This window comes from Flavobacterium swingsii, assembly GCF_900111965.1.
Taxonomy (GTDB): Bacteria; Bacteroidota; Bacteroidia; order Flavobacteriales; family Flavobacteriaceae; genus Flavobacterium; species Flavobacterium swingsii.
Genome location: NZ_FOJT01000003.1, coordinates 1 through 57,671 on the forward strand (window position 1 = coordinate 1; position 57,671 = coordinate 57,671).

Consider the following 57,671-nt stretch of genomic DNA (forward strand, 5'->3'; position numbering starts at 1 on the left):
TTTTCTGTTCCACCATTATATGTTGTAAAATCACCTCCTACCATTATTTTCCCATCGGGTTGTACCGCAATAGAATTAACCGAGTTATTAAACCCAGTTCCAGTGATAAAAGAAGTGTCTTTAGTTCCATCAGCATTTAAACGAATTATTCGATTTTCAGTAGCTTGGTTATAAGAAGTATAAATACCTCCCATTAGTATTTTTCCATCAAGTTGTACCACGATTGCATTAACCGAGTTATTAAATCCCGGTAAAGAACCAAAAGTTTGAGCGATATCAGCAGCGTTTTGTGCGTTTCCAAATATAGAAAGCAATATAAGAAATAAAAACAATGTTTTTTTCATAATGAATTTAAGGGATCAATTAATCGTCAAATATAAGTAAATTCTTAAAACACATGCTTTTGAAAATATCAATAATCATAATTTAAATAAAGTCGTTGAGGTTGACGAAGCCAGAAAATGAATTCAGTTGACGATGATATTATAAAATTTATCTGTTTTACTGCTTAAAAGCAGACATTTTAACCCAAAATTTTCTAGGAGATTTTGGGTTTTTTGTTTTTTATAAAAAGAGCAGAATACATTTTTAGTAGAAATTCTTTCCAAATACTGAAAATCAATCGTTTAATTTGTTAATTCTCTTTTAATTATTTAAAACCAACACAATTTACTCTTTAATTTAATATAAATCAGATATAATATCTTTTTATACAACTTAAACAATACAAAATATCTTTATTTGTATATATTTGCAAAAAAATTACAAATGTTTACTATTCAGGTTGCTACGAAACATCACTATGATTGGGCTGCAAAAATTTGCGAAGAAATGGAATCCTCGGCTAAAATTAGAGGAACTGGAATTGCAAAACGGTCGCCCGATTATATCAAGCAAAAGATGGAGGAAGGAAAAGCGATTATTGCTTTAACCGAAGACCATCAATGGGCTGGGTTTTGTTATATAGAAACATGGCAAAACGAGGAATATGTGGCCAATTCAGGTTTAATTGTGGATCCTAAATTTCGTAAAGACGGATTGGCTAAAATGATAAAAGCTAAAATTTTTGAATTGTCAAGAACAAAATATCCGAATTCTAAAATTTTTGGACTTACAACGGGTTTGGCGGTGATGAAAATCAACTCTGAATTAGGATATACTCCAGTTACTTATTCCGAATTAACAAACGATGAACAATTTTGGAATGGTTGTAAAAGCTGTGTTAATTATGAAATATTGACAAGTAAAGATTTTAAAAACTGTCTTTGTACAGCCATGTTATATGTATTTAATAATAAAGAAAAAGAAGATGCAAAAAGAGAAGATAGTATTAGCGTTTAGTGGCGGTTTGGACACGACTTATTGTGCCGTGTTTTTGAGCAAAATTAAGAATTACGAAGTACACGCCGTAACCATAAATACAGGAGCGTTTTCAGAAAATGAAATCCTAGAATTAGAACAAAAAGCCATACAATTAGGGGTAGCATCTTATGTGTGTGTGGATGTTAGAGAAGAATATTATAACGAATGTATCAAATACCTAATATTTGGTAATGTTCTAAAAAACGGAACTTATCCTTTATCTGTGAGTGCAGAAAGAGTAATTCAAGCGCAAAGTGTGGCGAAACATGCTCAATTTTTAAGAATAAAAACGCTGGCTCACGGAAGTACTGGAGCAGGAAATGATCAGGTAAGATTTGACATGATTTTCAACCATCTTATTCCAGATGTTACCATAATTACACCAATTCGAGATAATAAATTAAGCAGAGAAACTGAAATAGAATTTTTAAAATCTCACGGAGTGGAATTCAACTTTGTTAAAGCGAAGTACAGCATCAACAAAGGGATTTGGGGAACTTCTGTGGGAGGAAAAGAGACATTAAATTCTTTTGAAAACTTACCAGAAGAAGCTTGGCCAACTCAAGTCACTGAAAAAGAATCTAAAGAAGTTTCACTTGGTTTTAAAAACGGAGAATTGATTTCTGTGAATGATAAAACATTTGTGCATCCTGTTCAAGCGATTGAACATTTACAAGAAGTAGCGCAACCTTATGGCATTGGAAGACATATTCATGTGGGCGATACGATTATTGGAATTAAAGGAAGAGTAGGTTTTGAAGCCGCAGCGCCAGAATTGATAATCAAAGCGCACCATTTATTAGAGAAACACACCTTAACAAAATGGCAATTATTTTGGAAAGAACAATTGTCGAGTTGGTACGGAAACTGGCTTCATGAAGGACAAATGCTCGATCCAACCATGCGTGATATCGAGGCTTTTTTAAACAACACACAGAAAACCGTAACAGGAGAAGTTTATATCACTTTGTTGCCTTACAGATATGTTTTGAACGGCATAAAAAGCAACCACGATTTAATGTCGGATGCTTTCGGTTCTTACGGTGAAATGAATAATTCTTGGTCGGGTGAAGATGTGAAAGGGTTTACTAAAATTTTTGGCAATCAAACTTCTATCTACCATCAGGTAAATCAAACAGGACAACATGAACAAAATTAAAATAGGAATTATAGGCGGAGCAGGTTATACTGCTGGTGAATTATTGAGAATTTTAATTCATCATCCGTTGGCGGAAATTGTTTTTGTACACAGCAAGAGTAATTCTGGCAAAATGATTTATGACGTTCACGACGATTTATTTGGCGATACGAATTTGATGTTCAGTGATAATTTTCACAACGAAGTAGATGTAATTTTTTTATGTGTAGGACATGGTGAATCAAAAGAGCTGGTAAAACAATTTGATACTTCCATTAAAATTATTGATTTGAGTCAAGATTTCAGATTGATTTCAGAAGGAAATTCCTTTGTTTATGGTTTACCAGAATTAAATAGAGAAGTGATAAAAATAGCTCAACATGTTGCAAATCCAGGATGTTTCGCAACCGCAATTCAATTGGCATTATTGCCTTTAGCTGAAAAAAACCTGTTGCAAAGTGATGTTCATATTACGTGCACCACGGGTTCAACTGGTGCCGGACAATCGTTAAGTGAAACGTCACATTTCAGTTGGAGACAAAATAATTTATCGGTGTATAAAGCTTTCACGCATCAGCATTTAGCTGAAATCGGACAAAGTATTGTGTATGCCCAACCCGATTTTCAGCAAAGTATTAACATGATTCCACAACGTGGTGCTTTCACCAGAGGAATTATGGCGAGTATGTATTTGACTTGTGAAAAGTCGTTAGAAGAAATCGTAAATATTTTTGAAACGAAGTACGAAAATCATCCTTTCGTATTTGTTTCTAAAAAGAATATTCATTTGAAACAGGTAGTAAACACGAACAAATGTTTGTTGTATTTAGAAAAACAAGATGATAAATTATTAATAGTAAGTATCATCGATAATTTGCTAAAAGGAGCATCCGGACAAGCGGTACAAAACATGAATTTGCTTTTTGGTTTAGAAGAAACCATGGGCTTAAAATTAAAACCAAGCGCATTTTAAAATGGAAAATATAGTAGAAGAAAAAACGAATCTTTTTGATGTATATTCAATTTTTCCGATTGAGATTCAAAAAGCATTAGGTTCTAAATTATGGGATAATAAAGGGATTGAATACCTAGATTTATATGGTGGTCATGCGGTAATTTCTATCGGACATAGTCATCCAGAATATGTTTCAGCGATTACCAAACAGTTGAAAAATATTGGTTTTTATTCAAATTCAATACAAATCAAATTGCAAAACCAACTCGCCCAAAAACTAGGAGAACTTTCAGGATATACAGATTACAATTTATTTTTATGTAATTCTGGAGCTGAAGCGAATGAAAACGCTTTCAAATTAGCTTCGTTTTATAATGGAAGAAAGAAAATAATCGCTTTTAAACAAGGTTTTCACGGAAGAACTTCTTTGGCAGTTGCCGCAACAGACAATCCAAAAATTGTCGCACCAATTAATGAAAATGAGAACATTATTTTTCTGTCATTGAATGATGTGGACGCTTTTGAAAAAGTGTTTGATGAAGAAATATGTTGTGTTATTATTGAAGGTATTCAAGGTGTTGGAGGTATAAATATTCCTAATCCTGAGTTTTTACAACATTTAGAAAAAAGATGTAATGAAAACAATAGCATTTTAATTTTGGATGAGGTGCAATCTGGTTATGGTAGAACAGGGAAATTCTTCGCACATCAGCATGCCAATATCAAACCTCACATTATTACCATCGCCAAAGGAATGGGAAATGGTTTTCCGGTAGCTGGTTTGTTGATAAACCCAGAAATTGAAGCTAAAAAAGAAATGTTAGGCACCACTTTCGGAGGAAATTATTTGGCCTGCGCTGCGGCTATTTCGGTACTTGATGTGATAGAAAAAGAGCATTTAATTGAAAACGCTTTAGTCTTAGGTGATTATCTGAAAGATGCATTGGAAGATATTCCACAAATTAAAGAAGTTAGAGGATTAGGATTAATGATTGGAATTGAGTTGCGTCAACCGTGTGCGGAAATTCGAAATAGATTATTGTTTAAAAACAGCATATTTACGGGAGCATCGAGTAACAAAAACACGTTGCGTATTTTGCCTTCTTTAGCTGTTTCCATTGACGAAATCGACCAATTTATCCATGCATTAAAAGACAATTTAAAATGAAACAATTTATTTCCGTAGAAGACATCGAAAACCCCAAACAACTGTTAGAAGATGTTATAAGTTTAAAAAAAAATGAAAAATTTTCCACGATTGGAAATAATAAAACAATTGGTTTAATTTTTTTCAACTCCAGTTTACGTACGCGTATGAGCACGCAAAAAGCCGCTCAGAATTTAGGCATGCAAGTGATGATGATTAATGTGAGTAGCGACAGTTGGGCGTTAGAATTTCAAGATGGTTCTGTAATGAATGGCGGAACGGTAGAACACATTAAAGAAGCAGCTGCCGTTATGGGTTTGTATTGCGATATTTTGGCGATTCGTAGTTTTCCATCGTTAGTAAACAAAGAAGAAGATTATTCGGAAGAAATTCTAAATAAGTTCATCAAATATTGCAAAGTTCCAGTGGTGAGTTTGGAGTCGGCGACGTTACATCCGTTGCAAAGTTTAGCAGATATGGTTACGATTAAAGAACATCAAAAACAAAATAAGCCTAAAATTGTTTTGACTTGGGCGCCGCATATTAAACCGATTCCTCAAGTTGTAGCCAATTCGTTTGCACAATGGGCATTGGCATGCGAACACGATTTAACAATTACACATCCTGTTGGTTATGAATTGTGTGAAGAATTTACCAAAGGTGCGAAAATAGAATACGACCAACAAAAAGCGCTTGCAGAAGCTGATTTTGTGTATGTGAAAAATTGGTCATCATTTACAGATTATGGAAAAGTTTTAGACGTAAAAGAAGATTGGATGCTCAACCAAGAAAAAATGAAAGTAACCAATCATGCAAAAATTATGCATTGCTTGCCAGTGAGAAGAAATTTGGAATTATCCGATGAATTAATTGATGGAGATGATTCATTGATTTTGGCTCAAGCCGAAAACAGAGTCTATGCCACTCAAACCATATTAAAGAAAATAATTGAAAATATAACCTAATCATGAAAAGCTTACAAATCATAAAAATCGGAGGAAATGTTGTAGATGATGCTGTTTTATTAGACCAGTTTTTATATGATTTTGTACAAATAAAAACGCCTAAAATTTTAATTCACGGTGGGGGAAAAATTGCTACAGAATTAGCTCAAAAACTAAATGTTGTGCAAACAATGATTGAAGGAAGAAGAGTTACAGATTCCGAAACGTTAAAGATTGCAACCATGGTGTATGCTGGTTTGGTAAATAAAAATATTGTAGCCAAACTGCAATCGAATCAATGCAATGCTATTGGTTTGAGCGGCGCTGATGCGAATGTTATTTCTGGAAAAAAGAGAAATCATCCAACGATAGATTTTGGATTTGTAGGCGATATTGTTTCGATTAATATCAATCAAATTATCAGTTTCATCAATCAAGGATTAACACCTGTTTTTTGTCCGATTATACACGATTCGGAAGGAACTTTATTGAACACAAATGCGGATACAATTGCGACACAAATCGCAATTGAATTAGCTAAAACGTATCAAGTAAATCTTAGTTTTTGCTTTGAGAAAAAAGGCGTGTTGCGCAATCCAAATGATGACGAATCGTATATTCCAGTGATTAACCGACCCGAATATGAACGATTAAAAGCGAGCAAAATTATTTCAAACGGAATGATTCCAAAACTCGATAACGCTTTTGATGCAATTAACAACGGAGTACACAAAGTGTTACTTTATCACGCGAATCAAGTAGCAACATTGGAAACGAATTTGATAGGAACGCAATTACAAAATTAAACAAATGGAACAGCTTAAAAACGAAGTTATAAATTTATTACAACAGTTAATTACGATTGAATCTTTCAGTAAAGAAGAAGATAAAACAGCGGAATTAATCGAACAATTTTTCACACAAAAAGGAATTAAAACCAACAGATTGTTAAATAATGTTTGGGTTAAAAATAAATTTTTTAATGAAAGTAAACCAACAATTTTACTGAATTCGCATCACGATACGGTTAAACCAAACAAACAATATACTCGAAATCCATTTAGTCCAGATATTGAAGATGGAATTTTATACGGTTTGGGAAGTAATGATGCTGGCGGACCACTGATTTCTTTAGCGGCTTGTTTTTTGCATTTTTATGACAACCCGAATTTGAAGTTTAATTTAATTTATGCAGCTACAGCCGAAGAAGAAATTTCAGGGAACAATGGAGTCGAAATTCTCTTGCCAGAATTGGGTGAAATTTATTTTGGAATTGTGGGTGAGCCAACAAAAATGGATATAGCTATAGCTGAAAAAGGCTTGTTTGTTATTGATTGCATCGCACATGGAAAATCAGGTCATGCGGCTAGAGAAGAAGGTGAAAACGCCATTTATAAAGCATTGAAAGATATTGAATGGTTTAAAAATTACGAGTTTCCGAATGAATCTGAAATGTTCGGAAAAGTAAAAATGACGGTGAGTATTATTAACGCTGGAAGTCAACATAACGTGGTTCCAGGAAAGTGCGAATTTACCGTTGATATTCGAACAACAGACAAATACAACAATCTGGAAGTATTGGAAATTATCAAGCAAAATGTGTCGAGTGAAGTCATTCCGCGTTCCACTAGATTGAATCCTTCATTTGTGTCTAAAGACCATCCGTTAGTTCAAGCCGGAATCGAAATTGGAAGAGCAACTTATGCTTCACCAACCACTTCTGATCAAGCTTTGATGCCTTTTAAAACATTCAAAATGGGACCAGGAGATTCTGCTCGTTCACATACTGCTGATGAATTTATTCACATCAATGAAATAAAAGAAGGAATCGATTTATACATACAATTATTACAAACATTTAATCAACATTTCGATGAAACTTTGGCAAAATAACACAGAAAAAACAAACGAAACCATTCAAAAAATGGTGGAAGATTTTACCATTGGTGAAGATAAAATTTGGGATTTATACTTGGCAGAATCAGATGTTATCGGTTCGATGTCTCACACAACAATGCTGAAAGAAATCGGACTGATTAGCGAAAACGAATTAAAAGCGATTAAAGAAAATTTAAACGAAATTTTAGATTTGATTCAAAAAGGAGAATTTAAAATAGACGAAGGTGTGGAAGATGTACATTCTCAAATTGAAATCATGCTGACCGAAAAAATCGGAGACATCGGTAAAAAAATTCATTCTGGACGTTCACGTAATGATCAATCTTTGTTGGATATTAAGTTGTTCATCAAAAAGGAAATTAAAAGTATTGTTGAAAAAACAACACCCGTTTTCAAGGAATTATTAAAGCTTAGTGAGAAACATAAAACCGATTTATTACCAGGATATACGCATTTTCAATTAGCAATGCCTTCTTCTTTTGGACTTTGGTTTGGCGCTTACGCGGAAAGTTTAAGTGACGATTTAGAACTGTTACTTGCAGCGTATAATGTGGCGGATAAAAACCCATTAGGTTCAGGAGCAGGTTATGGTTCTTCGTTTCCTTTAGATAGAGAAAAAACAACAAACTTGCTCGATTTTCAAACCCTAAATTACAATGTGGTTTATGCACAAATGACCAGAGGAAAAACCGAGAAAATTACAGCAATGGCCTTGGCGGGAATGGCGAGTACGTTAACCAAATTGGCTACGGATGTGTGTTTATATATGAATCAAAATTTCGGATTTATTAGTTTTCCTGACGAATTAACAACGGGTAGTAGCATCATGCCACATAAAAAAAACCCAGATATTTTCGAGTTAATCAGAGCCAAATGTAACAGAATTCAAGCGCTTCCGAACGAACTGACAATTCTAACCAATAACTTACCTTCAGGTTATCACAGAGACATGCAATTAACAAAGGAATGTTTGTTTCCTGCGATAATTAGTCTAAAAAATTGTTTGGATATTTTATTGGTAATGCTTGATAATATTGTCGTAAAAAAGGATATTTTAAAAGATGAGAAATACCTTAACTTGTTTACTGTGGAAGAAGTCAATAAATTGGTTTTGGCTGGAATGCCTTTTAGAGATGCCTATATGGAAATTTCAAAAAGAGTGAAAAACAATACTTTTGAATCAAATGTTTTAGAAGTAAATCACACTCACGAAGGAAGTATCGGAAATTTATGCAACGATAAAATATTGGAATTATTTACTGATAAAATAAAACGTTTTAAATAACAATTTTACTCTTCAGACAAAGGATAAATTGTTTCGTTTTTGATCATGCTCATCACAATATTACTGTGGTATTGCCCAATATTAGGAATGTTTGCCAGTTTATTAATGATAAAGTCATTGTAAGATTCAATGTCTCTAGTTGCGATTTTCAACATATAATCGTAAACACCAGATAAACTGGTAATTTCCATAATTTCAGGAATGTCAATTATTATATTTTCAAACGCTAATAAATGCTCCTTAGACTGCATTTTTAGGGTAATATTACAATAAGCAAATAGTTTGATACCTACTTTGTATGGATCTAAAATAACCGCTCTTTTTTTAATGACACCTGATTCTTCAAGATGTTTTATCCTTTCATAGGTTGGAGAATAGGAAAGTCCAACTAATGCCGCAACATCTTTTACAGAAATAGTACAATCTTTTTGTAAAACATTAAGTATTCTTGCGTCAATTTTATCCATACATGTGCTGTTAAATAGAAAAAAGAGTAATAAAATTACTCTTTAGTTTCTTCTTTTTTAGAATCTGCAGGTTCGTCACCTTTTGCAGCATTTTTGAATTCTTTGATTCCGCTACCAAGACCTTTCATCAATTCTGGAATTTTTTTACCTCCAAAAAGTAATAAAACAACTGCCAATATCATTAATATCTCTGTAACTCCAAATTTTCCCATGATAGATAAAATTATGCTTTCGCAATTTAAAAATAAAACATCAAGCAAAGATATTAAAGAATTTAATAAACCTTTATTTTTTTAACGATTTATTATTACTAATAAACTAACTACGCGTTCTAATTATTATATTTGTTGTAATTATTGTAATTTATGTCAGAAAAAAGATTAAAAAGGAAAGCATTTTTCGATAAAATAAAAACAAAACGAAGATTGATTATTTTGAACGAAGAAACTTTTGAAGAAAAATTTTCTTTCAAACTCAATATTATTAACGTCTTTATTGTGGCTACTCTTGGGGCTATATTTCTTATTTCGATAACAAGTTATATCATAGCATTTACACCACTTCGCGAATATATTCCAGGATATGCTTCGACACAACTAAAAAAAGATGCACTAAATTTAGGGCTCAAATCGGACTCTTTAGAATTTGCTTTAAAGAAAAATGACGCCTACATACAATCTGTTAAAAAAGTGTTAACAGGCGATTTAGAATATGCCAAAGTCAATAAAGATTCAATCATGGCATCAGAATATGTAGACCCTTCCGAATATAATTTTGAAGCCTCGCCAGAAGAACTCGAACTCAGAAAAAAAGTCGAAGCAGAATCTAAAAAAGTTAAAAAATAAGAGCCTAAAGCCTTTTACAAATGTCAACAAAATCCTTTTTAGCCAAACAATTTGCAAAAAAAATTCATAAAAAAACCCTGAAATGGGTTCAAAATCCTATTGAAACCCAGCAAAAAGTTTTTCAAGATTTAATTCATCAAGCAAATAATACAAAGTTTGGAAAAGATCATAATTTCAGTAAAATTAAAACTTTTGAAGATTTTGTAAAACAAGTTCCTATAAGAGATTACGAAGAATTAAAGCCCTATGTTGACAAGGTTGTAAATGGAGAAAAAGACATTCTTTGGAAAGGAAAACCACTATATTTTGCTAAAACATCAGGAACAACTTCAGGCGCAAAATACATTCCACTTACAAAAGAATCGATGCCTTTTCATATCGAAGCAGCAAGAAATGCCATTTTAAGTTATATTCACGAAACAGGAAAATCAGATTTTGTAAACGGGAAAATGATTTTCTTGCAAGGAAGCCCAATTCTTGAAGAAAAAAACGGAATCAAATTAGGAAGATTATCAGGAATCGTAGCGCATTTTGTCCCAAAATATTTGCAAAAAAACCGAATGCCATCTTGGGAAACTAATTGTATTGATGATTGGGAAACCAAAGTAAATGCTGTTGTAGAAGAAACTTTTAATGAAAACATGACGGTCATTTCTGGAATTCCGTCGTGGGTGCAAATGTATTTCGAGAAACTGCATCAAAAAGCCGGAAAACCAGTAGGAGAATTGTTTAAAAACTTCAATTTATTCATTTACGGCGGCGTAAATTATGAACCTTACCGAGCCAAATTCGAAAATCTTATTGGACGAAAAGTAGATTCAATTGAGCTTTTTCCTGCTTCCGAAGGATTTTTTGCTTATCAAGATTCTCAGAAAGAAAAAGGAATGCTTCTTTTATTAAATTCAGGAATTTTTTATGAGTTTGTAAAATCTGATGAATTTTTTACCGAAAACCCCAAACGACTTACCATTGGCGAAGTCGAATTGGGCGTAAATTATGTTTTAATCATTTCTACCAACGCAGGACTTTGGGCTTATAATATTGGCGACACAGTTCAGTTTACGTCTTTAAAACCTTATCGCGTAATAGTTTCTGGGCGTATCAAACATTATATTTCGGCTTTTGGCGAACACGTAATCGGAAAAGAAGTAGAAAGCGCCATGCAAGAAGCCATGCAAAATACAGCGGTTAGTGTAAACGAATTTACGGTGGCGCCACAAATTTCTCCAGCAACTGGATTACCTTACCATGAATGGTTTATCGAGTTTGAAAATGAGCCAGAAAACATCGAAAATTTTGCTTTGCAGGTAGATGATGCGATGAGAAAGCAAAATACTTATTACGATGATTTAATCGTTGGTCATGTGTTACGAACACTTGTAATTACTAAGGTTAATAAAAATGGATTTCAGGATTATATGAAATCTATCGGGAAATTGGGCGGACAAAATAAAATCCCAAGATTGTCTAATGATAGAAACATTGCCCAAAAATTAGAAAAGGAAATAAATGATACAAAATAGATTTTTAATTTGCTTATTTTTAGTAAGTTTTTCGATTACCGCTCAAATAAAAGGAGTTGTAAAAGACAGTATTTCAGGAAAACCAATTCCGTATGTAAGTGTTTGGATTCAAAACGAAAATATTGGCACAACTACCGAAGAAAATGGAGAATTTATAATCAATTTGATGGAGAAAAACAAAAACTTAATATTTTCTGCATTGGGTTTTGAAAAGAAAATTATTAAAGCTTCAAAAGCCATTTTGGTGAACCTAAAACCAATAGCTTATCAATTAGATGAGGTTGTAATTTCCGAAGAAAAATTAGAAACAAAAGTAGTAGAAATAGGTAAAACAGACAATCAAATTTATCAATCGTTTGATAACGGACCAAGAGTTGACACAAAATATTTTCCCTATCGCGCAACTTACAAAAAAACAAAATTTATAAAGAAAGTCACTATTGAAACTGACAGTAGAATAGAAAACGCTACAATTAAAATCCATTTTTATAGCGTCGATGCAAATGGTTTTCCTGGCGAAGAATTGCTAGACAAAGACTTTATTGTTTCGATAAAAAAAGGAACAAAAAAGAATTTTTTCGACGTAACAAAATTTAACCTAACAATGCCTAAAAAAGGACTTTTTGTTGGATTTGAAAAATTAATTATAGAAAAAAACAAACTAGAAAAAACTATTACCGATTCGCAAACAAATAAAACTGAAATACAAAAAAAATACTTTCCTCTTGTGATGTATAATTTTGTAGAAAGAGACTTTTTATATACTTTCTCAGGCGGAAAATGGAACAGACAAACCAAGCATAATGACATCGATTCGTCAGACAAAATTATGATGTACGAACCAGCAATAAACCTAATTCTTACCAACTAAATATAAAAATCGTATCTTTGTCGGTTATAAAATTAAAATTTAATGAAGGAAATTAAAAACATTTCGCGCTCACGAGCGCAAGAATCGTCGGCAGCTATCGAACGATTGTACATTACAATGCGTCATTTATTCAACAGAGGTTTCTACAAACCAATGGGAATTTCTGGAGAAACTTTAAGAGAAGCATTACTGGCATTAAGACCCGAAATATATGGGACTATTGCCGAAGAAAAAGTAGAACTAAACGGGTTACTATACGTTATAGAGCGTCTTCCAGTAGGAATTGAAGAATGTCGTTACATCAATTTAACATCGGACGAAGGTTATTCTAACTCACACTTTCAAGCCATTGTTCCGCCAAAACGTAGAAGAAATTGCTACCGAATTGATGACGAACAAATGAATGTAGAAATCACACGTGGTCGTTCAGATATTTATGATATTCTGACGCATTTAACGTTTATATTCATCGAATCTCACAAAATTAAAGATAGAGTTCTTATTGATGAAGACGGACGAGTATCTCGCGATTGGGAAAAACTAGAACAAGCCGCGCTACAAAACAAAAAACTAACATTAATAGAAAGAGAAAAAGCTATTTCTCACGCAGCCAATATTTTAGGAAGAACATTTGCCGAGGTAAAAGATATTTACGAAAGTTTTGGAAACACTGCAGCGCCAGATCGTTTCTTACATATTATTTATTGGTTAGGGAAAATCGCTATCGAAGAAGTGGTTGATAATAACAAAAGAACCATCACTTTTAGCCCAATTTTAAGAGAAAGATTAGGACACCACATTCACGGAGAAATTTGGGCAAATGATATTAAAGAAGTTTTGCAAAAAAACAATTTATTATCTAGACCAATCCACGTAATTAGTGCCAATATGCACAGTGTGATGAACTCTATTTTTGCAACTCACGTGCTTAAAACAAAATTTAAAGACAAATCAGATTTCGATATTTACGAAGAATTAAGCAAGTCTGGGGCCAATGATGTTCGTGATAAAGTAGAAGAATTTGCGATAAAACACGGTATGATTTCTTTGCCAGACACATCGGGAACCAATATTGATGTTCAAATCTTTGATACTGCTAAAATCGATTGGACAAAATCGGCTTTCGCCAAAGCAAAAATCGGCGAAGTTTCGCCAGTTTTAATTGTTATGGATTATGCTTTCGGAGAACAAGCTTTTGAAACTATCGATGAGTTATTGAAACCTTACAAAGTAGGAAAAGAGAAAACGTTCCTAAATGTAGAATCGGTTTCTATCATGGGAAAAGCAGGTATTCTAGAAGGCGGAAAAGGAGATATTATGATTCCTAATGCGCATATAAACGAAGGAACAGCCGATAATTACCCGTTTCACAACGAATTAACTGCACAAATGTTTGAAGGAAATGACATTCCAGTTTTTGCAGGACCAATGATTACAGTTTTGGGAACATCTTTACAAAACAGAGATTTATTAAAGTTTTTCCACGAATCTACTTGGGAAGCCATCGGACTAGAAATGGAAGGATCTTATTACCAAAAAGCAATTCAAAGTGCATCAAAAATTAGAAAAAGTATCAACGAAAATGTAAAAGTTCGTTACGCTTATTACGCTTCAGATAATCCTCTAGAAACAGGAAGTACGCTAGCTTCAGGTGGTTTAGGAACAACAGGTGTAAAACCAACGTACTTGATTACCATTAAGATATTAGAACAAATTTTTAACGTAAATAAATTATAATGAATTTTATTGCAACTAATTTAACAGGTTGTTTTGTGCTTGAACCGAAGATTTTTCATGATGACCGAGGTTATTTTATGGAAAGTTTTAATGAAAAAACTTTCGAAAAAGGAATTGGACAAAAAGTTCATTTCATACAGGACAATCAGTCGTATTCGTCAAAAGGAGTTTTGCGTGGTTTGCATTATCAAACAGGCGAACATGCTCAGGCAAAATTAGTGCGAGTATTGCAAGGCGAAGTGTTGGATATTGCTGTCGATATTCGTCCAGAATCGCCAACTTACGGACAGTCATTTTCTATATTATTAAGTGCCGAAAATCAGAAACAATTGTTTATTCCGAGAGGATTTGCACACGGTTTTTTGGTAACTAGCGAAACGGCAACTTTCTTTTATAAATGCGATAATTTTTACAACAAAGAAAGCGAAGGCGGAATAATTTATAATGATTCAGCTTTAAAAATAGATTGGAATTTTCCTGAAAATGAATTGATTATTTCCGAAAAAGATGCGATTTTGCCAACACTAGAAAACGCCAAAAAAGTATGGTAATTTTAGTTACAGGAGCATCGGGACAATTAGGTCAATCGATTCAGTTTATTGCTTCAAATTATGCTGATTGCGAATTTATTTTTGCTTCATCACAAGATTTAGACATTACAAATCAAGACCGAGTAAACAATTTTTTTGATACCAATAAAATCAATTTTTGTATAAATGCTGCAGCCTACACAGCTGTTGATAAGGCCGAATCTGAAACAGAAAAAGCAGAAGCTATTAATGTTGTTGGGCCAAAAAATTTAGCGATTGCTTGCAAAAAAAACAATGCAAAACTAATACACATTTCGACCGATTTTGTTTTTGATGGCGCATCAAACAAACCTTATTCAGAAACTGACGAAACAAATCCGTTAAACATTTATGGTAAAACAAAACTAGACGGAGAGCAAGCGGTCAGAGATAATATTGATGAATATTTTATCATTAGAACTTCTTGGGTTTATTCTCAATTTGGTAATAATTTTATGAAAACCATGTTGCGATTAGCATCAGAAAGAGATAGTTTGAGCATTGTTTCAGACCAAATCGGTTCGCCAACAAATGCGGTCGATTTAGCTAAAGCGATTATGCAAATAGTTTCTCACACTGAGCGTAGTCGAAGTGCCAACACCCAATACGGAATTTACAATTTTAGTAATGAAGGCATAGCAAGTTGGTATGATTTTGCTGTAGAAATTTTTAAAATAAATAATGTTGTTATCGATGTAAATCCAATTCCAACCGAAGCATTCCCTACACCAGCAAAAAGACCAAAATACAGTCTTTTAGACAAATCGAAAATAAAAAACACTTTCGGAATCGAAATAAAAACTTGGCAAGAATCGCTATTGCAAACGCTATAAAAAAATGAAAAGAATACTAATAACAGGAGCGGCAGGGTTTTTAGGTTCGCATTTGTGTGATCGATTTATCAAAGAAGGTTATCATGTTATCGGAATGGATAATCTGATTACGGGTGATCTAAAAAACATCGAACATTTATTCAAATTAGAGCATTTTGAGTTTTATCATCACGATATTTCAAAATTCGTGCATGTTGCAGGCGATTTAGATTATATTCTGCATTTTGCATCGCCAGCAAGCCCAATAGATTATTTAAAGATTCCCATTCAAACCCTAAAAGTAGGTTCGTTAGGAACACATAATTTACTTGGATTGGCAAGAGTAAAAGGCGCAAGAATCTTAATAGCTTCTACATCGGAAGTTTACGGAGATCCATTGGTTCACCCACAAACCGAAGAATATTTTGGTAATGTAAACACAATAGGACCAAGAGGAGTTTATGATGAAGCCAAACGTTTTCAGGAATCAATCACAATGGCTTACCACCGTTTTCACGGATTAGAAACTAGAATTGTGCGTATTTTCAATACCTATGGCCCAAGAATGCGACTCAATGATGGTCGTGTTATTCCGGCATTTATTGGTCAAGCATTGCGTGGTGAAGATCTGACTATTTTTGGAAATGGTTTGCAAACCCGTTCTTTTTGTTATGTAGATGATCAAGTAGAAGGAATTTTTAGATTGTTACATTCAGATTATGTTTATCCAGTAAATATTGGAAATCCGGACGAAATAACTATTAAAGATTTTGCCGAAGAAATTATAAAGCTCACAGGAACAAATCAGAAAATTGTGTATCACGATTTACCAGAAAATGATCCGTTGCAAAGACAACCTGATACAACAAAAGCCAAAGAATTATTAGGTTGGGAAGCTAAGGTTTCTCGTTCTGAAGGAATGAAAATTACTTACGAATATTTTAAATCATTACCGCAAGAAGAATTATTAAAAGAAGAACATAAAGATTTTTCAGGTTATATCCGTTAATTAAAAAATGACAAAAGGTAGGTATTCGAAATATATACGCCCAATAAGCATCATAATAGACTGTGTTTTGCTTGTTGTTTTAGCCAATTTTTTCTTGAAGAAATTTGCTATACAATTGCCGTATTTTATGATTTACCAACTGGTTTCTTGGTGCGTTCTGGCGTATTTCACAAAGTTTTACGAAGTATATCGCTTTACAAAACCTGTAGAAATCATGGGAATGTTATTTAAGCAATTGTTTTTGTTTTCATTATTTGTCATCACTTTTTTTTCTATTACAAGAGAAATAATTTTTAGTTTCCGACTCTTGTTATATTTCATCGGACTGTCATTTATTTGTATCACAATTTTCAAAGGATTATTATTTTATTATCTAAAAAAATACCGAATTGTTCTTGGCGGAAATTATCGAAACGTAATCATTGTAGGTTATACAGATAGCTCGAAAAACTTGCAGCAATTATTTCAAAATCGACCAGATTATGGTTATCGTTTTAAAGGCTTTTTTTCTGATAAAATAAGCAATGAGAACACAAGAGGAAATGTTTCAAACATTCAAGACTTTGTTTTAGATAACAAGATAGATGATATTTATTGCGCTTTAGAAGAACTCTCGAGCGACCAACTAAAAGAACTAGTAGAATTTGCCGATTATTACAAGAAAACCATCAAATTTATACCAGAATCGAACGAGATTTATGCAAAAAACCTAAAAATAGATTATTACGAATTTTTCCCCATATTATCACTTAAACGAACACCGCTAAACGAGCCATTACTCAAGTTTATAAAGCGATTATTCGATATTTCATTTTCATTATTTATTATTATTTTTCTACTTTCTTGGCTTATTCCTATTATTGCAATTTTGATAAAATTAGAATCAAAAGGACCAGTATTTTTCAAGCAAGGAAGACCAGGTTTAGATGAGAAAGAGTTTTTTTGTTACAAATTTCGTTCGATGGAAATAAACGACAAAACAGAAGAATCGGTAATAAAAAATGACCCACGAATTACTAAAATTGGTGCTCTTTTAAGAAGAACGAGTTTCGACGAAATGCCACAGTTTTTTAATGTATTTCTTGGCGATATGTCTATCGTTGGGCCAAGACCACACTTATGGTCACACAACAACGAATACCAAACTAAAATCAGAAAATACAATTTAAGATTACACATAAAACCAGGAATTACAGGACTTGCGCAAGTAAAAGGGTTTAGAGGAGAAATAGAAACCGATGACGAAATGGTAAACAGAATAAAATATGATTTGTTTTATATTGAAAATTGGTCATTATTATTAGATGTAAAAATTATTGTGCTAACAGTAATTAATGTTTTTAAAGGACAAGAAAAAGCCTATTAAAAAATATTTTTTTCAATTAAATAATTCATTTGATTATCTAAATTAAATGTAGATTTTGTCTCTTCAAATATTCTTTTTTTCATCAAATCTAATTCTGATTTACTAATCATTGAAATCGATTTCAGTTTTTCATTCAAATCGTTATAATCTTCAACAGAAGCAACCCAACCCAACTTATTTTCTTCAACAATAATTTCGCCTTCGCCACCACCAAAATAAAGAATAGGAAACCCGAGTGAACCATATTCGAATATTTTTGACGGAACCGAACCATAAATTCTAACTTTTAACGGGACAATGGCAATGTCAAACGATTTTAGTTTTTCATGTAAATCATTACGTTCCATCATACCATGAAAGAAGATGTTTTTCCCTTTTTCAGATGAAATTAAAGCTTCTATTTGATTTTTTTCGGCACCATCGCCAAAGATGTGTAACTCAATATTTAATCCGTTCAAATCAATTTTTTCACACAACTCTAAAACACCTTGTGCAATACCTAAAAGCCCAGCGTAGAAAATTTTTATGGGTTGATTTTCTTCTGTAATTAAATCTAATTTTTCAACTTTATGATCTGGAAAATTGCGATACAAATGACATTTTTTATCAGGAAATAACGAATTTACATGTGTGATAATTTCATTAGATTGTCCTAAAATTAAAGTTGCTTTTTTATAAATAAAACGTTCTAAAAACAACGAAAATTTATGCGAAAAAGAATCTTTTTTTAAAGCATTTAATTCAATTGCAGCTAGTGGCCAAAGATCTGAAATATTGAGAATTATCTTTTTGTTTTTTAGCGAAAGCACTAAAACAGAAATAAAAGAAAGTAATAATGGAGGCGATTGAACGACTACTTTTTCAGGTGTTTTTTTTATCAATAAATAAAAAAACAAACTCAAAGAAAAGGATAAAACGGAAATGAGTCTAACCAATAAATTTTTACTCACACTTGGATAAATCCAAAGTCGTTTTACCGTAATATTATCACGATTTTCCGTAACCGAAAACTTGCCTTTATACTCAGGAAACAATTCTCCTTTTGGATAATTTCCTAAAGGACAAACTACCAAAACTTTATAATTATTTTGATGTAATTTTAAAGCTAACTGTTCAATTCTATTGGCAGCAGCGCCTTTTTCTGGCGGATAATAATTAGATATAATTAATATTTCTTCCATTATTTTTTCAAAAGAATATCAATAATTCGTTCCGATGCTTTTCCGTCCCAAAGTTCAGGAATCCCCTTTTTAGGCAAACCATTCTGTAAAAACTTTGTAAATTCTAAAGTTAAATTCTCAATAGAAGTTCCCACCAGATTATTCGTTCCAATTTCTATAGTTTCAGGTCTTTCAGTTGTGGTTCGCATCGTAAAACACGGAATTCCTAAAACGGTCGTTTCTTCGGAAATCCCACCAGAATCGGTAATTACGGCAAAACTATTTTTTATGAGATACATAAAATTCAAATAACCTTGTGGTTCTACAAATAAGATGTTTTTCAAATTTAAATTAGTTTCACCTAAAATCGCTTTCGTTCTTGGATGAATTGGAAAAATTATTTTCTTGTCACCAACCATTTCATCAATTCCCTCAAGTAAATTGATTAATGATTTTTCTTCATCTACATTCGATGGTCTATGTAAAGTTAAAATGATATAATTTCCAGTTTCTAAACCAAATTCTTTCCAAAAATTCGGTGCAAAAATCCTATCTAAATTCTGATATAAAGTGTCAATCATCACGTTTCCAACAAAGTGAATATTGGATGATTCTATCCCATTTTTCAATAAATTATCCGAAGCTGAGGTCGAAGTGGTAAAAAAATAATCGGTAATACTATCGGTAACAATTCTATTTATTTCTTCGGGCATAGTCATATCTCCAGAACGAATTCCGGCTTCAACATGCGCCACTTTTACGTTCATTTTTTTAGCCACAATTGCACAAGCCATAGTCGAATTTACGTCGCCAACTACCAAAACCAAATCACATGGATTTTGAAGTAATTCTTTTTCAAAAGCAATCATAATTGCGCCAGTTTGTTCGGCTTGTGAACCACTTTTTACTTCCAGATTAGCATTTGGATGCGGAATATTTAACTCTTCAAAAAAAGTATCGCTCAGATTTTTATCATAATGCTGACCAGTGTGTACCAATCTAAACGAAATGGTCTCTCCATCTGATTGCTTTTTGTTTATCGCTTTAATAATGGGTGCGATTTTAATAAAATTTGGTCTTGCGCCTGCTATTATGGTTATTTTCATGTTCTATTTTTTGTAACCAATTTTTGTTCTTGGTTTAGCATTTTCTTTTTTATCTGTCAATTCGTCCAAATAACTAAAAACCAATTCAATATTCTTGTCGTGATTTTCTAATTTCTTCTGAATTTGCAGAATATCTATTTTTAAATCGGTGGTATCTAAAAGCATTTGACGCACTTTTGAGAATATCCTCATAATTTGAATATTAGTTTGAATAGCTTTATCACTATTCAAAACACTTGACAACATTAGAACGCCGTGTTCGGTAAAAACGGAAGGTAATTTTCTAGTTCCACCCCAACTTGATGTCACAAATTGTGATTTCAAGTTGTCAAACTCTAATTGAGATAATTCAAACATAAAATCTTCGGGAAATCGAGAAATATTTCTTTTTACGGCTTGTTTTAAAACTCTAGTTTCTATACCATAAAGTAATGCCAAATCTCTATCCAGCATTACCTTTTGATTTCTAATAAAGTAAATTTTATTAGCAATAGTTTCCTCTGAAATAATTAAATTTTGGCTCATATATTTATTTTATTAATGAAACAAACTGCTTCAATTTTCCGCTTTTACTTCGCTCTAATTTATCTTTTCGAATAAATGTAAAACTTAAATTATTTTCTAAATAAGTAGTTATGGCTTTTTCAATATTCAGAATTTGACTTTCAGTTAATTCTTTTTCGCTTACATATTCTACTTCAAAAGTATCGATTTTGGTTTGTTTTATCACAAATTCTTTTACATTTCCGTCGTCTTCAATAATGCTTTTGGTTACGTAGTAAAACGTTAATCCAGGTGATTTTTTTCCGCTTGGAAGAATGGCAACATCATTAGTTCTGCCAATTAATTTCTTTAGAATTGGTTTTTTGAATGTGCTTTTTTCGTCTAAAATTCCAATATCTCCAATATCATATCTAATAAATGGGTGTGCTTTGTTGTATAACGATGTAATCACAATTCGGCCTTCTTTCCCGTTGAGTAAAATGTTATTTTCGTCGTCTAAAATCTCTATAAATAATGTTTCCGAATTTACTTGCCATTTATCATTTGGATTTTGAAAAGCAATTAAATCCAGTTCGGAAGCCCCGTATTCATTGATAATTGGAACGCCAAATTGTTTTTCCATTAAAATTTTATCTTCGTCAAATAACATTTCTGAAGTGACAACACAACATTTTAAACTAGGACAAACCGATGTTAAAACAATGTTTTTTTTCTGAAGAAATTTAGCAAATAAAACTATGGAAGAAGTATAACCGTTGATGTAATCGAATTTTTTATTTTGAAATTTTAACAATACTTTTTCAAGAACTGAATCTGACAAATCGAAAATCGAAAATCGATAACTTTTCTTTAAAAAATCCTTCAACCGTTCTTTTTTATTTCCAATAAAATCTAACGGAATTCCATAAAAACGTGCTTGTAGCGACGAATTAAAATCGATTCCGAACCAACCAAATCGGTTGATGATATTTGCCCAAGTTAACGCATGACAAAACTTATCTTTCGCAAAAATAAAAGGATCACCACTGGAACCGGAAGTTTTATTTACATAAACATTCTTAATCGTAAATCCTTCCGAAAGTCTTTCTGATAAAGGTTTCTGAAAATCTTTTTTGGTCATTATTGGAAGTTCAGCCCAATTTTGAAAAGATATTTTCCCAACAAACTCTTGATAAGATTTGTTGTTTTTTAAATGATAATCAACAATTTCTTTTCTTTTTTGAATGGTAAAATTTTCATATTCAACATCAGAAACTGCTTGAATTTTTTCAAATTCAGCAACAGCTTTCTTTATTGGAAAACCATTTATTTTGAGCGATAAATTGAAAAGGTTGAACACAAGAAAAGCTATTTTGTTCAAAAATACTAAAATCTAAAACTTTTCCATCAATTAGCTTTAAATTCTTTTTAAAACAAGCTATTTTTGCACCACAACACTCGAGGCGTAGCCGAACTGTATGGAGCGCAGCGAAATAAAACAACACACACAATGACAATTTTATTACTTGGTTCTGGCGGACGCGAACACGCATTAGCTTGGAAAATGTTACAATCTGATAAATGTTCTAAACTATTTGTGGCACCAGGAAACGCCGGAACAGCTCAAATAGCAACGAATGTAAACTTAAATATTTTAGATTTTGAAGCTATAAAAGCTTTTGTCGTTCAAGAAAAAGTTTCGATGGTTGTTGTTGGTCCAGAAGACCCTTTGGTTCTTGGGATTTATGATTTTTTTAAAAATGATTCAATTTTAAAAGACATTCCAGTTATTGGTCCATCAAAAAAAGGAGCGCAATTAGAAGGAAGTAAAGAATTTGCTAAAGAATTTTTAGTAAAACACAATATTCCAACTGCAGCTTATGATAGTTTTACGGCAGAAACAGTCGAGAAAGGTTGCCAATTCCTTGAAACGTTACAACCGCCATATGTTTTAAAAGCAGATGGTTTGGCAGCTGGAAAAGGAGTTTTAATCATTCATGATTTGGCAGAAGCCAAAGAAGAATTGCGAAACATGTTGGTTCACGCCAAGTTTGGAAACGCAAGCGCTAAAGTGGTTATCGAAGAATTCCTTGACGGAATTGAATTGAGTTGTTTTGTATTAACTGATGGAAAAAATTATAAAATATTGCCAACAGCCAAAGATTATAAACGCATTGGCGAAGGCGATACAGGTTTAAATACAGGTGGAATGGGAGCCGTTTCTCCAGTTCCGTTTGCAGATGCTATTTTATTAGAAAAAATAGAAACTCGAATTGTAAAACCTACAATTGCTGGTTTACAAAAAGATGAAATAGAATATAAAGGATTTGTTTTCATAGGATTAATAAACGTAAAAGGCGAACCAATTGTTATTGAATATAACGTAAGAATGGGCGATCCAGAAACGGAAGTGGTTATTCCGAGATTGAAATCGGATTTAGTAGAACTTTTTGAAGCTGTTGGAAACGGAAAATTAGACGAAGTTTCACTAGAAATAGATTCTAGAAGCGCGACAACAATTATGGTTGTTTCTGGTGGATATCCTGAAGATTACGAAAAAGGGAAAGTCATTTCTGGATTAGAAAACATAGAAGACTCTATTGTTTTTCATGCAGGAACAAAGACCGAAAATGGACAAGTGGTGAGTAACGGTGGAAGAGTTTTGGCGGTGACTTCGTTTGGAAATGATTTTCAAGAAGCCATAAAAAAATCTTATCAAAACATAGACAAGCTAGATTTTGATAAGATGTATTTTAGAAAAGATATTGGTTTCGACTTACTTTAAGAAAGAGTGAGCCGTAGTATCTTGGTTTTCTTCGTTATTGTCTTTGTGAGCTTGTAGTTGTTTTGTCCAATACCATGTGTAATAACAACAAATAATTATAAATGCCCACGAAATAAGATTAGCCAACCACCAGTTACTAAGTTCTAATGAACGTAAAACTTCGTGTAATCCTAAAATTATATTATCAAATAACCATTGTATTCCTTCAAAAAATGATTTCATCTTTTTTATGTATTATATTTACAATCACAAAAGTATAAAATTTACTCATGATAACAAGCGTTTTTAGTAAATCTCGACCAATAAATTATATTTTAATAACCACTTTGTTGGTTTTATGTTTTTTATTGTTTCAATTTCAATCTAATTTCAACACCATTTCAACTTTAGAAATAGGAAAAAAAGTAGTTTTGTTATTGCTATTGATAGGTTCTTTATACATAACAAATTTTATCACAAAAAAGAACGGATTGAGCAAAGACAATAGTTACACGTTTTTTTTGTTTTTTGTTTTTCTGATTTTGTTTCCCAAAACATTATCTAATGGAGCAATAATTATCTCAAATTTATTTATTTTATTGGCCTTGCGAAGACTCATATCGATGCAATCGCTAATCACACCAAAAGAAAAAATATTTGATGCTTCTTTTTGGATTTTTACTGCCAGTTTGTTTAATTTTTGGTGTATTTTATTTATACTATTGGTTTTTCTGTCTATTATTTTTCACGTTTCTAGAGATTACAGAAACTGGACCATTCCGTTTATTGCATTTTTTACAGTTTTAGTAATTTCGGTTTTAGGCGCTTTAATTTACAATCCAAATCTTATTCAAAATTATATATCACAAATAGTAATAGATTTTGATTTGAAATACATAGAAACAATTTTTCAGAATATTGCTTTATTTATATATGTCACAACGGCTTTGGTCGCTTTTGTAAGTATGATTTTTATATTGCGAAATAAATTATCTAACCTGCAAGCGTCGTATCGAAAAATGATTTTTGCGTTTATTATTGGATTGGTAGTTTTCTTTATTTCACCCAATAAAGACAATAGTTTTCTTATTTATACTTTTGTGCCAGTGTCTATTATGCTAACAAACTATTTAGAAACAATAAATAAATATTGGATAAAAGAAACTATTTTAGGGATAATTCTAACAGCTAGTGTTCTAACTTTTGTGCTTCAGTTGTTATAGTTTATCACCATAAGCCAAGTCGCCAGCATCTCCAAGACCAGGAATAATATAATTTTTTTCATTCAGCTTTTCGTCTAATGCAGCAACCCAAAGATGACAGTTTTCGGGAAGATTTTCTTCAAGAAATTTAATTCCTTCTGGAGCAGCAATGACTACAGCAATATGAATTTCTTTTGGTTTTTGTTCTAAATGAAGTTTATTTAGTACAGCAACTAACGATTGACCAGTGGCTAACATCGGATCTATTAATATTAAATTTTTCCCTCCAAAAGATGGTGCAGCTTGGTATTCGACAAGAATCTCGAAAGCATCATCGTTGTTATAATGATGACGATAAGCCGATACAAATCCGTTTTCAGCACTATCAAAAAAGTTCATAAAACCAGTGTGAAGAGCCAATCCAGCTCGCAAAATAGAACACAAAACCACATTGTCAGCGATAGTAGTGGTTTTTTTTATTCCGAGTGGTGTTTGAACCTCAATGTCTTTATAAGATAAAGTTTTACTTAACTCATAAGCCATTATTTCGCCAATACGTTCTATATTTTTACGAAAACGCATGCTATCTTTTTGGATGTTTACATCACGAATTTGTGCTAAAAAATGATTAAGAATACTGTTTTCTTCTGAGATATAATGAATGTGCATTGTGTGAAAATTAACTGTTAATTTGGTTTGATAAAGGTATAAAAAGTATATTTGTATTCAATAAATTAATAAAAATTATGTTTTCACAATTTGCCTTCCCAATTTTTGAACAAAGCATCAATGATTATCACAAATTTGATGATGTAAATCAGCCAATCGAAAATCCTTATCCAAAGGAAAAAATAGAACATTTATTGTATGCTAAAAATTGGGTAGATACTGTTCAGTGGCATTATGAAGATATTATTCGTGATCCGAATATCGATCCAGTTGAAGCTTTGATTCTTAAAAGAAAAATCGATGCTTCTAACCAAGTTCGTACCGATATGGTCGAATATATAGACAGTTATTTTCTTCAAAAATATGCTTCGGTAAATGTAAAACCAGCAGCAAAAATCAATTCTGAAAGTCCAGCTTGGGCATTTGACAGGTTGTCTATTCTGGCACTTAAAATTTACCATATGAACGAAGAAGCAACTCGCGAAGAAGCTTCGGCAGATCATAGAGCAAAATGCCAAGAAAAGTTGAATGTTTTGTTAGAACAAAAGAAAGATTTAACCACCGCAATAGATGATTTATTAACAGATATTGAAGCTGGAGATAAATACATGAAAGTGTACAAACAAATGAAAATGTACAACGATGACGAGCTAAATCCTGTTTTATATCAGAATAAAAAATAAACCACATTTTGTCATTTCGACGAAGGAGAAATCTCATTTTTTTGTCAAAAAAAATTAAACATATTTTAGTAATTCGGCTTTCGGCAATGGGCGATGCTGCTATGACAGTTCCTGTTCTAAGAGCCTTTGTTTTGCAACATCCAGAAGTAAAAATCACGGTAGTTTCTCGACCTTTTTTCAAACCTTTTTTTGACACAATTCCTAACGTAAATTTTTTTGGTATTGATGTAAATAATCGTCATAAAGGATTTTTAGGACTCGTAAAATTGTTTTTAGATTTAAAAAAACTAAATATTGATGCTGTTGCCGATTTGCATAATGTTTTAAGATCTAAAATAGTTAGAACCTTTTTTGCATTAATAGGAAAAAAAGTAGCCGCTTCAAACAAAGGAAGAGCTGATAAAAAAGCTTTAACAAGAGCTGAAAATAAAATTTTTAAACCACTAAAAACAATGTTCAGTGTGCATTGTGATACGTTTATAAAATTAGGTTTTGATATCGATTTAAGCAATCCAACTTTTCCAAACAAATCCATTCTATCTCAAAAAACAACTTCAATTGTTGGAAATAAAAACGAAAAATGGATAGGAATTGCACCTTTTGCACAATATGAAAGCAAGGTTTATCCTTTAGATTTGATTCAGGAAACCATAAACGATTTGTCTAAAAATAATGATTATAAAATCTTACTTTTTGGCGGTGGCAAAAAAGAAATTGAAGTTTTAGATTTACTTTCAAAAGACAACAAAAATGTAATAAATATTGCAGGAAAAATAACTTTCCAGGAAGAATTAGATTTAATATCGAATCTCGACATCATGCTTTCTATGGATTCTGGAAACGCACATATTGCTGCAATGTTGGGTATAAAAGTAATTACACTTTGGGGAGCAACACATCCTTTTGCCGGTTTTTCACCATTTAATCAGCCGTTAGAAAGCGCATTGGTATCTGATAGAGAAAAATATCCGTTATTACCTACATCAGTTTATGGGAACAAAAAAGTCGCAGATTATGAAGATGCGATGCGAACTATTTTGCCAGAAACGATTGTAAATAAAATAGAAAAGGAGCTTAATTAAGCTCCTTTTCTATTTTATTAGTTAAATTATCTTCCGATATACATTACGTTAATTTCAGAATAATTACCTAAAGCTGTGCTATTCCCGATTACGTGCGGATTAGCTTCGGTAAGGTTATCATCAGCAACTCCCCAATATGATGCATTCAAATTACAAGTTTGTCCAGCGGTTAAACTTACGGTTATATTTATATTTGTTTCATTAAAAAGTTCTAAATAATCGACAGATGTGTCACTATTGTAAAAACTAGTAGAGTGTGTATATTTTCTATAATCGGTTCCGTTTACAGTGAGTTTAAAATTGCCTTCTACAAACCCCATTTTTCCAGAATTTACATCTACGGTTCCAGCACCAAGATAACCTGTAAAAATAATCGAATATTTTCCTGTGTAAGGCGCAACAAATGATTTCGCATTCAACCCAGGAACATTTGTATAAGTCGAAGCACTTGTAGCTATTGTTAAATTTGCATTTTGTGCAAATTTTGCATCAAAATAACGGTGCACTTGCGAAACCCAATTTGTGCCATCCCAAAAATTAATACCAGGAATTACACCATAAGTTCCTGCCGTAGTATTTGTATTGAAAACCATAGTTCCTATTTCTGCCACGGAGTTTGTAAGATAAGCTCCTGTTGCTGGATTCTTAACTGGTGCTGCTACATTTGTAGCGGTTAGCGCTACACGAGGTATAAGTAATCCGTAATTATTTGCGCCTGCTGCTACATCGAGAGCGGCATTTGGAGTTGTGGTTCCAACACCAACTTGCGCATTTAAAATAGTTGTTAAAAATAAAAAGAAAATACAGGTAAATTTCGTTTTTTGTTTAAAAATTAAAAGAGACATAGTAGTAGTTTAGGTTTAGTTTGTTTTTTATTGAAAAATCGACAAAAATACAATCATTTTTAACCTATTATGCTAAAAATCAATAAACTCGATAAAAACACAAAATTTACCGATAAAAGGATAATTTTCATTAAAAAAGGAGCTTAATTAAGCTCCTTTTTTTTAACAACAGTTATATTATAATTAGTTAAACATCATCATAATCTACAAAAATCTCACTCGATGTTGGGTGTGCTTGACAAGTAAGAATTAACCCTTCGGCAATTTCTTTGTCAGTAAGAATAGAGTTCTTTTTCATCTCGGCAGTACCTTTTGTTACACGAGCCAAACAACTACTACATATTCCGCCTTGGCAAGAATATGGTGCATCGATTCCTTGTTTTAGAGCTGCTTCAAGAAGGGTTTGTTTCGATGACATTTCGAATGTAGCTTCGTCTCCATCTACTAAAACTGTAATTTTTGTATGGTCATTTTTTGTAGTATCTACCGCATTTTCTTTGGTAGAAGCAGAAAATAATTCGAATTTAATATCTTTTTCGGCAACATTTTTTTCTTTAAGAACATCGCTTACATGATTTATCATTTCCTCTGGACCACACAAATAAAATTTCGAAAATGCGGTACCAACATGTTTATTATTCATCACAAAATTTACGACAGATTTGTCTATTCTTCCAAAAAGAGAATCGTCGGATTTAGATTGACTATACACAAAATGAACAAAAAATCGACCTAAATATTTTTGTTGTAATTCGATTAATTTATCATGAAAAATAGTTTCTTGGGCAGATTTGTTTCCAAAAACCAATACAAAAGTACTTTTAGGTTCTTGTAATAAAACCGATTGTAAAATTGCCATAACAGGCGTAATTCCACTACCAGCCACAAAAGCCAGATAATTTTTTTGCTTGTCGGCATTGGGTTCGAACGTAAATTTACCCTCAGGAGTTCCTACTTCGATAATATTTCCAACTTTTAGTTCGTTGTTGGCAAATTTCGAAAAAAGTCCGTTTTTTATAGCTTTAATAGCAATGCGAAGCTCACCACTATTTGGTGAAGAACAGATAGAATAAGCACGACGAATTTCTTCGCCATCTAATGTTAATTTTAAATTTACGTATTGTCCAGCATCAAACTTATAAAAATCTTTAAATTCGAGTGGAACATTAAAAAGGATAGAAACCGCCTGAGAAGTTTCTTTTTTTATTTCTTGTATAGATAGTTTGTAAAAGGTAGACATATGTGATTCTTTTTAGCAAAATTAAGAAACACGACTGACATATTATTGTAACTTACAAAAAATTAAAAAAATACTTTATTTTCGGAATTTAAAAAAGAAACGTATTTTTACCAGTCATTATACTAAATTTAACTTTTAGAAGTTAATATTTAAAAACCTTTTACATTGAAAACAAACAGTTTAAAATACATTTCTTTTTCACTTTTATTCATTTTAGTTGTAGCCTGTTCTACAAAGAAAAACTCTTTTGTAAATAGGAAATGGCACAATAAAAACACCAAATACAATACCTTATACAACGGCGATGTAGCTTTGCAGTTGGGTATTAATGATTTAAAAAGTGGATATAAAGATGATTTTTGGCAAATTTTGCCAGTAGAAAGAATGCAAATTGTAGAAGAAACGATGTTGCCAGGACAGAAGACAAAAAATCAAAATTTTGAACGCGCCGAAACTAAAGCAACCAAAGCAATCCAGAAACATTCGATGAATATTGATGGTAAGGAAAAAAACCCACAAATGGATGAAGCGCACGTACTTCTAGGAAAATCGCGCTATTATGACCAAAGATTTATTCCCGCTCTAGAAGCTTTTAACTATATTTTGTACAAATATGCTAATTCTGACAAAATATATGAAGCTAAAATTTGGAGAGAAAAAACAAATATTAGATTAGAAAATGATGCATTAGCGGTTAAAAATCTCAAAAGACTCCTAAAAAATAATAAAATAAAACCACAAGTTTTTGCCGATGCAAACGCAATTTTGTCGCAAGCCTACATTAATTTAGAGCAAAAAGACAGTGCCATTGCACCGCTAAAAAAAGCATTGGTTTCGACTAAAATAAAAGAAGAAAAAGCACGTTACCACTTTATTCTGGGGCAATTGTACCAATCATTACAATATAAAGATAGCGCCTACGCAGAGTTTCAAGAAATTATCGAAATGAAGCGAAAATCTCCCAAACAATATGTGATGCAAGCACATGCAAAACAATCTGAATTGGTAGATCAGACACAAGACACGGTGGTGTTCCTAAAAAAATATGCTAAACTTTTTAAAGACAGAGAAAATCGCCCGCATCATGATATTTTAAACTATCAAATGGCAGCTTTTTATGATAAGTTGAATAAAAAAGAGCAAGCCATTAAGTATTACAATAAATCATTAAGATCTAAATCGGAAGATGCTTATTTGCAAGCGACAACCTATAAAAACTTGGCTACGATTTACTTCGATAAGACAAAATATCTAATGGCTGGACAATATTATGACAGCACACTTACTAGATTGGTAAAGAAAAACAGAGAATATTTTACCATTGTAAAAAAACGAGAAAACCTTGTAGATGTTATCAAGTACGAAGGAATTGTGCAACATAACGATAGTATTTTAAATATAGTTGCCCTTTCTGAAAATGACCGAAAAAGTTATTTTGAGGATTATATTGCAAAAATAAAAGCCAAAGAAGAGGCAAAAAAATTACTGGAAGCCAAGCAAAAAACAGCAAATGCAAATTCAGGAATTCAAGATATAGACACAGGTAAAAATAAACCAAAAAGCGTTCCAGGTGAGCCGTCTTTAATGCCTCCAGGAGTTGGTTTTGATAGCGCAAACGACAATGCATTTTATTTTTACAATCCTGTTACTGTAAATTATGGTAAAGTAACGTTCTTAAAAAGATGGGGAAAGAGAACGCTCAACGACAATTGGAGATGGTCTGCCCAATCTTCGGAGATAAAAAATCCTGAGGAAGTCGTTGCCAATAATACAAATACCAAACCTGAAGAAGTTTCGGAAAAAATGAAAGCAGATTTTTATTTAAAACAGCTTCCAACATCACAAAAAGTATTAGACAGTCTGGCAAGAGAAAGAAACTTTGCAAATTATCAGCTGGGTGTTATTTATAAAGAAAAGTTTAAAGAATACGCATTGTCAGCTTCTAAATTTGAGACGTTATTAAAGAATAAACCCGAAGAAAGATTGGTGTTGCCATCGATGTATAATTTGTACAAAATTTATGAGATTACAAATAAAACCAAAGCGGAGGTTGTTAAAAATCAAATAATTACAAATTATCCAAACACAAGATACGCGCAAATATTAAGTGGAACTATTGTAGAAGAAACCGCCATTGCGCAAACGCCAGAAGCAGTTTATAAAACTATTTATAAGCAATTTAGCGACCAAGAATATGTTTCGGTTTTAGAAACTATCGAGAAAAGTTTAGCGCAATTTGCTGGCGATGATTTAATTCCTAAATTTGAGTTACTAAAATCGAGTACAATAGGAAAACTAAAAGGAGTCGATGAATACAAGAAATCTTTAAACTTTGTTGCCTTAAATTTTCCAAATACAAAAGAAGGAAAACAAGCCGAAGATATTCTTAAGGTAAGTATTCCAACCTTGGAGCAAATGACTTTCAAGAACGATACATTATCTAAAAACTGGAAAATCTTATATAAAGCTGGCGCTCGAGATGCAGATGATACCAAAACATTAATCGAAAAAATAAACAAATACATCAAAGAAAAACAATATGATACTTTTTCAGTTTCTTATGATGTGTATAACGAAACCGAAAATTTTGTGGTTGTACATGGAATAAAATCGAAGGAATATTCTAAATTTTTTGTAGATATTCTTAAAGAAACTAAAGATTATAAAATTGTAACTCCAGCCCAAGTGATTTCTAGCGAAAATTATTCAGTGATTCAAGTCAAGAAAAATTACAATCAATTTCTCGAATTAAAATAGCAAAACATGTTTGAAAAAAGCACCAAATCATATACCGAATTACTCGGAAAAACCAACAGAATTGTCGAAGCAACAACTATAAAAGGAGATATCGAATCGATTGCCGATTTTAGATTAGACGGACACCTGATAGGAAACTTTACATCAAAAGGGAAACTAGTAATAGGCCCAGCAGGAAGTGTTACAGGAGATATCTCTTGTCAAAATGTAGATGTAGAAGGAATGGTAAAAGGGAAAATCGTGGTTCAGGATATTTTAAGTGTAAAAAACAAAGCAAGTATTCATGGCGAAGTTACCTGTGGGAAATTATCAGTAGAACCTGGAGCTGATTTTAGTGCATCTTGTATTATGAAAGCGACTTCAAAACCGGCTTTGCCTGCACATGGAGAAAAATAACCAAGAAAAAAAGAATTATAACAAGTGGCTGGCACTCATTAATATTCCAATACAAATGGGAATAATTATTTTTGTGTTTTACAAACTTGGTTTTTGGTTAGATGAAAATTACGCAAACAAAAAAGTGTTTTATTATAAGGTTTTCACTTTAGTAGGAGTGTTTTTGGCTTTATACAATGTGTATCGTCAAGTAAACGAAATAGGAAAAAACTCATAACCATGTTTAAAAAAAATATAAAACCTATTGGGATTTTAGTACTAATCGTTGGGATAACTTATCTAATTCATAAATTTATTTTTTCTGTTTTTAAATTTAATGAAAATAATTTTATCTATTCGTTAGAGCAATTGTATTTGTTTTTCGGATTATCATCAATAATAATAGAATTAATATTAATTAAAGTCAAACAGAAAAATATCGACATTGTAGGAAATGTTTTTTTGTTACTAACATTAGTTAAAATGATGGTTTGTTATGTTTTTGGTCGCTCAATTTTAAAAGAAGTAACCGAACACAATTCACTTCAAAAATGGAATTTCCTAGTTCTTTTCCTATTATTTCTAACCATCGAAACGACATTAACCATTATAATGTTGAATAAAAAAGAAGAATAATTTTAGTTTTTGACGAATTTATTTTGATAACGACCTTCTTCAGAAAACGCCTGAATGATATACAATCCAGAAGCTAGGTTTTCAATATTAATCTGATTAATATTTTCTTTCTTTTCAAAAACTATTTTACCATACAAATCGGTAATTATAATTTTATTAAAAACCATATTGTTATTTCCTTTAATATTTAAAACTGAAGACGCAGGATTTGGATAAACAGCTAATTTTTCTGCAAATACATTTTCATCTACAGACAAAGTAGGACAAGTAATAAGAGTAGGTGTGTTTTTTGCAGCGGTTGTTCCATCACCTAGTCGGCCATATAAACCTGCTCCCCAAGTGTATAAAGTGCCATCGTTTTTTAAAGCGACAGTATGTGAAGCTTTCGAGTTTACCATGAGCCAATCGGTTGCCAAGCCAGAAACACCAACAGGACTATTTCTTTGAGTAGTTGAAGCATCACCAAGTTGCCCAGATATATTTCCTCCCCATGCCCAGAGTGTACCATCGGATTTTTTAGCAATAGTGTGCTGAAATCCTTTTGCTATCGAACTACAATTTGTTATTGTAGCAATATTTATAGGAAATATTTTTCCAACAATGGTGCCATCACCAAGCTGACCATTTGAGTTGTCACCCCAAGTCCAAAGACTTCCGTCAGACTTTGTAGCAACACTATGCAGTACACTTGCCATGGCATTTTGCCAATTTGTATCGGTTCCAATTTGAGTAGGAATTGTTTTATTTACAGTGGTATTGTCTCCTAGTTGTCCTGTATTATTTCTCCCCCAAGCCCATAAAGTCCCATTGGTTTTTAGAGCTAAAGTATGATCTGTGCCAGCGGAAACAGTTAACCAATTAGTATCCGTTCCAATTTGTGTTGGCGTAGTTTTGTTTATAATGGTATTATCTCCCAACTGACCATAAGCGTTAAATCCCCATGCCCAGAGTGTGCCATCTGTTTTTATAGCAGTAACATATTCGTCACCAGCAGATATAAATCGCCAGTTAGTTGCTGTTCCAATTTGAATAGGAATGTCTGAATTTGTTGTACTTCCGTCGCCAAGTTGACTTTCTTGATTGCGACCCCAAGTCCAAAGCGTACCATCTGTTTTTATAGCAATACTATGAGAATTTCCAGCAGAAATCGTTTGCCAGTTTGACAGTGCTCCAACTTGTATAGGAATAGTAGACCAACTTGAAGGAGTTCCAGCAGTACCTAATTGTCCAAAATTATTCCTTCCCCAAGTCCACAAAGTTCCACCGGTTTTTATACCCAAAGTATGGGCTCCGCCTGCAGAAACTGATTGCCAGCATTGTGCAGATAAATTGATATAAAATAGACTAATAAATAAAACAAGTAATTTTTTTCTCATAGTTTATTAATTTCTGTTCGAACATAATTTTGTGTAATATATAAAAAAATAACTTATTAACAATTTTTATTAACAATTTTTCGACAAAATACCTTTTACTACGGACAAAATCAATGATTTAAAGTTAATAATTTTAAAATAAATCTTGATTTGTTGATAACTTATAACCTGAAAAAGACTTTATAAATGCAGCAAAATAAAATAACACTAAAAAAACAATCTATATCTTTTTTGAATATTAATAAAAAATGTACCTTTGCACCAAATTTACAAACCTAGTATTATAGTTTTTTATATATGGTAATTTCAAAGCATCCACTTAGATTTATATTGACAGCAGTAATTGCTTGTCTTCCATTATTTAGTTTTGCAAATATTGTTTCAGATAGTACAAAAGTACACACTGAGGCAGTTCACGTAGTTTCAGATTCTGTACATACAATGACAGAAGCAGAACATTCAACAAAAGAAGCTTCTCACGATGCTCATGCAGAACCAACAGATGTAAAATCTAAAATTAAAGAATTTATAAATCATCACTTGTTAGATGCGCATGATTTTACACTTTCTGCAAACGAAGAAACAGGAGAACACTATGGTTTTTCATTACCTATTATTCTTTGGGATAACGGTTTACAGGTTTTTTCTTCTTCAAAATTTCATCATGGTGAAAAAACCGCAGAACATAACGGTAATTTTTATGTGTTACACCACGAAAAAATATACAAAACCGATGCGTCTGGAGCTTTAGTTGAAGGACACGGAGGTCACCCAGAAAACGTTCGCCCATTAGATTTATCAATTACTAAAAGTGTAGTTGGAATTTTATTTGTGGCAATATTAATGTTTTTATTATTTACAGGTTTAGCAAAATCATATGGTAAAAATAACGGTATAGCTTCTGGAGCTGGAAGGTTTTTCGAACCATTAGTATTATATGTTCGTGACGAAATTGCAATTCCAAATATTGGAGAAAAAAGCTATAAGAAGTATATGAGTTATTTATTAACCATATTTTTCTTTGTTTTCTTTTTAAATATTTTAGGATTAGCTCCATTAGGATTCAACGTAACAGGTAATATTACAATTACATTATCTTTAGCGGTATTAACTTATTTGATTACAACTTTTACAGCTAATAAAAATTATTGGTCACATATGCTTTGGATGCCAGGGGTTCCTGTAATCTTAAGACCTGTATTAGCAATGATTGAATTATTAGGAACAATTATCAAACCATTTTCATTAATGATTCGTTTGTATGCAAATATGATGGCGGGTCACGTAGTGTTAATGAGTATTATTGGTTTAATGTTTATCTTTAAAAGTTGGATAGGAAGTAGTTTGTCATTTGTATTGGCATTTGCACTTTCTATTCTAGAAATATTAGTGGCATTTTTACAAGCGTATATTTTCACTATGTTATCATCATTGTATTTTGGAGCTGGTAACGAAGAGCATCATCACGAAGAAGCTCATCATTAAAATTTAGATTAAGACCTAGATTTTAGATTTTCACGAATCTAAAATCTAAATTCAAAAATCTAAAATCAAATTGAATGTTTAATTTTTAATATATATATTATGCAAATTCCAGAAATTGTTGGAGCAGGATTAATTGTAATCGGAGCAGGTTTAGGTATTGGTAGAATTGGTGGTTCAGCAATGGACGCTATTGCTCGTCAACCAGAAGCTTCAGGAAAAATCCAAACAGCTATGATTATCGCAGCTGCACTTATTGAAGGTATTGGTTTCGCAGCTTTATTCGCGAAATAAAACTTAAAAACAATAGTTACAACGGTTGGTTGTAGCTATTGTTTTAAAATTAAAACATTAAAAATTTATAATTATATATAATGGATAAGTTAATAAATGATTTTTCGTTTGGTCTATTCATCTGGCAGATATTGATATTTGTTGGATTAATCCTTTTATTGAAAAAATTCGCTTGGAAACCAATTCTTGATGCGGTAAATGATAGAGAAGAAGGAATAAAAAACGCACTTCTTTCGGCAGAAAACGCTAGAACAGAAATGCAAAACCTTCAAGCAGACAACCAACGTATTTTGCAAGAAGCAAGATTAGAGCGTGACAACATGCTTAAAGATGCTCGCGAAATCAAAGAAAAAATGATTGCCGATTCTAAAACCGAAGCGCAAGCACAAGGTCTTAAAATGATCGAGCAAGCAAAAGCTGCAATCGAAAGCGAAAAAAATGCGGCTATGGCAGAATTGAAATCTCAAGTTTCAAACTTGTCTATCGAAATTGCTGAAAAATTATTAAAAGACGAATTATCTAACAAAGAAGCTCAAACAAAATTGGTTGAGAAAATGTTAGGAGACGTTAAATTAAATTAATTATGTCAAGTACAAGAGCAGCAATTCGTTACGCAAAAGCAATTCTAGACTTAGCAACATCAAAAAATGTAGCTAACGAAGTAAGTAATGATATGTTTTTAATAGCAACAACAATCAATGGTAATTCGGAATTGGATACTTTTATTCAAAACCCAACCATCAAAGTTGAAGCTAAAGAAAATGCGTTGTTAGAAGTTTTTGCTAACACAAATGAAGTAACAAAAAGCTTATTTCATTTATTGTTTGAAAACAAAAGATTTGAAATTCTAGGAGCAGTTGCTTCAGAATACAACAAATTATTTGACGAAATGAATGGTGTTCAAGTTGCTAAAGTAACTACTGCCATTCCTATGGATGCTGATTTAGAAGCTAAAGTAAAAGCTAAAATTGCAACCTTTTCAGACAAAAAAGTAACAATAGAAAATACCGTAGATGCTTCAATTATCGGAGGATTTATTTTAAGAATAGGCGACAAACAATACAACGCTTCTGTTGCTAACAGATTACAAGTATTAAAAAGAGAACTTTCTAATTAATAAATTATGAAAAATATTTTTTTAGTATTATTGTTGATAGTTTCTTTTTTAGGATTTTCTCAAGACATTAAACTTAAAAAAGGTGAAGTTCTTGTAGACGATAAAGCATGGCTAAACTATGATGGATGCGGAGGCTTTAGCCAATCTTGTAGTTTAATGATGACTTCCAATAAAGAAGAAGTTATTTATATGAATCTTGTTATAGTTCCTGGCGTTGAGCCAATTACAAATTACAACAAGACAGGAGACTTGAAATATATTGAAGTTAAATTTTTAGGATTAAATAAAATAATTGAATTAGATTTAACCTTTAAAAAGGCAATAAGTATTATTTATAATTCTAAATGCGTAAATGCAGATGGAACATTTGATGAAGAAAAAGTTGAAAGATTAGTAGAAAAATATGGAACTCCATTTTCTGATAGACTAAATAAAACAACCAACAATACAAACACAATAATAATAAAAGAAGAGCCAAGAAGATCTGGCGTGAACATAAACATAGGAAGATAATATTATACTATTATGGCAGAAATTAAACCAGCTGAAATTTCAGCAATATTAAAAAAGCAATTATCAGGTTTCGAATCTGGTGCTACGCTAGAAGAAGTAGGATCAGTACTTCAAGTTGGAGATGGTATCGCTCGTATTTACGGGTTATCAAATGTTCAATATGGTGAGCTTGTAGAATTTGACAATGGTCTTGAAGGAATCGTTTTGAATCTTGAAGAAGACAATGTAGGTGTGGTACTTTTAGGACCATCTACAGGAATCAAAGAAGGATCTACAGCAAAAAGAACACAACGTATTGCGTCTCTAAAAGTTGGAGAACAAATGGTAGGTCGTGTAGTAAACACACTTGGTTTTCCTATCGATGGAAAAGGACCAATTGGTGGAGATTTATACGAAATGCCTTTGGAAAGAAAAGCTCCTGGAGTTATCTTCCGTCAACCAGTTACAGAGCCATTACAAACAGGTATCAAAGCAGTAGATGCAATGATTCCAGTTGGTCGTGGACAACGTGAGTTGGTTATTGGTGACCGTCAAACAGGTAAATCAACTGTTTGTATTGACACTATCTTAAATCAAAAAGAATTTTACGATGCAGGAAAACCTGTATTTTGTATATATGTTGCAATTGGGCAAAAAGCTTCAACTGTAGCAGGAATTGCAAAAATGTTAGAAGAAAAAGGCGCAATGGCTTATACAGTTATCGTTGCTGCAAATGCTTCTGATCCAGCACCAATGCAAGTTTACGCGCCAATGGCCGGAGCTGCAATTGGAGAATATTTCCGTGATTCTGGTCGTCCAGCACTTATTGTTTATGATGATTTATCTAAACAAGCAGTAGCTTACCGTGAGGTTTCTCTTTTATTAAGAAGACCACCGGGACGTGAGGCATATCCTGGAGACGTTTTTTACTTACACTCTCGTTTGTTAGAAAGAGCTTGTAAAGTAATTGCTGATGATGATATCGCAAAAAATATGAACGATTTACCAGATTCATTAAAATCTATCGTAAAAGGTGGTGGTTCTCTTACTGCTTTACCAATTATCGAAACACAAGCTGGTGACGTTTCTGCATATATCCCAACAAACGTAATCTCGATTACTGATGGTCAAATTTTCCTTGATGGAGATTTGTTTAACTCAGGAGTTCGTCCAGCGATTAACGTAGGTATTTCGGTATCTCGTGTTGGAGGAAATGCTCAGATTAAATCGATGAAAAAAGTAGCTGGAACATTAAAATTAGATCAAGCACAATTCCGTGAATTGGAAGCGTTTGCAAAATTTGGTTCTGATCTTGATGCTGTTACATTAAACGTAATTGAAAAAGGAAAAAGAAACGTTGAAATCTTGAAACAAGGTCTAAACTCTCCTTATACTGTTGAAGACCAAGTAGCTATTATCTACGCTGGTTCTAAAAACTTATTGAAAAGTGTTCCTGTAAATAAAGTAAAAGAATTCGAAAAAGATTTTATCGAGTACTTAAACAACAAACACAGAGATACGCTAGATGCTCTAAAAGCTGGTAAATTAGATGACAAAATTACAGATGTTATCGAAGCTACAGCTAAAGAATTATCAGCAAAATATAATTAATATTATTTTAAATTTTGAATTATAAATTTCGAATTGTGGTTGTCACTTTTTAAAATTTATAATTCAACATTTATAATTTAAAATAAAAACGAATAAATGGCAAATTTAAAGGAAATCCGTAATAGAATTACTTCCGTTTCATCGACGATGCAAATTACATCGGCAATGAAAATGGTTTCTGCAGCAAAACTGAAAAAAGCACAAGATGCTATTACAGCAATGCGCCCTTATGCCGAAAAACTAACGGAATTATTACAAAATCTTTCTGCTACACTAGATGGTGATGCAGGTGGAGCATTCACAAAACAACGTGAAATTAAAAAAGTATTAGTAGTTGCCATCACTTCAAATAGAGGTTTGTGTGGTGCTTTTAATACCAATGTAATTAAGGAAGTAAAAAACCGTGCAGATTTTTATGCAGGAAAACAAGTAGATGTTTTTGCTATTGGTAAAAAAGGAAATGACGTTTTAAGCAAAACACTTTCGGTTGTTGACAATCAGAGTTCAGTTTTTGACAATTTAACTTTCGACAATGTTGCAAAAATTGCACAAACGTTGACAGATAAGTTTGTAGCTGGAGATTATGACAAAATTGAAGTGATTTACAATCAATTTAAGAATGCTGCGACACAAATCGTTCAAACAGAACAGTTTTTGCCATTAGCACCTATAAAATCTGATAAACCAGTTTCGACAGGAGATTATATTTTCGAACCATCTAAAGAAGAAATTGTATTAACATTGATTCCTAAATCATTGAAAACTCAATTATACAAAGGAATTAGAGATTCATTTGCTTCAGAACACGGTGCTCGTATGACTGCAATGCACAAAGCAACAGACAACGCAACCGAATTGAGAGATCAGTTAAAATTAACTTACAACAAAGCGCGTCAGGCTGCAATTACTAACGAGATTTTAGAAATCGTTGGTGGAGCAGAAGCGTTGAAAGGATAAGAAAAACGATAGTTTTTCAAATCTTCAAAAAGCGAAGTGTTGGAAAGGATAAGGATTTATATAGAATAAAAAAAGGCTCACATTGTGAGCCTTTTTTTATTGGTTTAAGTGATACATTAAGAAACTATAAAACTCAGCTTTCTCGTTTAGACGTTTTTCATAAGTAGAAGAATCTCCATAATGACCTGCTTTTTTTGTGGTTTTTAGATATATTGGATTCTTTTGTGCAGTTCTGTTTTGTAGTTCTGCCGCAAATTTATAGGAATGTAAAGGCGGGACGCGATCATCATTTTCTGATGTAATGATTAATGTTGTTGGATAATTCGCTTCTTCTTTCACATTATGATAGGGAGAATAACCTAATAAATAATTATAGTCTTTCTCATTGTCTACATTGCCGTATTCTTGTAACCAGTATTTTCCAGCAGTATATTTTTTAAATATTGCCATATCAAAAGCACCAACTTTTGGAATTGCAACCTTAAATAAATCTGGTCTTTTTGTAATAGCAACCCCAACTAATAATCCTCCTTGCGAGGCACCAGTGATGGCTAATTTGTTTGGCGAAGTGTATTTTTCTTTAATTAAATATTCGGTAGCATCAATAAAATCATTAAAGCAATTCATTTTTTTTAATCCCATACCATCTTCATGCCATTTTTCTCCTTTTTCTCCGCCACCACGAATTTCTGCGTAAGCAAAAACACCACCTTTTTCAAGAAAATATAATAAACCAGTATCATAATTAGGTGAACTTACAACTCCAAAACCACCATACGCTTCTAGTAATGTTGGATTGTTTCCGTCGAATAGGAGTCCTTTTTTGTGAATAATTGTGATAGGAATATCTACATTATCTCGACTTTTATAGGTTATATTCTTTGTTTCAAAGTAATTTAAAGGAAAAAGTGTCGGTTTTGGTGGGTTTGCTAAACTATAGAAAGGTTGTTCCTTTCCGGTTTCTATATTAACTTTAAAATTACGGAAGGGCAAAGTATAGGAATGAACGCCAAAATAGAAATCTTTAGTTTCTTTGTCAAAATTCATAAACTCAATATCCATTCCGTCGGGTACTGTTATTTTTCGTATTAATTTTCCGTTATAATCATAAAATATGATATAATATTTGCCTAAGGTTTTGTATTTGCAAATTAAATAATCGTCGGAGAAAAAAGTTTGCTCAAGTAAATGCGTATATATTTGAGGAATAACTGTTTTTTCGTCTCTTCTGTCCTGAATGTCAAAGGATCGAACGTCTCCCCAATTCATTTTTTTTGAAGTAAAATAAACCCTGCCTTTGTAGTAATTAATGAATTCGAAGTTCGAATCATCATTTTCGATAAATTTATTTAGCTTGAAATTATCGTTTTCTAAATCACTAAAATAATAATTTTTAAGACCATCTATTTTATTCGTTTCTATTAGAAAGAGCTTATTTATTGATGTAAAAAAACTAAAACTATTTCCACTTTTAGTAGCATCAAAAATAAGTTCATCAGCATCTTGTACGTCGCCAAGTTTATGATAAAAAAGTTTAAATGTAGAATCTTGTGCAAAAAAATCTTTATTACCATTTTGTTTATAAAAAACACCACGATCTTTGTTCCAAGAAACGCCAGAGAATTTTACATTCTTTAAAACATCGTCTAAATCTTTATTTTTAAATAAATCGACAAACCTAATTTCCTGTTTATCACTTCCGTCGATACTTATTTTGTAAGCTAAATTTGAAGAATTTTTAGAAGGGAAATAGCCACTTAAAGTAACGTTTTTTTCAGGATAAATCTTGTTTGGATTTACAATTTCTACAGGTTCATCATCTAACGATTTCATAAAATATAAACTGGCTGGTTTTTTCTTATCCTTACGATATCCTGCATAAAAATATTTCCCCTTCTTATTAGGTAAACTATAGGTGGTTCGAGTATCATATTCTTTTATTTTCGACACTAATGAATAGGTTTTGCTAACTTCTAACAAATGATTATTTGTAAATTCATTTTGTTTATCGACCCAATGATTAACTTCTTCAGAACGCATATTTTCTAACCAAGAATAATCATCTTGATAAGAAATATTATGTTTTGTAACAGTGTTAGGAGTTTTTTTAGTTTCGAAAAATTCCTGAGAATATATTCCTGTCGAAAATAGAATAGTGATAAATAACAGCGTGTAGACTTTCATTGTGAGATTTTAAAAAAAGAAGCAAATGTACTTGTTTTTGAATATGAATTTTTGTGTAATTTTACCAAAAACAATTTATTTTACATTGCAAACAAAAGAACTCACAACAATTCAGGAAATGCTTTCTCAATTTAAGGTTATGCAATTTTTGTATCCAAAACTGACAATCGAAAAATACGAATCGTATCTTCAGGAAATGATTCCACATAATTATACTCAAATTGCCGTTTTTGATAATGAAAAATGTATTGGAATAACAGGTTGTTGGTTTGGTATAAAACTTTGGTCAGGAAAATATTTAGAAATAGATAATTTTATTGTGCATCCAGATTATCGATCGAAAGGAATAGGAAAAATGCTCACCGATTATGTAAACCAAAAAGCTTTAGATTTAGGCTGTACAAACATTGTTCTCGATGCATATACACACAACTTTACCGCACATCGCTTCTTTTATAACCAAGGTTATGGTCCAAAAGGTTTTCACTTTGTAAAAATTCTTGATGAAGAAGGATTGACATAAAACAAATTTTGGTCTCTTTTTTGTTATACCTTTATAATATATTCAAATCATATTAAAATGAAAAAAAGTGCAATTATACTGTTGTTTTTTTTAAGCGGCATCACAACCTGTTTTTCACAAGTGGTAATCTCTAAATATTTTGACACTAAAATTCAAAAAGTACAGTATCAAAATTGGGTAGCTGGAGTAAGAGGCGGCGGCGGCGGAACAAATGTTTCTATCGAATTTAAAGAAAAACCATCTAAAGACTTTGTTTTAAATCAATTGTATTTTAGAAATAAAAAAGTAAAAATAACAGAATCAACCGACAATGTTTACTTTGCAAATCTGGTTAGAGATATAAACCGAAGAGTGAACGATGAGATTACGGACGATGCAAACCCATCGGAGAAAGAAAAAATTATAAAAACCCCATTTCCAATTTCAGAAAACGAAGCCATTTTAGAATACACTTATAAAAACATGAAAAGGTATTACAAAATTTCTAAAATAGAAGAAAAAGAAATGCTCATGTATCCATCGGCAAAACCAATAAATTAGTTATTTTTGTTACTAAAAATCAAATTCTAAGAATAGAAAATTTGCGAATTTGCGGTAAAATCTTCCAAAATTGAGTTTATATAAATCACTTTTCAAACAAACATTAATCTACGGATTGGCAACGGTATTGCCTAGAATGATTAGTTTTTTACTCAATCCACTGTACACAAAAGTCTTACCAAAACAAGAATTTGCCGATGTTTCTATCGTATTTGCCTACTTGGTTTTTTTTAATGTAGTACTTTCTTATGGCATGGAAACTGCTTTTTTTAGGTTTTATAATCAGGAAGAGAACAAGAAAAAGGTAATTTCTACAACTACAATTTCTATATTTTGGAGTACAATTACGTTTCTTGTTTTAAGCTTGTTGTTCAGAAATTCGCTATCACATTGGTCTGACATCAATGTACAATATATCACTTATACAATTTGGATATTAGTACTCGACGCACTGGTAATTATACCATTTTCTAGGCTTCGTGCCGAAAAAAAGCCAATGGTTTATGCCATAATCAAAATAGGAAATGTAACGACAAATTTTTTACTCAATTTATTCTTTTTACTAGTACTACCCAAAATTACGGCATCAAATCCGACAGGATTTCTAAGCACAATATATTTCGAAAACTTTCAAGTAGGTTACATATTTGTATCAAGTTTACTGTCAAGTTTACTTACATTTATAGTACTTTCTCCCAATTATTTCAAAATAAAATGGAAATTCGATTTCCTACTCTGGAAAAAAATGATACAATATGGATTCCCCATTCTAATCGCAGGAATAGGTTTTGCTATCAACGAGCATTTCGATAAAATCCTACTCGATTGGTTTCATGTTTCCAAGTCTGACATCGGAGCCTATTCCGCGTGCTACAAAATTGGAATGTTTATGGTTTTATTCCGAACAGCGTTTACATTAGGAATCGAACCGTTTTTTTTCAGCCATGCAGGAAACGAAAACGCACCGCAAACCTATGCCACAATAACAAAATATTTTGTCATAACAGGATCATTCATCTTGTTGTTTGTCATTGTTTTTGTCGATATTCTCAAAATACTTCTGGTGCCAAATCCAAGTTATTGGGAAGCTATGAAAGTCGTTCCGCTTATTATTCTAGCTAATTTTTTCCTCGGAATTTATACCAATCTATCAGTTTGGTACAAAATCATCGACAAAACAAAAATTGGCGCTTATATTTCAATTATTGGCGCAGTAATTACATTGCTTTTAAATTATTTATTAATCGAAAAATTCAGTTATTACGGCTCAGCCATTGCCACCATCACAGCCTACGGAAGCATGATGTTTATCTCCTATTATCTCGGTCAAAAAAAATATCCAATTCCCTACGAAATCAATAAAATAGGCTCTTATTTAGGAATTTCAATCCTACTTTCCGGGCTATCCTTCTACATACCACTATTCAGAGAAAGTTATATCTTCGGAATATTTGCACTAATCTTATTTGGTTATTATATTTACAGAAACGAAAAACAAGTACTTTTAAAAATCTTAAAGAAAAATTAGAAGCCATTTCCTGCTTTTTACTTCAATCTTTTCTTTTTCTAAAGAAAAAAAAGAAAAGGATTTTCGTTTCAATCAGGGCTATGGCATTTCGTAAACAAGAAAAACCTCAGTACCTTAGCAACTCAGAATCTTAGAACCTTTATAAAAGATGCAAATAAAAATAATAAACAAATCCCAACACGAATTACCCAATTACGAAACCATCGCTTCGGCAGGAATGGATTTGCGGGCAAATATTCAAGAACCCATAACATTGCAGCCATTAGAAAGAGCCCTTGTAAAAACAGGACTTTTTATCGAATTGCCAATAGGTTTCGAAGCACAAGTACGACCACGCAGCGGATTGGCGTTCAAAAAAGGAATTACAGTACTCAACTCACCAGGAACAGTCGATGCCGATTACCGTGGAGAAATTGGTGTAATTTTAGTAAATTTATCCAATGAAGCATTCGTAATCGAAAACGGAGAACGCATCGCCCAACTCATCATCGCAAAACACGAAAGAGCAGAGTGGCTGGAAGTACAAGATTTATCAGAAACCTCACGTGGCGAAGGCGGTTTTGGAAGTACAGGAGTAAAATAAATACTAATAATATTCAAATTAATAAAGCATTTGGAAAATCAACCCGTTGCAGAAATATCCAAAGAGATACTTGAAAAACTTATTCGAAGAGATTTTCCTGAGAGCTATGAAATAGTAAAACAAAAGTTAGACTTAATTAAAAGTGAAAGTTTAAATGGTCAAAATAGACTTTCAGCAGCTGTCCTAAAATTATCTAACGGTAATTTTAGTAAGATTGATTTATGTATTAAAATGTGTAATTCAGATTATCGGGATGTTATATCTCAAGCAGAATATCCTAGAGTTTCTAAAGTTGGGTTTATTGAAATGGAAGAGATTAAACCAAGTGAATTAAAGGAATACTATTTGGAAGATTGGACAGAATACACAAACTGGATAAATAAATGAGAATATAACTAATCAAAAAATCAGTGGGAATCAGTTTAATCAGTGACCCAACTTAATATAAAAACTTTCGTGAACTTTGCGAAAAACCTTTGCGAACTTTGCGGTTTAAAAAAAATAACATGAAAATTATAGTACCAATGGCTGGTCGTGGTTCACGCCTTCGTCCACACACACTTACAATTCCAAAACCATTAATCCCTATTGCAGGAAAACCAATCGTTCACCGTTTGGTTGAAGATATTGCTGCGGTTTTAAACCAAGATATAGAAGAAGTTGCGTTTATTATTCACGAAAGTTTTGGCAAAAAAGTAGAAGAAGAACTCATTGCAATTGCTCAAAAATTAGGAGCAAAAGGAACTATTTATTATCAAAATGAAGCGCTAGGAACTGGTCATGCTATTATGTGTGCCAAAGATTCACTTTCTGGTCCTGCGGTTATTGCTTATGCCGATACTTTAATTCGTGCCGATTTCGATTTAGATCAAACTGCCGATAGTGTTATTTGGGTAAAACAAGTAGATCAACCAGAAGCTTTTGGAGTAATAAACTTAAACGATAAAAATCAAATAGTAGAATTGGTCGAAAAACCAAAAGAATTTGTTTCAGATTTAGCTGTCATCGGAATATATTATTTTAAAGATGTTGCCGTTCTTAAAAATGAATTGCAATTGGTTTTAGATAACAACATCATTCATGGTGGTGAATATCAAATAAACGATGGAATTAAACAAATGATGGCAAAAGGCATGATTTTTGTTCCAGGAAAAGTAGATGAATGGATGGATTGCGGAAACAAGGATGTTACAGTTGATACCAATTCAAGAATGTTGAATTTTTTATATCAAGATGGAGTTAATTTAATTTCAAATAATGTAAAATCAGAAAATTCTACCATTATTTCACCGTGCTACATAGCGGAAGATGTGGTTTTGATAAACGCAACCGTGGGACCAAATGTGTCTTTAGGAAGAGGAACTCACATTGTAAATAGTACCATAAAAAACAGTTTGGTACAAACTCATGCACACATAAAAAATGCCAAATTAGACAATGCAATGATAGGAAATCATGCTAGTTTCGATGGTGATTTTACAAGTATAAGTATTGGTGATTATTCGATTTTAGAATAAGGAATTTAAACACGAAGTTCACAAAGGTTTGTGTTCTTAAAAATTAAGTTTTACTTTGTGAACTTCGTGGTTGAAAAAATAAAAACTTTGCGTTTAAAAAAATGGAAAAAGTGTCAAAAATAAAATGGTTTGTTTTAGGAATGTGTATCATTTCTGCAAACGTATTGGCACAAACCCAACCAGAAGATATAGCGTTAGAAAAAGATGATTTTAAAGAATCTTATTACGAATCACTCATTCAAAAAGGGATTGAAAATTACGATAAAGCCATTGTTTCTCTCGAAAAATGTTTAAAAATTCAACCAGAGAATGCAGTAATTTATCACGAATTAGGTAAGAATTATTTTTTTCAGAAAGACTATCAAAATGCCGAGCAAGCTTATGCAAAAGCTGCACAACTAGACACCAAAAACAAATGGTATCTGATCGATTTGTATGAAGTATATTATCAAACTAAAAATTACAATCAAGCATTAGATATTGCACAAAAAATAATTCCGTTAGACAAAAAATATAGGGAAGACTTGGTGTCGCTTTATATGTACACACAACAGTTTGACAAAGCTTTGATTTTAATAAATGAATTAAACGAAAATGTAGGAAATACTGAGCTTCGAGATAGATACAAATTGCAAATTACGGCACAAACTAAAACCAACTCGTCCGACAAAACCACTTTAGAAAAAGCCATTGAACAATCGCCTAACAACGAAGAAAACTACCTGTCACTTATTTATATGTATTCCGATGACAATCAAGAAGAAAAAGCCTTGCAGGTGGCTCGAAAACTAGAAAAAAACATTCCAAATTCGACTTGGGCACAAGTTTTTTTATACAAATACCACATTAATAGTAACGACGGAAACAGCGCTGCGAAATCTTTAGAAATGGTTTTAAACAGCTCTAAAATAGATAAAAAAGTCAAGTACAGAATGTATAATGAGTTTCTCATTTTTACATTAAAAAATCCAATTTTTGAAACCGAGCTAAACAAAGCAACAACCTATTTTGAAAATGATTCCGAATTTAATGTTTATAAAGAAATAGGTAAGTTTTATTACAAAAAGAAGAATTGGGATTTGGCTATAAAAAACCTAGAAAAAGCGTCAAATACCGATTTGGAAACAAATGTATTCTTGTTAGCTTCTTATGAAGAAACTAGTAAATATGAAGTTTTAGTAACCAAAGCTTCGGAACTTATAGATACTTTTCCCAACCAACCAGAATATTATTTTTTTGCTGGGAAAGCATCAAATCAATTGAAAAATTATAAAAAAGCAACTGATTTTCTAGAATCTGGTATGGATTATGTGATAGACAATGTAGATTTAGAAATCGATTTTCTAAATCAATTGGCGGAAGCATCAAAAGGACTTGGAAACACACAAAAAAGCGAACAATATTTGGCTAAGGCTCAAAATCTAAAAACAAAACAAAAATAATGCGCAGAATTCTCCCTTTTTTATTGGTTTTGGCTTTATTGTCTTGCAAATCGAAACAGAAAACAATAGCATCGCAACCTGTCGCTACAGGCGAAACTGCAACAGTTTCTAATATTATAAAAAATCATTATGCGGTAAATCGTGATTTTAAAACGGCTTACATCAAAGCAAATGTCGATTATGCCGATGACAAACAATCATTAAGCCTTTCGGCAGATATAAGAATTAAAAAAGATGAAATTATCCTAGTTAGCATAAAAATGTTAGGAATAACGATGGCAAAAGCTATAATTACACCAACTCAAGTTCGTTATTACGAGAAAATTGGCGGCAAATATTTTGAAGGAGATTACAAAACATTAAGCAACTTGTTGGGAACCGATTTAGATTTTCAGAAAGCCCAAAACATGTTGTTAGGACAAGCTATCGATGATTTATCTAAAGGAAATTATTCACTTTCTATGGAAGAAGGCGCGCCAAAATTAGAAGAAACATCAAAAGAAAATTTCAACAAAAGTTACCTTTTCGACGGAAATTCATTTTGGTTAAAACGTCAAGAAATCACTCAAAAAACACCAGAAAGAAAAATGATGGTCAATTATTCTAATTATAATTTGCATCCAGAATGTGTTTTACCAGGAGAACTTCTTATTTTTGCAAATCAAGACAATAAAACCACTAATATTACGATTGAATATAAAAATGCTACATTCAACGAAGATTTAACATTTCCGTATAGCGTTCCAGGTGGTTATGAGCAAATCAAATTATAACAATTAGATACAATTTTTAGGATGTCAAAATATATTATTTGTTTTCTGTTAATACTCTCAACTTCGCTCTCATGGGGACAAGAAGAGGAGAGACAACGAAAACTCGAAGAGCAAAAAGAACGTTTGCAACAAGAAATTAGAGCGCAAGAAAAATTGTTGCAAAGCCAAAAAAAGAAAGAAAAATCGGTGGTGAATGTCGTGGTGCAACAAACTGCTAAAATTAATTTGCAACAAAAACTAATTAACACAACAGCCAAACAAGCCAAAGTGTTAGGAAATAGTATGTATATTAATCAAGTAAATGTAAATAGACTCAATAAAGATTTAAAAATCCTAAAAGAAGACTATTCTAAAATGATTGTAAAATCATACAAAAGCCGTTCTGAGCAAAGTAAAGCTATGTTTTTGCTTTCGTCCGAAAACTTCCTGCAAGCCTACAAAAGAGCACAATATATGAAGCAATATTCTAGTTTCAGAAAACTGCAAGGCGAAGAAATAAAAGCAAAAACTACCGAATTAGAACAGTATAACAACAAACTTTCAGGTCAGAAACAAGAAAAAGTAAAATTAATTGCCGAAAGCGAAAAAGAAAAGCAAGTTCTAGAAAAAGACAAACAAGAGCAACAGAGATTGTTATTCTCTATCAAGAAAGACAAAGCAAAAATTATTGCCGATATCAGAAAAAAGCAAAAAGAATCTAGAGCAATAGAAAAACAAATAGACAGATTAATTAGAGAATCTATTGCTGCAGCGAATAAAAAAGCTGGTAATACAACAAACACAACAACATTTGTATTAACACCTGAAGCAAAAGAATTAGCAAATGATTTCAAAACCAATCGTGGACGTTTACCATGGCCGGTAGAAAAAGGATTGTTGACTAAGAAATTTGGAAGACAACCACATCCGCTAGAACCATCAATCATGATTGAAAGCAGCGGAATAGAAATTTCTTCAGAAAGAGGCGCTAAAGCACGTTCGGTATTTGCAGGAGAAGTTAGTGATGTGCAACAAGCCGCAAACGGAACCGCAACAATTGTATTGCGTCACGGAGATTATATTACGACTTATTCTAATGTTGGAAAAGTATTTGTTAAAAAAGGAGATAAAGTTTCAACCAAACAAGTTTTGGGTGAAGTATTTTTTAATACATTTACAAATAAAGCTATTTTAAAATTCCTGATTTTTCAGAATACTACAAAGCTAAATCCACAAAGTTGGATTATGAATATGTAAGTAATACAAACAAAAATTCCACTAATTATCACAAATTCAATTCGTGATAATTAGTGGAATTTTTGTTTATAGATGTGACTTATACGGTTCAAAATTAAACCTATAAAAACAACGCTTTCAATTCCGTTGCATCACTCGGTTTCATTTTTCCAGCAAGAACTAAACTTAATTGTTTTCTTCGCAAAGCAGCATCAAATCTAGATTTTTCTTCATCAGTTTGTGGGTCAATTGCAGGAACTTCAACAGGATGTCCAGTTTCATCTACTGCTACAAAAGTATATATAGCTTCGTTGGCTTTGGTTCTGTTTCCAGACTCACGATCTTCAACCCAAACATCAATAAAAATTTCCATAGATGTTCTAAAACTTCTAGATACTTTTGCTTCAACAGTAACCACACTTCCCAAAGGAATAGATTTGTTAAACGCCACGTGATTTACAGATGCTGTTACCGTAATTCTGCGAGAATGCCTTCTGGCAGATATACTTGCGGCACGGTCCATTCTAGCTAACAATTCACCACCAAAAAGATTGTTTAATGGATTGGTTTCGCTAGGAAGAACTAAATCTGTAAGAATTGTGAATGACTCTGAAGGAAATTTTGCTTGCATGAGATTTTTTTTACAAAGATAAACGGAAAGTATAAGCTATTGAAAAAAAAATAGCCACAAATTCAAGAATTTATGGCTAAATATTTATAGTGAGATTTGTTTTTATAATTCCTCGATAAGAAGCCAAGCAGCAGGATTTATCGAATCTTGTATTTGAGTCATTTTGTATTGCGCTTCGGTATAAGTTGCAAAACTACCGTAAACTACAGGAATTAATCCGTTTGTATTTCGTGAAAAAATCCTAGCATTGTAACCTTTCGAAATTAAGTCTTCTAATTCTCGACTAGCATTTTTTTCGTTTCTAAAAGCGCCAGCCATGATATGAAAAGGCAATGTTTTTTCGGTTTCCGCTTCAAAAACTGTATTGTCAATAAGAAAAGTAGCTTCCTGAATTTTAGCATTTACTTCTTTCTGAACATCAGCTTGTACCATCAGTGTTTCTGCTTGTTCTGTCTGATTTAAATATGATTTATAACCAAAACCAGTAGCGCCTAGTGACAATATAAAAACAGCAGCATATTTCAAATAAGGATTTAAATACCTTCTGTTTTCAGTTGGAATTTGATAAATAACTTCTTCAATTTCTTCTGTCTTAGCAATCGAGAATTCTCTTTTTATTGATGGCGAAACAAAAGAACTTAATCCGAAAGAAGCAGTCAAATAATTCAAATGATTTGAAGGCTCAAAAACCAAATTATTTTCTTGGTTTAATCTTAATTCACCGATATTTTTAAGTGATAAATGACGATTATTTTCTAACTCACTTTTCCATGAGAAAATAGCCTTTTCGATTGTAACTGTCGCTTGTTCGTAACTCATTTTTTCCGTAACCGAAATATGATTGGCTAATAATCCGTCATTATTTTTCAAATGAGGATTAAAAGAAATTACTTTCTTTGGCGGATAAAAAGTTTGATTGCTTTCGTGTATGTTTGCAGAAATAGTTTCGGCTAAAAAAGCACCAAAACCAGGAACAGTAACACACTGAAAACGATATAATAATTGAGATATGTGATCGGCTATATTCATTAAAGCAAAATTATAAACTACAAGCGAAAATAATAATTTTATCAACAAATGTTATTAACAATTTTGCATTTATTTGATACTTTTACAATCTTGTGCAAAAAATTATGACAGAAACCGAATTACATTATTTACTTGCACTGCAAAAAGTAGAAGGCGTTGGCGATATTATGGCCAAAAAATTACTGAATCATTGTGGTTCGGCGGAAGCTATTTTTACTACTAAAACTTCGCAATTGGCTACTATTGATGGCATCGGTAGGGTTTTACTAAATAATTTAAAAAACAAAACTATTTTCGGTCAAGCCGAAAAAGAACTCAAATACATTCAAAATAACAATATTAATGTTTCTTATTTTAAAGACGATAATTATCCCGAAAGATTAAAACATTGTGTTGATGGTCCAGTTTTATTATTTACTGCGGGAAACATAAATCTCAAACAAAAGCGAATTATCAGTATCGTTGGCACACGTCAAATTACATCTTACGGAATCGATTTTTGTAAAAAACTCATTGCCGATTTAGCACCACTCGACCCAATAATCGTAAGTGGTTTTGCCTACGGAGTCGATATTGTAGCGCACCAAGCTGCATTAGAAAACAACTTGCAAACCATTGGCGTTCTTGCCCACGGATTAAATCAAATATATCCAAAAACGCATAAAAAATACATGAGTAAAGTCGAAGAAAACGGTGGCTTTATGACTGAGTTTTGGAGTAATTCTAGCCCAGAAAGAGAAAATTTTGTTAGAAGAAATCGTATCGTTGCAGGAATTTCGGAAGCTACAATTGTTATAGAAAGTGCCGATTCTGGCGGTTCGCTCATCACAGCCAATTTAGCAAATGATTACAATCGCGACGTTTTTGCCGTTCCGGGAAGAATCTCAGATAAGTACAGTCAAGGTTGCAATAATTTGATAAAAACCCAAAGAGCCCATTTATTATCAAGTGCCGCCGATTTGGTTTATATTCTCAACTGGGAATTGGAAAAGAAGGAAAAAACGATACAAAAACAATTATTTGTTTCGCTCGAGCCCGAAGAACAATTAATTTATGATTTTCTTCAAAACAATGGTAAAGAACTTATGGATACAATTGCTATTGAGTGTAATTTTCCTATTTTTAAATTATCTTCCTTGTTGTTAAATATGGAACTAAAAGGTGTCATGCGACCTTTACCTGGGAAATTGTTTGAGATTATATAACAAAAAAACAAACTACTGATTTTCAATATTTTAAGTCAAATAAATTCATTATTCCGTAACTTTGCAGTTCGCAATTTGTTTAACTTAAATTATTATATCATGTTTATTGTAAGAGAAATATTTTATCTGCAATTTGGCCGATATAGAGAAGCCAAAGCATTGGTCGACGAAGCCGCAGGTCTTGGTTTGATGACACAACCAGCTGGAGGACGTGTTTTAACTGATTTTACAGGTGATGGGTATAGATTGATTTTTGAATCACCCTATAAAACACTGGCCGATTTTGAAGCTGACTTAGCTAAAGAAATGAACGCAGCTGCTTGGAATGGTTGGTATGAAAAATTCAAACCTTATGTACTGCATTCACAAAGGGAAATTTTGAAACAGATAAACTAACCTATCTTAAAAAGTACAAATACTTATATCAAAAACACAAGTATACTTAGTGTTACAGTCGTTAACATGCCATAAAATTTCATATTTTAAAATATAATACTAAATTTGCACCGAATTCTTCCATTTAGAGTTCATTACATATTTCTCACTTAAACGTTTATAGCATGCAACTGTATAACACCTTAAGCGCAGAAGAAAGAGCCGAGCTGATAGATCAAGCAGGCAAACAACGACTTACGTTGTCTTTCTATGCGTATGCCAAAATTGAAAATCCACAACAATTTCGCGACGAATTATTTTTATCTTGGAATGCGCTCGATGCTCTTGGCCGAACGTATGTTGCCAAAGAAGGAATTAACGCTCAAATGAGTGTTCCTGCCGAGAACTTTGAAGCTTTTCGTGAAACATTAGAAGTCTATGATTTCATGAAAGACATTCGTTTGAATGTTGCTGTTGACCAAGATGATCATTCATTCTTAAAGTTAACGGTAAAAGTCCGTGACAAAATTGTAGCCGATGGTTTGAATGATGAAACTTTCGATGTAACGAACATTGGGGTACATTTGAAAGCCAAGGAATTCAATCAAATTTTAGATAATCCAAATACGATTGTGGTCGATTTTAGAAATCACTACGAAAGTGAAATTGGTCATTTTAAAGGAGCGATTACGCCAGATGTGGAGACTTTTCGTGAATCGTTACCAATAATTAACGAGCAATTAAAAGACCACAAAGAAGACAAAAACTTAGTGATGTATTGCACAGGAGGAATCCGTTGCGAGAAAGCTTCGGCATATTTCAAACATCAAGGTTTTAAAAATGTGTTTCAATTAGAAGGCGGAATTATCAATTATGCCAAACAAATAAAGGAAGAAAACCTTGAAAGTAAATTCATCGGAAAAAACTTTGTTTTCGACCATCGTTTAGGCGAAAGAATTACCGATGATATCGTTTCTCAATGTCATCAGTGCGGAAAACCTTGTGATAATCACACGAATTGCGAAAACGAAGGTTGTCATTTGTTGTTTATTCAATGTGATGAGTGCAAATCGGTGATGGAAAATTGTTGCTCTGCCGAATGTCAGGAAATCATTCACATGTCATTGGTAGATCAAGTAAAATTACGTCGCGGAGTAAAAAATGGCAATATGATTTTCAGAAAAGGAAAATCGGATAAATTATTGTTTAAACATTCGGGCGAATTAACTGATGTTGTTTTGGCAAAAGCAATAGAACCGAAAGACATTCGTCAGAAAATTAAAATCAAAAAAGTTCTTATTGGTAAAGCCGAACATTATTATGTGAAATCGGAAATTGGTTCCTTTTTAATAGAAAATCAAGAACTAAAAATTGGCGATAAAATTTTAATTTCTGGACCAACAACTGGTGACCAACAATTGGTTTTAGAAAAAATGTTTGTCAACGGAAAAGAAGATTCTGAAGCTAAAATAGGAGATAAAATAACATTTTCAATTCCGTTTAGAGTGAGATTATCGGATAAATTATATAAAATAATAGAATAAAAAATTTCAAAAAAGCATCAAAAGAAAACCTATTAAACATTTAGTTTTAATAGGTTTTTTGTTTTATAAAATTTTAACCATTTCTCGCTTTTAACCGTTGTAACTTAAACTAAAAAAATACTATCTTTACAAATTAAACGTTTACTAAAAGTAGTTCCGAAAAGGAGCGATCAATATATAAATTATGGCATGTACAAGTTGTTCAACTTCCGATGGTGGCGCACCAAAGGGGTGTAAAAATAATGGGACTTGCGGCACCGATAGCTGCAACAAATTAACTGTTTTCGATTGGCTTTCTAACATGACTTTACCAGGAGGACAAGCTCCTTTTGATTGTGTGGAAGTTCGTTTCAAAAACGGAAGAAAAGAATTTTACCGTAACGCAGAAAAACTAACATTAAGTATTGGCGATATTGTGGCTACCGAAGCTTCTCCAGGACATGATGTGGGAATTGTAACTTTAACAGGAGAATTAGTTAAAGTGCAAATGAAGAAAAAAGCAGTAAATCACGAAGGTGAAGTTGCTAAAATATACCGAAAAGCATCTCAAAAAGATATCGATATTTGGAGCACAGCTCGTGATAAAGAAGAACCTATGAAGGTTCGTGCTCGTGAAATTGCAATAGGATTAAAACTTCAAATGAAAATTTCTGATATCGAATTTCAAGGAGACGGATCTAAAGCTACATTTTATTACACCGCGGAAGACAGAGTCGATTTCAGACAATTAATCCGTGATTTTGCTAGTGCTTTTAGTACAAGAGTCGAAATGAAACAAGTTGGTTTTCGTCAAGAAGCTGCTCGTTTGGGAGGAATTGGATCTTGTGGTCGTGAGTTGTGTTGTTCTACTTGGTTAACCGATTTTAGAAGTGTAAACACATCGGCAGCACGTTACCAACAATTGTCATTGAATCCTCAAAAATTAGCGGGACAATGCGGAAAATTGAAGTGTTGTTTGAACTATGAGTTAGACACTTATATGGACGCTCTGAAAGATATTCCAGACATGGAAACCAAACTTTCTACCGAAAAAGGCGATGCAATTTGTCAAAAAATAGATATTTTTAAAGGGTTAATGTGGTTTGCCTATATAGGAAATTTTGCGCAATGGCATATTCTTAAAGTAGCACAGGTTAAAGAAATCATGGCGCAAAACAAAGAAAAAATAAAAGTTTCTGCTTTGGAAGATTTTGCTGTCGAAATTGAAAAACCAGCAGTCGAGAAAACTTTCCAAAATGCGATGGGACAAGACAGTTTAACACGTTTTGACCAACCTAAAAAGAGCAATAATAACAAGAAATCAAATAAAAATCGCCGTCCAGAAGTTGCAGGAAAAGATAAAAATCCAAATGCAGGACCAAAGATAATTCAAAAAATTACTCCAAATTCAAATCAAAATAATCCGAATCAGAGTAATCCAACCCAAAATAAACCAAACCCAAACGGACCAAAAATTAGAAATGAAAAGAAAGATTCTAACAAATAGTTTTTTATTGTTTTTTGTTGCTTTTGGATTTATTTCGTGCGACAAATCTCAGGTTTTCGATGAGTATCATACTTTTGAAGATGGTTGGAAAAAAAACAGTGTCATCAATTTTACTTTCGACCAAGAGGTTTCAAAAAAACCGTATAATTTATTCATAAACGTTCGTGATAACGATGATTATGAGTTTAGTAATTTGTTCTTGATTGTAAAATTAGAACATCCTGATGGTTTAATAAAAGTAGATACTTTAGAATATCAAATGGCTTATCCAGACGGAAATATGCAAGGAGAATTGCTAGGAAATGGATTTTCCGATATAAAAGAAAGCAAATTGTGGTATAAGGAAAACATGGTGTTTACTAAAAAAGGGAAATATAAACTCTCTATACAACAAGCCGTACGACAAACAGGAAAAATACAAGGAGTTGAAAAGTTAGACGGAATTACCGAAATAGGTTTTAGAATCGAATCGTTAGAAAAACAATAAAAAATGGCACAAAAACTGAATACTCGCAAACCAGATTATTCACAATATGTGAAAAAGTTTTGGAAATATTTCTTCATCGCTTTTGGCGGAATATTATTGTTTTTTCTATTAGCCTCTTGGGGGATTTTTGGTTCAATGCCTTCATTTTCTGAGTTAGAAAACCCAGAATCTAATCTCGCTACCGAAATAATTTCTGCCGATGGTGTAACTCTAGGTAAGTTTTACAACGAAAACAGAACCCCAATAAAATACAAAGATTTACCCAAACATTTGGTCGATGCATTAATATCTACCGAAGACGAACGTTTTAGAGAACATTCAGGAATTGACGGAAGACGAACTTTAAGCG

General features: G+C 32.4%; 61 protein-coding genes (1 of these 61 running past the window's edge). 46 read left to right on the plus strand and 15 right to left on the minus strand.

What is annotated here, in order from left to right; genetic code table 11:
* Window positions 1–344 (minus strand): delta-60 repeat domain-containing protein (locus tag BM053_RS05095; protein WP_208600942.1); only part of this gene is annotated, 344 nt, incomplete at its 3' end.
* Between the two features lie 424 nt (window positions 345–768).
* Between BM053_RS05095 and BM053_RS05100 the strand changes: the two genes are divergently transcribed.
* From BM053_RS05100 to argH, 8 genes are read left to right on the plus strand one after another with little or no spacing between them, the layout of a single operon-like run.
* A complete protein-coding gene (locus tag BM053_RS05100; RefSeq protein WP_208600943.1) occupies window positions 769–1,341 on the plus strand; it encodes a GNAT family N-acetyltransferase in 573 nt (190 codons plus the stop codon).
* A complete protein-coding gene (locus tag BM053_RS05105) occupies window positions 1,310–2,521 on the plus strand; it encodes an argininosuccinate synthase (protein WP_091475594.1) in 1,212 nt (403 codons plus the stop codon). Before BM053_RS05100 ends, BM053_RS05105 begins: the two co-directional genes overlap by 32 nt.
* Window positions 2,508–3,473, plus strand: a complete 966-nt coding sequence (gene argC, locus BM053_RS05110) for an N-acetyl-gamma-glutamyl-phosphate reductase (protein ID WP_091474770.1) — start codon at window positions 2,508–2,510, stop codon at window positions 3,471–3,473. The genes BM053_RS05105 and argC overlap by 14 nt, the downstream gene beginning before the upstream one ends.
* Window position 3,474: 1 nt before the next feature.
* A complete protein-coding gene (locus BM053_RS05115; RefSeq protein WP_091474772.1) occupies window positions 3,475–4,623 on the plus strand; it encodes an aspartate aminotransferase family protein in 1,149 nt (382 codons plus the stop codon).
* Window positions 4,620–5,567 carry a Rossmann-fold NAD(P)-binding domain-containing protein gene (locus BM053_RS05120; RefSeq protein ID WP_091474775.1) on the plus strand — a complete coding sequence of 316 codons (948 nt, stop codon included), beginning with the start codon at window positions 4,620–4,622 and terminating at the stop codon, window positions 5,565–5,567. The genes BM053_RS05115 and BM053_RS05120 overlap by 4 nt, the downstream gene beginning before the upstream one ends.
* Window positions 5,568–5,569: 2 nt before the next feature.
* Complete coding sequence (argB, locus tag BM053_RS05125; RefSeq protein WP_091474776.1) at window positions 5,570–6,352, plus strand: acetylglutamate kinase; 783 nt, start codon at window positions 5,570–5,572, stop codon at window positions 6,350–6,352.
* Window positions 6,353–6,356: 4 nt separating this feature from the next.
* Window positions 6,357–7,439, plus strand: coding sequence for a M20 family metallo-hydrolase (locus BM053_RS05130; protein ID WP_091474779.1), 1,083 nt, complete (start codon window positions 6,357–6,359; stop codon window positions 7,437–7,439).
* A complete protein-coding gene (argH, locus tag BM053_RS05135; RefSeq protein WP_091474781.1) occupies window positions 7,420–8,730 on the plus strand; it encodes an argininosuccinate lyase in 1,311 nt (436 codons plus the stop codon). Before BM053_RS05130 ends, argH begins: the two co-directional genes overlap by 20 nt.
* A 5-nt stretch (window positions 8,731–8,735) precedes the next feature.
* Here the strand turns inward: argH and BM053_RS05140 are convergent, their stop codons facing one another.
* Together BM053_RS05140 and BM053_RS05145 are read right to left on the minus strand one after the other, a co-directional pair.
* Window positions 8,736–9,197 carry an Lrp/AsnC family transcriptional regulator gene (locus BM053_RS05140; RefSeq protein WP_091474784.1) on the minus strand — a complete coding sequence of 154 codons (462 nt, stop codon included), beginning with the start codon at window positions 9,195–9,197 and terminating at the stop codon, window positions 8,736–8,738.
* A gap of 35 nt (window positions 9,198–9,232) precedes the next feature.
* Window positions 9,233–9,409 (minus strand): Sec-independent protein translocase subunit TatA/TatB, encoded by a 177-nt coding sequence (locus tag BM053_RS05145; RefSeq protein WP_091474786.1) that lies wholly within the window; start codon window positions 9,407–9,409, stop codon window positions 9,233–9,235.
* Window positions 9,410–9,562: 153 nt separating this feature from the next.
* Between BM053_RS05145 and BM053_RS05150 the strand changes: the two genes are divergently transcribed.
* Genes BM053_RS05150 through BM053_RS05185 form a run of 8 tightly spaced genes read left to right on the plus strand, consistent with a single transcriptional unit; the run spans window position 9,563 to window position 17,929 of the window.
* On the plus strand, window positions 9,563–10,042 hold the full coding sequence (locus BM053_RS05150) for a peptidase (RefSeq protein ID WP_091474788.1): 480 nt from the start codon (window positions 9,563–9,565) through the stop codon (window positions 10,040–10,042).
* 20 nt (window positions 10,043–10,062) lie between these two features.
* Window positions 10,063–11,565, plus strand: coding sequence for a GH3 auxin-responsive promoter family protein (locus BM053_RS05155; protein ID WP_091474790.1), 1,503 nt, complete (start codon window positions 10,063–10,065; stop codon window positions 11,563–11,565).
* Window positions 11,552–12,436, plus strand: a complete 885-nt coding sequence (locus BM053_RS05160) for a carboxypeptidase-like regulatory domain-containing protein (RefSeq protein ID WP_091474792.1) — start codon at window positions 11,552–11,554, stop codon at window positions 12,434–12,436. Before BM053_RS05155 ends, BM053_RS05160 begins: the two co-directional genes overlap by 14 nt.
* Window positions 12,437–12,478: 42 nt before the next feature.
* Window positions 12,479–14,173, plus strand: coding sequence for a DUF6909 family protein (locus tag BM053_RS05165; protein WP_091474795.1), 1,695 nt, complete (start codon window positions 12,479–12,481; stop codon window positions 14,171–14,173).
* A complete protein-coding gene (gene rfbC, locus BM053_RS05170) occupies window positions 14,173–14,724 on the plus strand; it encodes a dTDP-4-dehydrorhamnose 3,5-epimerase (protein ID WP_091474797.1) in 552 nt (183 codons plus the stop codon). Before BM053_RS05165 ends, rfbC begins: the two co-directional genes overlap by 1 nt.
* Entirely contained in the window at window positions 14,718–15,575 is an 858-nt protein-coding gene (gene rfbD / locus BM053_RS05175) for a dTDP-4-dehydrorhamnose reductase (protein ID WP_091474799.1), read from the plus strand. The genes rfbC and rfbD overlap by 7 nt, the downstream gene beginning before the upstream one ends.
* Window positions 15,576–15,579: 4 nt before the next feature.
* Window positions 15,580–16,563 (plus strand): UDP-glucuronic acid decarboxylase family protein, encoded by a 984-nt coding sequence (locus BM053_RS05180; protein WP_091474801.1) that lies wholly within the window; start codon window positions 15,580–15,582, stop codon window positions 16,561–16,563.
* 7 nt (window positions 16,564–16,570) lie between these two features.
* Window positions 16,571–17,929 carry an undecaprenyl-phosphate glucose phosphotransferase gene (locus BM053_RS05185; protein WP_091474804.1) on the plus strand — a complete coding sequence of 453 codons (1,359 nt, stop codon included), beginning with the start codon at window positions 16,571–16,573 and terminating at the stop codon, window positions 17,927–17,929.
* Here BM053_RS05185 and BM053_RS05190 read toward each other — a convergent pair.
* The 4 genes from BM053_RS05190 to BM053_RS05205 are packed head-to-tail and all read right to left on the minus strand — an operon-like array spanning window position 17,926 to window position 22,038.
* Window positions 17,926–19,110: a glycosyltransferase family 4 protein gene (locus tag BM053_RS05190; protein WP_091474806.1), complete on the minus strand. Its 1,185-nt coding sequence runs from the start codon at window positions 19,108–19,110 to the stop codon at window positions 17,926–17,928. The two genes, BM053_RS05185 and BM053_RS05190, sit on opposite strands and share 4 nt — an antisense overlap.
* On the minus strand, window positions 19,110–20,195 hold the full coding sequence (gene wecB / locus BM053_RS05195; protein ID WP_091474808.1) for a non-hydrolyzing UDP-N-acetylglucosamine 2-epimerase: 1,086 nt from the start codon (window positions 20,193–20,195) through the stop codon (window positions 19,110–19,112). Before wecB ends, BM053_RS05190 begins: the two co-directional genes overlap by 1 nt.
* A gap of 3 nt (window positions 20,196–20,198) precedes the next feature.
* The gene (locus tag BM053_RS05200; RefSeq protein ID WP_091474810.1) at window positions 20,199–20,720 is read right to left on the minus strand and encodes an ORF6N domain-containing protein; all 522 of its coding nucleotides are present in this window, start codon (window positions 20,718–20,720) and stop codon (window positions 20,199–20,201) included.
* Window positions 20,721–20,724: 4 nt separating this feature from the next.
* On the minus strand, window positions 20,725–22,038 hold the full coding sequence (locus BM053_RS05205) for a phenylacetate--CoA ligase family protein (protein WP_091474812.1): 1,314 nt from the start codon (window positions 22,036–22,038) through the stop codon (window positions 20,725–20,727).
* Window positions 22,039–22,188: 150 nt separating this feature from the next.
* On the opposite strand from BM053_RS05205, the gene purD reads away from it, so the two are divergent.
* A complete protein-coding gene (gene purD / locus BM053_RS05210; RefSeq protein ID WP_091475599.1) occupies window positions 22,189–23,463 on the plus strand; it encodes a phosphoribosylamine--glycine ligase in 1,275 nt (424 codons plus the stop codon).
* On the opposite strand, the gene BM053_RS05215 is transcribed toward purD, so the two are convergent.
* Complete coding sequence (locus BM053_RS05215) at window positions 23,455–23,685, minus strand: DUF6341 family protein (protein ID WP_091474814.1); 231 nt, start codon at window positions 23,683–23,685, stop codon at window positions 23,455–23,457. The two genes, purD and BM053_RS05215, sit on opposite strands and share 9 nt — an antisense overlap.
* A gap of 47 nt (window positions 23,686–23,732) precedes the next feature.
* Here BM053_RS05215 and BM053_RS05220 point away from each other — a divergent pair, with 47 nt between their 5' ends.
* Window positions 23,733–24,665 carry a DUF6427 family protein gene (locus BM053_RS05220; protein ID WP_091474816.1) on the plus strand — a complete coding sequence of 311 codons (933 nt, stop codon included), beginning with the start codon at window positions 23,733–23,735 and terminating at the stop codon, window positions 24,663–24,665.
* Here the strand turns inward: BM053_RS05220 and upp are convergent.
* Window positions 24,660–25,313, minus strand: coding sequence for a uracil phosphoribosyltransferase (upp, locus tag BM053_RS05225; RefSeq protein WP_091474818.1), 654 nt, complete (start codon window positions 25,311–25,313; stop codon window positions 24,660–24,662). The two genes, BM053_RS05220 and upp, sit on opposite strands and share 6 nt — an antisense overlap.
* Before the next feature lie 77 nt (window positions 25,314–25,390).
* Here upp and BM053_RS05230 point away from each other — a divergent pair, with 77 nt between their 5' ends.
* Together BM053_RS05230 and BM053_RS05235 are read left to right on the plus strand one after the other, a co-directional pair.
* Window positions 25,391–25,996 carry a DUF4254 domain-containing protein gene (locus BM053_RS05230; protein WP_091474819.1) on the plus strand — a complete coding sequence of 202 codons (606 nt, stop codon included), beginning with the start codon at window positions 25,391–25,393 and terminating at the stop codon, window positions 25,994–25,996.
* Window positions 25,997–26,082: 86 nt separating this feature from the next.
* Entirely contained in the window at window positions 26,083–27,078 is a 996-nt protein-coding gene (locus BM053_RS05235; protein ID WP_167357315.1) for a glycosyltransferase family 9 protein, read from the plus strand.
* A 26-nt stretch (window positions 27,079–27,104) separates the two neighbouring features.
* On the opposite strand, the gene BM053_RS05240 is transcribed toward BM053_RS05235, so the two are convergent.
* Together BM053_RS05240 and BM053_RS05245 are read right to left on the minus strand one after the other, a co-directional pair.
* Window positions 27,105–27,923, minus strand: coding sequence for a hypothetical protein (locus BM053_RS05240; RefSeq protein ID WP_091474822.1), 819 nt, complete (start codon window positions 27,921–27,923; stop codon window positions 27,105–27,107).
* Between the two features lie 187 nt (window positions 27,924–28,110).
* Window positions 28,111–29,163: a ferredoxin--NADP reductase gene (locus BM053_RS05245; RefSeq protein WP_091474824.1), complete on the minus strand. Its 1,053-nt coding sequence runs from the start codon at window positions 29,161–29,163 to the stop codon at window positions 28,111–28,113.
* A gap of 165 nt (window positions 29,164–29,328) precedes the next feature.
* On the opposite strand from BM053_RS05245, the gene porW reads away from it, so the two are divergent.
* Genes porW through BM053_RS05265 form a run of 4 tightly spaced genes read left to right on the plus strand, consistent with a single transcriptional unit; the run spans window position 29,329 to window position 32,931 of the window.
* Window positions 29,329–31,920, plus strand: coding sequence for a type IX secretion system periplasmic lipoprotein PorW/SprE (gene porW, locus BM053_RS05250; RefSeq protein ID WP_091474826.1), 2,592 nt, complete (start codon window positions 29,329–29,331; stop codon window positions 31,918–31,920).
* Between the two features lie 6 nt (window positions 31,921–31,926).
* The gene (locus tag BM053_RS05255; protein ID WP_091474828.1) at window positions 31,927–32,316 is read left to right on the plus strand and encodes a bactofilin family protein; all 390 of its coding nucleotides are present in this window, start codon (window positions 31,927–31,929) and stop codon (window positions 32,314–32,316) included.
* Complete coding sequence (locus BM053_RS05260; RefSeq protein ID WP_091474830.1) at window positions 32,303–32,533, plus strand: AtpZ/AtpI family protein; 231 nt, start codon at window positions 32,303–32,305, stop codon at window positions 32,531–32,533. The genes BM053_RS05255 and BM053_RS05260 overlap by 14 nt, the downstream gene beginning before the upstream one ends.
* Window positions 32,534–32,535: 2 nt before the next feature.
* Window positions 32,536–32,931: a hypothetical protein gene (locus BM053_RS05265; RefSeq protein WP_091474832.1), complete on the plus strand. Its 396-nt coding sequence runs from the start codon at window positions 32,536–32,538 to the stop codon at window positions 32,929–32,931.
* 2 nt (window positions 32,932–32,933) lie between these two features.
* Here BM053_RS05265 and BM053_RS05270 read toward each other — a convergent pair whose 3' ends face one another.
* Window positions 32,934–34,307: a T9SS type A sorting domain-containing protein gene (locus tag BM053_RS05270; RefSeq protein ID WP_091474834.1), complete on the minus strand. Its 1,374-nt coding sequence runs from the start codon at window positions 34,305–34,307 to the stop codon at window positions 32,934–32,936.
* Window positions 34,308–34,604: 297 nt separating this feature from the next.
* Here BM053_RS05270 and atpB point away from each other — a divergent pair, with 297 nt between their 5' ends.
* From atpB to atpG, 7 genes are all read left to right on the plus strand, one after another.
* Complete coding sequence (atpB, locus tag BM053_RS05275) at window positions 34,605–35,792, plus strand: F0F1 ATP synthase subunit A (RefSeq protein WP_091474836.1); 1,188 nt, start codon at window positions 34,605–34,607, stop codon at window positions 35,790–35,792.
* A gap of 99 nt (window positions 35,793–35,891) precedes the next feature.
* Window positions 35,892–36,083 (plus strand): ATP synthase F0 subunit C, encoded by a 192-nt coding sequence (gene atpE / locus BM053_RS05280; RefSeq protein ID WP_167357301.1) that lies wholly within the window; start codon window positions 35,892–35,894, stop codon window positions 36,081–36,083.
* Window positions 36,084–36,163: 80 nt separating this feature from the next.
* Complete coding sequence (locus BM053_RS05285; protein WP_091474840.1) at window positions 36,164–36,664, plus strand: F0F1 ATP synthase subunit B; 501 nt, start codon at window positions 36,164–36,166, stop codon at window positions 36,662–36,664.
* Between the two features lie 2 nt (window positions 36,665–36,666).
* Window positions 36,667–37,200, plus strand: a complete 534-nt coding sequence (gene atpH, locus BM053_RS05290) for an ATP synthase F1 subunit delta (protein ID WP_091474842.1) — start codon at window positions 36,667–36,669, stop codon at window positions 37,198–37,200.
* Between the two features lie 6 nt (window positions 37,201–37,206).
* Window positions 37,207–37,713, plus strand: coding sequence for a hypothetical protein (locus tag BM053_RS05295; protein ID WP_091474844.1), 507 nt, complete (start codon window positions 37,207–37,209; stop codon window positions 37,711–37,713).
* Window positions 37,714–37,725: 12 nt separating this feature from the next.
* Entirely contained in the window at window positions 37,726–39,303 is a 1,578-nt protein-coding gene (gene atpA, locus BM053_RS05300; RefSeq protein ID WP_091474846.1) for a F0F1 ATP synthase subunit alpha, read from the plus strand.
* 96 nt (window positions 39,304–39,399) lie between these two features.
* Window positions 39,400–40,260 (plus strand): ATP synthase F1 subunit gamma, encoded by an 861-nt coding sequence (gene atpG / locus BM053_RS05305; RefSeq protein WP_091474848.1) that lies wholly within the window; start codon window positions 39,400–39,402, stop codon window positions 40,258–40,260.
* A 96-nt stretch (window positions 40,261–40,356) separates the two neighbouring features.
* Here atpG and BM053_RS05310 read toward each other — a convergent pair whose 3' ends face one another.
* Window positions 40,357–42,444 carry a prolyl oligopeptidase family serine peptidase gene (locus tag BM053_RS05310; RefSeq protein WP_091474850.1) on the minus strand — a complete coding sequence of 696 codons (2,088 nt, stop codon included), beginning with the start codon at window positions 42,442–42,444 and terminating at the stop codon, window positions 40,357–40,359.
* Between the two features lie 43 nt (window positions 42,445–42,487).
* On the opposite strand from BM053_RS05310, the gene BM053_RS05315 reads away from it, so the two are divergent.
* The 9 genes from BM053_RS05315 (at window position 42,488) to BM053_RS05355 (ending at window position 50,586) form a co-directional block, all read left to right on the plus strand.
* Complete coding sequence (locus tag BM053_RS05315) at window positions 42,488–42,967, plus strand: GNAT family N-acetyltransferase (RefSeq protein ID WP_091474852.1); 480 nt, start codon at window positions 42,488–42,490, stop codon at window positions 42,965–42,967.
* A gap of 57 nt (window positions 42,968–43,024) precedes the next feature.
* Window positions 43,025–43,507 carry a hypothetical protein gene (locus BM053_RS05320; RefSeq protein ID WP_091474854.1) on the plus strand — a complete coding sequence of 161 codons (483 nt, stop codon included), beginning with the start codon at window positions 43,025–43,027 and terminating at the stop codon, window positions 43,505–43,507.
* A gap of 70 nt (window positions 43,508–43,577) precedes the next feature.
* Window positions 43,578–45,035 carry a lipopolysaccharide biosynthesis protein gene (locus BM053_RS05325; RefSeq protein WP_091474856.1) on the plus strand — a complete coding sequence of 486 codons (1,458 nt, stop codon included), beginning with the start codon at window positions 43,578–43,580 and terminating at the stop codon, window positions 45,033–45,035.
* A gap of 148 nt (window positions 45,036–45,183) precedes the next feature.
* Window positions 45,184–45,618 carry a dUTP diphosphatase gene (dut, locus tag BM053_RS05330; protein WP_091474858.1) on the plus strand — a complete coding sequence of 145 codons (435 nt, stop codon included), beginning with the start codon at window positions 45,184–45,186 and terminating at the stop codon, window positions 45,616–45,618.
* A gap of 30 nt (window positions 45,619–45,648) precedes the next feature.
* Window positions 45,649–46,005: a hypothetical protein gene (locus BM053_RS05335; protein ID WP_091474860.1), complete on the plus strand. Its 357-nt coding sequence runs from the start codon at window positions 45,649–45,651 to the stop codon at window positions 46,003–46,005.
* 119 nt (window positions 46,006–46,124) lie between these two features.
* Complete coding sequence (locus BM053_RS05340; RefSeq protein ID WP_091474862.1) at window positions 46,125–47,135, plus strand: sugar phosphate nucleotidyltransferase; 1,011 nt, start codon at window positions 46,125–46,127, stop codon at window positions 47,133–47,135.
* Window positions 47,136–47,236: 101 nt separating this feature from the next.
* Window positions 47,237–48,577 carry a tetratricopeptide repeat protein gene (locus tag BM053_RS05345; RefSeq protein ID WP_091474865.1) on the plus strand — a complete coding sequence of 447 codons (1,341 nt, stop codon included), beginning with the start codon at window positions 47,237–47,239 and terminating at the stop codon, window positions 48,575–48,577.
* A complete protein-coding gene (locus tag BM053_RS05350) occupies window positions 48,577–49,350 on the plus strand; it encodes a lipoprotein insertase outer membrane protein LolB1 (RefSeq protein WP_091474867.1) in 774 nt (257 codons plus the stop codon). Before BM053_RS05345 ends, BM053_RS05350 begins: the two co-directional genes overlap by 1 nt.
* A gap of 21 nt (window positions 49,351–49,371) precedes the next feature.
* Window positions 49,372–50,586 (plus strand): murein hydrolase activator EnvC family protein, encoded by a 1,215-nt coding sequence (locus tag BM053_RS05355; protein ID WP_091474870.1) that lies wholly within the window; start codon window positions 49,372–49,374, stop codon window positions 50,584–50,586.
* A gap of 100 nt (window positions 50,587–50,686) precedes the next feature.
* Here the strand turns inward: BM053_RS05355 and BM053_RS05360 are convergent, their stop codons facing one another.
* Together BM053_RS05360 and BM053_RS05365 are read right to left on the minus strand one after the other, a co-directional pair.
* Window positions 50,687–51,196, minus strand: a complete 510-nt coding sequence (locus tag BM053_RS05360) for an acyl-CoA thioesterase (protein WP_091474873.1) — start codon at window positions 51,194–51,196, stop codon at window positions 50,687–50,689.
* Window positions 51,197–51,298: 102 nt separating this feature from the next.
* Entirely contained in the window at window positions 51,299–52,225 is a 927-nt protein-coding gene (locus BM053_RS05365) for an HU domain-containing protein (protein WP_091474875.1), read from the minus strand.
* A 104-nt stretch (window positions 52,226–52,329) separates the two neighbouring features.
* Between BM053_RS05365 and dprA the strand changes: the two genes are divergently transcribed.
* The 6 genes from dprA to BM053_RS05395 form a co-directional block, all read left to right on the plus strand.
* A complete protein-coding gene (gene dprA / locus BM053_RS05370) occupies window positions 52,330–53,430 on the plus strand; it encodes a DNA-processing protein DprA (RefSeq protein ID WP_091474877.1) in 1,101 nt (366 codons plus the stop codon).
* A gap of 99 nt (window positions 53,431–53,529) precedes the next feature.
* Window positions 53,530–53,826, plus strand: a complete 297-nt coding sequence (locus BM053_RS05375; protein ID WP_091474880.1) for a hypothetical protein — start codon at window positions 53,530–53,532, stop codon at window positions 53,824–53,826.
* Window positions 53,827–53,990: 164 nt separating this feature from the next.
* On the plus strand, window positions 53,991–55,349 hold the full coding sequence (gene trhO / locus BM053_RS05380) for an oxygen-dependent tRNA uridine(34) hydroxylase TrhO (protein ID WP_091474882.1): 1,359 nt from the start codon (window positions 53,991–53,993) through the stop codon (window positions 55,347–55,349).
* A gap of 184 nt (window positions 55,350–55,533) precedes the next feature.
* Window positions 55,534–56,835: a PSP1 domain-containing protein gene (locus BM053_RS05385; RefSeq protein ID WP_091474885.1), complete on the plus strand. Its 1,302-nt coding sequence runs from the start codon at window positions 55,534–55,536 to the stop codon at window positions 56,833–56,835.
* Window positions 56,810–57,322, plus strand: a complete 513-nt coding sequence (locus tag BM053_RS05390; protein ID WP_091474887.1) for a gliding motility lipoprotein GldH — start codon at window positions 56,810–56,812, stop codon at window positions 57,320–57,322. Before BM053_RS05385 ends, BM053_RS05390 begins: the two co-directional genes overlap by 26 nt.
* 3 nt (window positions 57,323–57,325) lie before the next feature.
* On the plus strand, window positions 57,326–57,671 hold the 5' portion of the coding sequence (locus BM053_RS05395; RefSeq protein WP_091474889.1) for a penicillin-binding protein 1A. It continues 1,982 nt past the right edge of the window; only the first 346 of its 2,328 coding nucleotides appear in the window; its start codon is at window positions 57,326–57,328; the stop codon falls past the right edge of the window.

Excerpts from the sequence above, each read along its gene's own strand:
- argB (WP_091474776.1), top strand. The coding sequence starts at position 5,570 with ATGAAAAGCTTACAAATCATAAAAATCGGAGGAAATGTTGTAGATGAT.
- BM053_RS05385 (WP_091474885.1), top strand. The coding sequence starts at position 55,534 with ATGGCATGTACAAGTTGTTCAACTTCCGATGGTGGCGCACCAAAGGGG.
- argH (WP_091474781.1), top strand. The coding sequence starts at position 7,420 with ATGAAACTTTGGCAAAATAACACAGAAAAAACAAACGAAACCATTCAA.
- BM053_RS05145 (WP_091474786.1), bottom strand. The coding sequence starts at position 9,409 with ATGGGAAAATTTGGAGTTACAGAGATATTAATGATATTGGCAGTTGTT.
- dut (WP_091474858.1), top strand. The coding sequence starts at position 45,184 with ATGCAAATAAAAATAATAAACAAATCCCAACACGAATTACCCAATTAC.
- BM053_RS05105 (WP_091475594.1), top strand. The coding sequence starts at position 1,310 with ATGCAAAAAGAGAAGATAGTATTAGCGTTTAGTGGCGGTTTGGACACG.
- BM053_RS05185 (WP_091474804.1), top strand. The coding sequence starts at position 16,571 with ATGACAAAAGGTAGGTATTCGAAATATATACGCCCAATAAGCATCATA.
- BM053_RS05220 (WP_091474816.1), top strand. The coding sequence starts at position 23,733 with ATGATAACAAGCGTTTTTAGTAAATCTCGACCAATAAATTATATTTTA.
- BM053_RS05120 (WP_091474775.1), top strand. The coding sequence starts at position 4,620 with ATGAAACAATTTATTTCCGTAGAAGACATCGAAAACCCCAAACAACTG.
- argC (WP_091474770.1), top strand. The coding sequence starts at position 2,508 with ATGAACAAAATTAAAATAGGAATTATAGGCGGAGCAGGTTATACTGCT.
- BM053_RS05320 (WP_091474854.1), top strand. The coding sequence starts at position 43,025 with ATGAAAAAAAGTGCAATTATACTGTTGTTTTTTTTAAGCGGCATCACA.
- BM053_RS05375 (WP_091474880.1), top strand. The coding sequence starts at position 53,530 with ATGTTTATTGTAAGAGAAATATTTTATCTGCAATTTGGCCGATATAGA.
- BM053_RS05270 (WP_091474834.1), bottom strand. The coding sequence starts at position 34,307 with ATGAGAAAAAAATTACTTGTTTTATTTATTAGTCTATTTTATATCAAT.
- BM053_RS05285 (WP_091474840.1), top strand. The coding sequence starts at position 36,164 with ATGGATAAGTTAATAAATGATTTTTCGTTTGGTCTATTCATCTGGCAG.
- BM053_RS05310 (WP_091474850.1), bottom strand. The coding sequence starts at position 42,444 with ATGAAAGTCTACACGCTGTTATTTATCACTATTCTATTTTCGACAGGA.
- BM053_RS05350 (WP_091474867.1), top strand. The coding sequence starts at position 48,577 with ATGCGCAGAATTCTCCCTTTTTTATTGGTTTTGGCTTTATTGTCTTGC.
- atpA (WP_091474846.1), top strand. The coding sequence starts at position 37,726 with ATGGCAGAAATTAAACCAGCTGAAATTTCAGCAATATTAAAAAAGCAA.
- BM053_RS05140 (WP_091474784.1), bottom strand. The coding sequence starts at position 9,197 with ATGGATAAAATTGACGCAAGAATACTTAATGTTTTACAAAAAGATTGT.
- rfbC (WP_091474797.1), top strand. The coding sequence starts at position 14,173 with ATGAATTTTATTGCAACTAATTTAACAGGTTGTTTTGTGCTTGAACCG.
- BM053_RS05100 (WP_208600943.1), top strand. The coding sequence starts at position 769 with ATGTTTACTATTCAGGTTGCTACGAAACATCACTATGATTGGGCTGCA.
- BM053_RS05130 (WP_091474779.1), top strand. The coding sequence starts at position 6,357 with ATGGAACAGCTTAAAAACGAAGTTATAAATTTATTACAACAGTTAATT.
- BM053_RS05365 (WP_091474875.1), bottom strand. The coding sequence starts at position 52,225 with ATGAATATAGCCGATCACATATCTCAATTATTATATCGTTTTCAGTGT.
- dprA (WP_091474877.1), top strand. The coding sequence starts at position 52,330 with ATGACAGAAACCGAATTACATTATTTACTTGCACTGCAAAAAGTAGAA.
- BM053_RS05160 (WP_091474792.1), top strand. The coding sequence starts at position 11,552 with ATGATACAAAATAGATTTTTAATTTGCTTATTTTTAGTAAGTTTTTCG.
- atpE (WP_167357301.1), top strand. The coding sequence starts at position 35,892 with ATGCAAATTCCAGAAATTGTTGGAGCAGGATTAATTGTAATCGGAGCA.
- BM053_RS05345 (WP_091474865.1), top strand. The coding sequence starts at position 47,237 with ATGGAAAAAGTGTCAAAAATAAAATGGTTTGTTTTAGGAATGTGTATC.
- BM053_RS05340 (WP_091474862.1), top strand. The coding sequence starts at position 46,125 with ATGAAAATTATAGTACCAATGGCTGGTCGTGGTTCACGCCTTCGTCCA.
- BM053_RS05315 (WP_091474852.1), top strand. The coding sequence starts at position 42,488 with ATGAATTTTTGTGTAATTTTACCAAAAACAATTTATTTTACATTGCAA.
- rfbD (WP_091474799.1), top strand. The coding sequence starts at position 14,718 with ATGGTAATTTTAGTTACAGGAGCATCGGGACAATTAGGTCAATCGATT.
- purD (WP_091475599.1), top strand. The coding sequence starts at position 22,189 with ATGACAATTTTATTACTTGGTTCTGGCGGACGCGAACACGCATTAGCT.
- BM053_RS05115 (WP_091474772.1), top strand. The coding sequence starts at position 3,475 with ATGGAAAATATAGTAGAAGAAAAAACGAATCTTTTTGATGTATATTCA.
- BM053_RS05165 (WP_091474795.1), top strand. The coding sequence starts at position 12,479 with ATGAAGGAAATTAAAAACATTTCGCGCTCACGAGCGCAAGAATCGTCG.
- upp (WP_091474818.1), bottom strand. The coding sequence starts at position 25,313 with ATGCACATTCATTATATCTCAGAAGAAAACAGTATTCTTAATCATTTT.
- BM053_RS05295 (WP_091474844.1), top strand. The coding sequence starts at position 37,207 with ATGAAAAATATTTTTTTAGTATTATTGTTGATAGTTTCTTTTTTAGGA.
- BM053_RS05240 (WP_091474822.1), bottom strand. The coding sequence starts at position 27,923 with ATGTCTCTTTTAATTTTTAAACAAAAAACGAAATTTACCTGTATTTTC.
- BM053_RS05230 (WP_091474819.1), top strand. The coding sequence starts at position 25,391 with ATGTTTTCACAATTTGCCTTCCCAATTTTTGAACAAAGCATCAATGAT.
- BM053_RS05215 (WP_091474814.1), bottom strand. The coding sequence starts at position 23,685 with ATGAAATCATTTTTTGAAGGAATACAATGGTTATTTGATAATATAATT.
- BM053_RS05245 (WP_091474824.1), bottom strand. The coding sequence starts at position 29,163 with ATGTCTACCTTTTACAAACTATCTATACAAGAAATAAAAAAAGAAACT.
- BM053_RS05390 (WP_091474887.1), top strand. The coding sequence starts at position 56,810 with ATGAAAAGAAAGATTCTAACAAATAGTTTTTTATTGTTTTTTGTTGCT.
- BM053_RS05200 (WP_091474810.1), bottom strand. The coding sequence starts at position 20,720 with ATGAGCCAAAATTTAATTATTTCAGAGGAAACTATTGCTAATAAAATT.
- BM053_RS05265 (WP_091474832.1), top strand. The coding sequence starts at position 32,536 with ATGTTTAAAAAAAATATAAAACCTATTGGGATTTTAGTACTAATCGTT.
- atpH (WP_091474842.1), top strand. The coding sequence starts at position 36,667 with ATGTCAAGTACAAGAGCAGCAATTCGTTACGCAAAAGCAATTCTAGAC.
- atpG (WP_091474848.1), top strand. The coding sequence starts at position 39,400 with ATGGCAAATTTAAAGGAAATCCGTAATAGAATTACTTCCGTTTCATCG.
- BM053_RS05155 (WP_091474790.1), top strand. The coding sequence starts at position 10,063 with ATGTCAACAAAATCCTTTTTAGCCAAACAATTTGCAAAAAAAATTCAT.
- wecB (WP_091474808.1), bottom strand. The coding sequence starts at position 20,195 with ATGAAAATAACCATAATAGCAGGCGCAAGACCAAATTTTATTAAAATC.
- trhO (WP_091474882.1), top strand. The coding sequence starts at position 53,991 with ATGCAACTGTATAACACCTTAAGCGCAGAAGAAAGAGCCGAGCTGATA.
- BM053_RS05360 (WP_091474873.1), bottom strand. The coding sequence starts at position 51,196 with ATGCAAGCAAAATTTCCTTCAGAGTCATTCACAATTCTTACAGATTTA.
- BM053_RS05190 (WP_091474806.1), bottom strand. The coding sequence starts at position 19,110 with ATGGAAGAAATATTAATTATATCTAATTATTATCCGCCAGAAAAAGGC.
- BM053_RS05255 (WP_091474828.1), top strand. The coding sequence starts at position 31,927 with ATGTTTGAAAAAAGCACCAAATCATATACCGAATTACTCGGAAAAACC.
- BM053_RS05260 (WP_091474830.1), top strand. The coding sequence starts at position 32,303 with ATGGAGAAAAATAACCAAGAAAAAAAGAATTATAACAAGTGGCTGGCA.
- BM053_RS05355 (WP_091474870.1), top strand. The coding sequence starts at position 49,372 with ATGTCAAAATATATTATTTGTTTTCTGTTAATACTCTCAACTTCGCTC.
- BM053_RS05235 (WP_167357315.1), top strand. The coding sequence starts at position 26,083 with ATGGGCGATGCTGCTATGACAGTTCCTGTTCTAAGAGCCTTTGTTTTG.
- atpB (WP_091474836.1), top strand. The coding sequence starts at position 34,605 with ATGGTAATTTCAAAGCATCCACTTAGATTTATATTGACAGCAGTAATT.
- BM053_RS05150 (WP_091474788.1), top strand. The coding sequence starts at position 9,563 with ATGTCAGAAAAAAGATTAAAAAGGAAAGCATTTTTCGATAAAATAAAA.
- BM053_RS05180 (WP_091474801.1), top strand. The coding sequence starts at position 15,580 with ATGAAAAGAATACTAATAACAGGAGCGGCAGGGTTTTTAGGTTCGCAT.